Source organism: Bacteroides sp. OF04-15BH, from assembly GCF_003477995.1.
Lineage (GTDB): Bacteria > Bacteroidota > Bacteroidia > Bacteroidales > Bacteroidaceae > Paraprevotella.
Window position 1 is genome coordinate 1 of the sequence record NZ_QUEM01000017.1, and the last position, 57,671, is coordinate 57,671.

General features: G+C 44.6%; 48 protein-coding genes (1 of these 48 running past the window's edge). 31 read left to right on the plus strand and 17 right to left on the minus strand.

Annotated elements, in window-relative coordinates; translation table 11 throughout:
- Nucleotides 1-30: 30 nt before the first annotated feature.
- Nucleotides 31-3,183 carry a choice-of-anchor J domain-containing protein gene (locus tag DXA74_RS08900; RefSeq protein ID WP_118526780.1) on the minus strand — a complete coding sequence of 1,051 codons (3,153 nt, stop codon included), beginning with the start codon at nucleotides 3,181-3,183 and terminating at the stop codon, nucleotides 31-33.
- A 289-nt stretch (nucleotides 3,184-3,472) separates the two neighbouring features.
- Between DXA74_RS08900 and DXA74_RS08905 the strand changes: the two genes are divergently transcribed.
- From DXA74_RS08905 to DXA74_RS08930, 6 genes are all read left to right on the plus strand, one after another.
- A complete protein-coding gene (locus DXA74_RS08905) occupies nucleotides 3,473-3,958 on the plus strand; it encodes a TlpA disulfide reductase family protein (protein WP_118526904.1) in 486 nt (161 codons plus the stop codon).
- Between the two features lie 19 nt (nucleotides 3,959-3,977).
- Nucleotides 3,978-5,630, plus strand: a complete 1,653-nt coding sequence (locus DXA74_RS08910; RefSeq protein ID WP_199666141.1) for a DUF6029 family protein — start codon at nucleotides 3,978-3,980, stop codon at nucleotides 5,628-5,630.
- A 3-nt stretch (nucleotides 5,631-5,633) separates the two neighbouring features.
- A complete protein-coding gene (locus tag DXA74_RS08915) occupies nucleotides 5,634-6,425 on the plus strand; it encodes an Omp28 family outer membrane lipoprotein (protein WP_118526782.1) in 792 nt (263 codons plus the stop codon).
- Nucleotides 6,426-6,451: 26 nt separating this feature from the next.
- A complete protein-coding gene (locus DXA74_RS08920; protein WP_158576050.1) occupies nucleotides 6,452-7,177 on the plus strand; it encodes a T9SS type A sorting domain-containing protein in 726 nt (241 codons plus the stop codon).
- Between the two features lie 30 nt (nucleotides 7,178-7,207).
- Nucleotides 7,208-9,007: a T9SS type A sorting domain-containing protein gene (locus tag DXA74_RS08925; protein ID WP_118526786.1), complete on the plus strand. Its 1,800-nt coding sequence runs from the start codon at nucleotides 7,208-7,210 to the stop codon at nucleotides 9,005-9,007.
- 259 nt (nucleotides 9,008-9,266) lie between these two features.
- Entirely contained in the window at nucleotides 9,267-10,166 is a 900-nt protein-coding gene (locus DXA74_RS08930; RefSeq protein WP_118526788.1) for a hypothetical protein, read from the plus strand.
- Between the two features lie 80 nt (nucleotides 10,167-10,246).
- Here the strand turns inward: DXA74_RS08930 and DXA74_RS08935 are convergent, their stop codons facing one another.
- A complete protein-coding gene (locus tag DXA74_RS08935) occupies nucleotides 10,247-13,543 on the minus strand; it encodes a UvrD-helicase domain-containing protein (protein ID WP_118526790.1) in 3,297 nt (1,098 codons plus the stop codon).
- 632 nt (nucleotides 13,544-14,175) lie between these two features.
- Here DXA74_RS08935 and DXA74_RS08940 point away from each other — a divergent pair.
- Nucleotides 14,176-15,003, plus strand: a complete 828-nt coding sequence (locus DXA74_RS08940; protein WP_118526792.1) for a hypothetical protein — start codon at nucleotides 14,176-14,178, stop codon at nucleotides 15,001-15,003.
- 64 nt (nucleotides 15,004-15,067) lie between these two features.
- On the opposite strand, the gene DXA74_RS08945 is transcribed toward DXA74_RS08940, so the two are convergent.
- Nucleotides 15,068-15,913 carry a YqiA/YcfP family alpha/beta fold hydrolase gene (locus DXA74_RS08945; RefSeq protein WP_118526794.1) on the minus strand — a complete coding sequence of 282 codons (846 nt, stop codon included), beginning with the start codon at nucleotides 15,911-15,913 and terminating at the stop codon, nucleotides 15,068-15,070.
- A gap of 202 nt (nucleotides 15,914-16,115) precedes the next feature.
- Here DXA74_RS08945 and DXA74_RS08950 point away from each other — a divergent pair, with 202 nt between their 5' ends.
- Nucleotides 16,116-17,915: an Ig-like domain-containing protein gene (locus tag DXA74_RS08950; protein ID WP_158576051.1), complete on the plus strand. Its 1,800-nt coding sequence runs from the start codon at nucleotides 16,116-16,118 to the stop codon at nucleotides 17,913-17,915.
- A gap of 78 nt (nucleotides 17,916-17,993) precedes the next feature.
- Here DXA74_RS08950 and DXA74_RS08955 read toward each other — a convergent pair whose 3' ends face one another.
- From DXA74_RS08955 to DXA74_RS08985, 7 genes are all read right to left on the minus strand, one after another.
- On the minus strand, nucleotides 17,994-18,410 hold the full coding sequence (locus DXA74_RS08955; RefSeq protein WP_118526798.1) for an ACT domain-containing protein: 417 nt from the start codon (nucleotides 18,408-18,410) through the stop codon (nucleotides 17,994-17,996).
- A 13-nt stretch (nucleotides 18,411-18,423) separates the two neighbouring features.
- Nucleotides 18,424-19,725, minus strand: a complete 1,302-nt coding sequence (locus tag DXA74_RS08960) for a phenylacetate--CoA ligase family protein (RefSeq protein WP_118526800.1) — start codon at nucleotides 19,723-19,725, stop codon at nucleotides 18,424-18,426.
- Between the two features lie 40 nt (nucleotides 19,726-19,765).
- Nucleotides 19,766-21,082: a pyridoxal phosphate-dependent aminotransferase gene (locus DXA74_RS08965; RefSeq protein WP_118526802.1), complete on the minus strand. Its 1,317-nt coding sequence runs from the start codon at nucleotides 21,080-21,082 to the stop codon at nucleotides 19,766-19,768.
- 13 nt (nucleotides 21,083-21,095) lie between these two features.
- On the minus strand, nucleotides 21,096-21,677 hold the full coding sequence (locus DXA74_RS08970) for an indolepyruvate oxidoreductase subunit beta (RefSeq protein ID WP_118526804.1): 582 nt from the start codon (nucleotides 21,675-21,677) through the stop codon (nucleotides 21,096-21,098).
- The gene (locus DXA74_RS08975) at nucleotides 21,674-23,290 is read right to left on the minus strand and encodes a thiamine pyrophosphate-dependent enzyme (RefSeq protein ID WP_118526806.1); all 1,617 of its coding nucleotides are present in this window, start codon (nucleotides 23,288-23,290) and stop codon (nucleotides 21,674-21,676) included. The genes DXA74_RS08970 and DXA74_RS08975 overlap by 4 nt, the downstream gene beginning before the upstream one ends.
- Before the next feature lie 25 nt (nucleotides 23,291-23,315).
- A complete protein-coding gene (locus DXA74_RS08980) occupies nucleotides 23,316-24,083 on the minus strand; it encodes an amidohydrolase (RefSeq protein WP_118526908.1) in 768 nt (255 codons plus the stop codon).
- A gap of 107 nt (nucleotides 24,084-24,190) precedes the next feature.
- Nucleotides 24,191-24,658 carry a lipocalin family protein gene (locus tag DXA74_RS08985; protein WP_233550497.1) on the minus strand — a complete coding sequence of 156 codons (468 nt, stop codon included), beginning with the start codon at nucleotides 24,656-24,658 and terminating at the stop codon, nucleotides 24,191-24,193.
- A 147-nt stretch (nucleotides 24,659-24,805) separates the two neighbouring features.
- Between DXA74_RS08985 and DXA74_RS08990 the strand changes: the two genes are divergently transcribed.
- A complete protein-coding gene (locus tag DXA74_RS08990; RefSeq protein ID WP_118526810.1) occupies nucleotides 24,806-25,603 on the plus strand; it encodes a NifB/NifX family molybdenum-iron cluster-binding protein in 798 nt (265 codons plus the stop codon).
- Between the two features lie 138 nt (nucleotides 25,604-25,741).
- On the plus strand, nucleotides 25,742-25,963 hold the full coding sequence (locus tag DXA74_RS08995; protein WP_118526812.1) for an XRE family transcriptional regulator: 222 nt from the start codon (nucleotides 25,742-25,744) through the stop codon (nucleotides 25,961-25,963).
- Nucleotides 25,964-26,040: 77 nt separating this feature from the next.
- On the opposite strand, the gene rpmA is transcribed toward DXA74_RS08995, so the two are convergent.
- From rpmA to DXA74_RS09020, 5 genes are all read right to left on the minus strand, one after another.
- The gene (gene rpmA, locus DXA74_RS09000) at nucleotides 26,041-26,316 is read right to left on the minus strand and encodes a 50S ribosomal protein L27 (RefSeq protein ID WP_118526814.1); all 276 of its coding nucleotides are present in this window, start codon (nucleotides 26,314-26,316) and stop codon (nucleotides 26,041-26,043) included.
- Nucleotides 26,317-26,337: 21 nt separating this feature from the next.
- A complete protein-coding gene (rplU, locus tag DXA74_RS09005; protein ID WP_118526816.1) occupies nucleotides 26,338-26,655 on the minus strand; it encodes a 50S ribosomal protein L21 in 318 nt (105 codons plus the stop codon).
- Between the two features lie 153 nt (nucleotides 26,656-26,808).
- On the minus strand, nucleotides 26,809-27,747 hold the full coding sequence (gene trxB / locus DXA74_RS09010) for a thioredoxin-disulfide reductase (RefSeq protein WP_118526818.1): 939 nt from the start codon (nucleotides 27,745-27,747) through the stop codon (nucleotides 26,809-26,811).
- A gap of 32 nt (nucleotides 27,748-27,779) precedes the next feature.
- Nucleotides 27,780-28,418, minus strand: coding sequence for a LolA-like putative outer membrane lipoprotein chaperone (locus tag DXA74_RS09015; protein WP_118526820.1), 639 nt, complete (start codon nucleotides 28,416-28,418; stop codon nucleotides 27,780-27,782).
- A 9-nt stretch (nucleotides 28,419-28,427) separates the two neighbouring features.
- A complete protein-coding gene (locus DXA74_RS09020; RefSeq protein WP_118526822.1) occupies nucleotides 28,428-30,941 on the minus strand; it encodes a DNA translocase FtsK in 2,514 nt (837 codons plus the stop codon).
- Nucleotides 30,942-31,061: 120 nt separating this feature from the next.
- Between DXA74_RS09020 and DXA74_RS09025 the strand changes: the two genes are divergently transcribed.
- From DXA74_RS09025 to DXA74_RS09100, 16 genes are all read left to right on the plus strand, one after another.
- On the plus strand, nucleotides 31,062-31,625 hold the full coding sequence (locus tag DXA74_RS09025) for a DUF5063 domain-containing protein (RefSeq protein ID WP_118526824.1): 564 nt from the start codon (nucleotides 31,062-31,064) through the stop codon (nucleotides 31,623-31,625).
- Nucleotides 31,626-31,644: 19 nt separating this feature from the next.
- Nucleotides 31,645-32,298, plus strand: coding sequence for a 3'-5' exonuclease (locus tag DXA74_RS09030; protein ID WP_118526826.1), 654 nt, complete (start codon nucleotides 31,645-31,647; stop codon nucleotides 32,296-32,298).
- Nucleotides 32,291-33,472 carry a class I SAM-dependent rRNA methyltransferase gene (locus DXA74_RS09035; RefSeq protein WP_118526828.1) on the plus strand — a complete coding sequence of 394 codons (1,182 nt, stop codon included), beginning with the start codon at nucleotides 32,291-32,293 and terminating at the stop codon, nucleotides 33,470-33,472. The genes DXA74_RS09030 and DXA74_RS09035 overlap by 8 nt, the downstream gene beginning before the upstream one ends.
- A 301-nt stretch (nucleotides 33,473-33,773) precedes the next feature.
- Nucleotides 33,774-35,045 carry a nucleoside permease gene (locus tag DXA74_RS09040; RefSeq protein WP_118526830.1) on the plus strand — a complete coding sequence of 424 codons (1,272 nt, stop codon included), beginning with the start codon at nucleotides 33,774-33,776 and terminating at the stop codon, nucleotides 35,043-35,045.
- A 4-nt stretch (nucleotides 35,046-35,049) separates the two neighbouring features.
- Nucleotides 35,050-35,619, plus strand: coding sequence for a bifunctional nuclease domain-containing protein (locus DXA74_RS09045; protein ID WP_118526832.1), 570 nt, complete (start codon nucleotides 35,050-35,052; stop codon nucleotides 35,617-35,619).
- Nucleotides 35,620-35,624: 5 nt separating this feature from the next.
- A complete protein-coding gene (locus tag DXA74_RS09050; protein ID WP_370448495.1) occupies nucleotides 35,625-36,383 on the plus strand; it encodes a 16S rRNA (uracil(1498)-N(3))-methyltransferase in 759 nt (252 codons plus the stop codon).
- 19 nt (nucleotides 36,384-36,402) lie between these two features.
- A complete protein-coding gene (locus DXA74_RS09055; protein ID WP_118526836.1) occupies nucleotides 36,403-37,857 on the plus strand; it encodes a DUF4836 family protein in 1,455 nt (484 codons plus the stop codon).
- Nucleotides 37,857-38,501, plus strand: coding sequence for an ATP-binding cassette domain-containing protein (locus DXA74_RS09060; protein ID WP_118526838.1), 645 nt, complete (start codon nucleotides 37,857-37,859; stop codon nucleotides 38,499-38,501). The genes DXA74_RS09055 and DXA74_RS09060 overlap by 1 nt, the downstream gene beginning before the upstream one ends.
- Nucleotides 38,498-39,706: an ABC transporter permease gene (locus tag DXA74_RS09065; RefSeq protein ID WP_118526840.1), complete on the plus strand. Its 1,209-nt coding sequence runs from the start codon at nucleotides 38,498-38,500 to the stop codon at nucleotides 39,704-39,706. The genes DXA74_RS09060 and DXA74_RS09065 overlap by 4 nt, the downstream gene beginning before the upstream one ends.
- Nucleotides 39,703-41,193 (plus strand): RNase adapter RapZ, encoded by a 1,491-nt coding sequence (locus DXA74_RS09070; RefSeq protein WP_118526842.1) that lies wholly within the window; start codon nucleotides 39,703-39,705, stop codon nucleotides 41,191-41,193. Before DXA74_RS09065 ends, DXA74_RS09070 begins: the two co-directional genes overlap by 4 nt.
- Before the next feature lie 10 nt (nucleotides 41,194-41,203).
- Nucleotides 41,204-41,938 (plus strand): nucleotidyltransferase family protein, encoded by a 735-nt coding sequence (locus DXA74_RS09075; RefSeq protein ID WP_118526844.1) that lies wholly within the window; start codon nucleotides 41,204-41,206, stop codon nucleotides 41,936-41,938.
- A gap of 52 nt (nucleotides 41,939-41,990) precedes the next feature.
- A complete protein-coding gene (gene guaA, locus DXA74_RS09080; protein ID WP_118526846.1) occupies nucleotides 41,991-43,514 on the plus strand; it encodes a glutamine-hydrolyzing GMP synthase in 1,524 nt (507 codons plus the stop codon).
- A gap of 363 nt (nucleotides 43,515-43,877) precedes the next feature.
- Entirely contained in the window at nucleotides 43,878-44,888 is a 1,011-nt protein-coding gene (gene gap / locus DXA74_RS09085; RefSeq protein ID WP_118526848.1) for a type I glyceraldehyde-3-phosphate dehydrogenase, read from the plus strand.
- A gap of 81 nt (nucleotides 44,889-44,969) precedes the next feature.
- Nucleotides 44,970-46,148, plus strand: coding sequence for a nucleoside recognition domain-containing protein (locus DXA74_RS09090; protein ID WP_118526850.1), 1,179 nt, complete (start codon nucleotides 44,970-44,972; stop codon nucleotides 46,146-46,148).
- A gap of 7 nt (nucleotides 46,149-46,155) precedes the next feature.
- A complete protein-coding gene (gene miaA, locus DXA74_RS09095) occupies nucleotides 46,156-47,073 on the plus strand; it encodes a tRNA (adenosine(37)-N6)-dimethylallyltransferase MiaA (protein ID WP_118526852.1) in 918 nt (305 codons plus the stop codon).
- A 66-nt stretch (nucleotides 47,074-47,139) separates the two neighbouring features.
- Nucleotides 47,140-48,063, plus strand: a complete 924-nt coding sequence (locus DXA74_RS09100) for a diacylglycerol kinase family protein (protein ID WP_118526854.1) — start codon at nucleotides 47,140-47,142, stop codon at nucleotides 48,061-48,063.
- A 26-nt stretch (nucleotides 48,064-48,089) separates the two neighbouring features.
- Here DXA74_RS09100 and DXA74_RS09105 read toward each other — a convergent pair whose 3' ends face one another.
- The gene (locus tag DXA74_RS09105) at nucleotides 48,090-48,791 is read right to left on the minus strand and encodes a Crp/Fnr family transcriptional regulator (RefSeq protein WP_118526856.1); all 702 of its coding nucleotides are present in this window, start codon (nucleotides 48,789-48,791) and stop codon (nucleotides 48,090-48,092) included.
- Nucleotides 48,792-49,015: 224 nt separating this feature from the next.
- On the opposite strand from DXA74_RS09105, the gene DXA74_RS09110 reads away from it, so the two are divergent.
- The 3 genes from DXA74_RS09110 to DXA74_RS09120 are packed head-to-tail and all read left to right on the plus strand — an operon-like array spanning nucleotide 49,016 to nucleotide 53,644.
- Nucleotides 49,016-50,959 carry a glycogen debranching enzyme N-terminal domain-containing protein gene (locus tag DXA74_RS09110; RefSeq protein ID WP_118526858.1) on the plus strand — a complete coding sequence of 648 codons (1,944 nt, stop codon included), beginning with the start codon at nucleotides 49,016-49,018 and terminating at the stop codon, nucleotides 50,957-50,959.
- A gap of 20 nt (nucleotides 50,960-50,979) precedes the next feature.
- Complete coding sequence (locus tag DXA74_RS09115) at nucleotides 50,980-52,260, plus strand: glycosyltransferase family 4 protein (RefSeq protein WP_118526860.1); 1,281 nt, start codon at nucleotides 50,980-50,982, stop codon at nucleotides 52,258-52,260.
- Between the two features lie 16 nt (nucleotides 52,261-52,276).
- Nucleotides 52,277-53,644, plus strand: a complete 1,368-nt coding sequence (locus DXA74_RS09120) for a glycoside hydrolase family 57 protein (protein WP_118526862.1) — start codon at nucleotides 52,277-52,279, stop codon at nucleotides 53,642-53,644.
- A 122-nt stretch (nucleotides 53,645-53,766) separates the two neighbouring features.
- Here DXA74_RS09120 and DXA74_RS09125 read toward each other — a convergent pair whose 3' ends face one another.
- Complete coding sequence (locus tag DXA74_RS09125) at nucleotides 53,767-56,367, minus strand: DUF5686 family protein (RefSeq protein WP_118526864.1); 2,601 nt, start codon at nucleotides 56,365-56,367, stop codon at nucleotides 53,767-53,769.
- A gap of 153 nt (nucleotides 56,368-56,520) precedes the next feature.
- Here DXA74_RS09125 and DXA74_RS09130 point away from each other — a divergent pair, with 153 nt between their 5' ends.
- Together DXA74_RS09130 and DXA74_RS09135 are read left to right on the plus strand one after the other, a co-directional pair.
- Nucleotides 56,521-57,213, plus strand: a complete 693-nt coding sequence (locus DXA74_RS09130) for a response regulator transcription factor (RefSeq protein ID WP_118526866.1) — start codon at nucleotides 56,521-56,523, stop codon at nucleotides 57,211-57,213.
- A protein-coding gene (locus tag DXA74_RS09135) for a HAMP domain-containing sensor histidine kinase (protein WP_118526868.1) crosses the window boundary here: on the plus strand, nucleotides 57,203-57,671 show its beginning. The gene runs 896 nt beyond the window's last position; the window shows 469 of its 1,365 coding nt (coding positions 1-469); it begins with the start codon at nucleotides 57,203-57,205; its stop codon lies beyond the right edge, outside the window. The genes DXA74_RS09130 and DXA74_RS09135 overlap by 11 nt, the downstream gene beginning before the upstream one ends.

The following is a 57,671-nucleotide window of genomic DNA, read 5'->3' on the forward strand; positions in this document are numbered from 1 at the left end:
TTCCATAAAGGGAAGAAAGGCGCATTGTGCTTAGCCATTGGCCTGGTATCCAATCAGGTTGTCTTCCATGACTACGGCAAAGAGATAAACGTTGGTTTCCTTTTCGTTCAAGGCGAACTTCACCTGACAAGGGATATCCAAACGCTGGGTCTTGGCATCATATTTTGCAGAAATAGTGATGTCTGCGTTGGTTTCGATATTGAATTCCTGAGCAACTACGTCAGACCACAGAGGATCTGAACCTTCCGGAGCGTTGTACACATAGTCGGTTCCAGAAGTAGTCGTTACTGAAGCCATCGGGTAGTAAACACCTTTTCGGTTGATGTTGGCGCTAGGAGCACCGGCACTACTTCCAAACAGGAATGTTTCATAGGCACCCAGTCCGTTTGCATACGGGTCGCCGGAATAAGTATGGATGGCAATCGGCAATACCAGATTTCCGTATTGTTTTTCCAGACGCTCCAGAGTCAGGTGGCCCAGCGGACAGTTACCGCAACCCATTCCGGTGAATTCTTCGATCACCACTCGTTTCTCCGGTTTGAAGGCCAGATTGCTGATTTCTGATTTGAATTCAGTCTTTTCTTCGCCGGCTGTTACGCTGATCAGATAGCTGTTCTTGTAACCTACCTTCAGAGGCAGCGGATTGGCAAATTCAAAGTTGTAGACATCACCTACCTCCAGGTTCAGATCTGTTTTCTCAATCGTTTCGACAACCTGGTTGTCTGCATCCTTCAAAGTGAGGGTGAGGTTTTGTACGGTCTCACCGGCTTTTACCAGAATGCGTCCTTTAATCTTGATGTTTTCTGCGTTGACAACCTGTTCTTCGTTGTCAATTGCAACCAGAAGATTCATGTTGTGAACCACTTTCATGTCATCAACCATCACGACGCTCTGTGCCTGGTTGTTGTTCCAGAAGGCGATATAAACATTCTTTCCGGCAAACTCATCCAGTTTTACGGTGCGGAGAGTCCAGTCGTTTTTCAGTTTGTCTTCGCTGGCTCCCGGAGTTTCGCGTTCGCAATATACCACCTTACCCTTAGTCTTGAATTCTTCAACGATTTCCGGAGTTAAGGCGTTGATCAGTTCATCTTTTTCCAGAACAACGACTCTCAGTGTATCTTTCTTGGCTGCTCTGTAGCTCTGTGCGTTGAAAGTGAGCACACAGTTGTCATCCGGAATAAACAACTGAGAAGTAGACATCCAGTCGTCAGCTCTTCCGTTTACATCACTGTAGCTGGAGTTTGAACCGGCGCAGAGGTTGTTTGAGTCATCGTCATCCCAGATCGGCATCCACGGAGTGTTCTCCTGTTCAAATCCCAGATCTTTCATTTCAGAAGAAGGAGTCAGTTTGTCATTATCCAACAAAAGCATGTCGCCGACACCATTGTCAAAGTTGTTTTGATAAATCAATGTGTCGTTCACTTCGATGGTACGCTCGTAAGAACCGATGTAAGCCACTGTATCGGCAAGATTTCCGTTGCCTCCGGTGATGTCGGTTACTGAACCTGCATTCAGAACTACCTTATAGTTACTTCCTTTATATAAGTATTGGCCCTGAGTTGGATATACGGCAACCTTATTCTCGGAAACTCCGATGGCCATGCTGCAAATAGGCTCTTCTCTTCCGTCAATATACAGAGCGGCAGAAGCCGTGTCGGTTGTTGCAACCGGGCAGTCAAAGGTGAAGACAACCGGGTTAGAACTGTAGTTGATTTGTGACACCTTGGAATTTCTGTTCGGAGAAACGGCGGTAACGCTTACCGGAGTGTTCTCTCTTCCCAGGTAGGAAACTTCAATTGCATCATTTGTCTTGCTCTGATCGTCTTTCAAAGAGATGCATCCGGCCGGAATCAGGAGTTTGTAGATTTCTCCGGCGTTCAGAAGGCTGGAGCGGAAAGTAATTTCTACATCTTTGGTAGAACCGGTAGCCATGGCAAATTTCAGAATCTTCGGAGTGCTGCCCTTGTCGCTCTTGAATGAGATGTCCGACAGACTGCCGATGATCTGCACATCCTTGTCAAAGCTGATGCGGATGCTTTTGATCAGAGAGAAGGTAGAACCGTTGGTCGGAGTTACTGTATAGTTTTTCAGCAGATTGATTTTTTCGGTGCTGTTTTCCAAAGCCTCCGGAACATCAACCACATAATTCTTATATAATAACGGGTCGGCCTGTACGGCAATGGTCAGTCCGTCGTCAGAAATGGCAATCGGAGTTCCGGTGGTATTATATCCGGTATTTTTGGTGTAGTCCATGCCATAGTGCTGTGACAGAATCTGTGAAAAGTCATACCAGTATCCGTTTTGGCGGATGCTCCACTCACGGATGGCGTTTCCTGCCGGAGAGGCAGCCAGTACGGTACCGTTATTACTGATGGTATATCCGGCATAGTCGCGGGTATAGGTCTCGTTGTAGAGTTCGAATTTCTTGGTTGCTATTTCGTATTTGAACGGAAGGCGGAATTCCGAACCGTCCTGAACCATGTAAGCGATACCGGTGACGTAATTTCCTTTATTGTCCATAAAGGCATCGTCAATAAAGAGCAGTCCCTCTTCTTCCGGAGTCCATTTCCAGTTGGCTTTATCCACGGTGAATCCGATCGGGTTCCAGTCCTGGGTTTCGCGGTCATATATATAATAGAAGATGTCTACCGGTTGCAGATAGCTGAAAGAGTTACAACCCAGAATGTATCTTCCGTCGGCAGAAATCTTTTTCAGACGGCTCTGATTGTTGTTGGTGCCGGTCATACCTTTTTCCGGCAGGTTGGGCAAGTCCACCAATACTCCGCCGCCGGCAATATCCCACATGGCCGGATGTTCGGCGTAAGAATCGTTCAGTGCCGTATTACCGGTGGCAGTACCTACCGCATACTTTCCGTCAGGAGTGATCGAATTGACACATCCGTTGCTCCAGTTGGCAGGGGTAGGGAGTCCGGCCCATGCTTTCTTGCTGGCCATGTAGATGGCAGGGCGTCCTCCCTGACTTCCGACAACAATGCTTCCGTCGTCAGTAACATCCATGGTCTGGAACCAGTTGATGACACTTGCATCTTCTTTGTTGAAAAGGTCCGTTGTTGTGTTTGTGCTTAAGTCGATCAATTTCGGATAGGCTCTTTTGGAGTCGTCTTCAGGGCTTTTCGCATCTGCTACAGCCCATTTACCATTGTCCGACATGTTTTGGATCATTGCTCCATCTTCATAAGAAAACAGATGGAACGTGGGTTTCTCAGTGTTTTGTGCTCCTCCATTTATTGTCCCTGTGAAAAGACAAAATAATAGAAGCGGTCTTAAAAATACCTTTTTCATAATCGCATTATTTTTAATGGTCGTTTCGTTTTTCGGCTACAAAAATACAACAAAATTTCATGTTTGATTAAACAAAATAAGAAAAAACTATTATTTTTGTGCGTGTTTTCAATAAAATAATGCTACTTTTGCGTCGTAAAAGAATAAAAATGTCAAATACAAAATGAAAATGCGTAGAATTTTAAGTTTTGCTTTCGCAGCAATTTTAGGCTTGTCTGCGTATGCGCAGTTGCCTTCTGTTAAGTTAAAAGATTTGAAAGGTAAGGTGGTCGACACATCTTTGTTAAAGAACGATGGAAAACCTTTTATCATTAGCTTTTTTGCCACCTGGTGCAAGCCTTGCAATCGTGAGTTGAGTGCTATCAATGAGCAGTATGTTGACTGGCAGGAGGAGACGGGAGTAAAATTGGTGGCCGTATCGATCGATCAGGCTCAGAATATTAATAAGGTGAAGCCTTTAGTCGATGGCGAGGGATGGCCTTATGAAGTGCTGTTGGACCCGAACAGTGAATTCCGCCGTGCCATGGGCGTGCAGATGATCCCGCATGTGTTTGTTATTGACGGAAACGGTAAGATTGCTTTTTCACACAGCGGTTACACGGATGGTGCTGAGGCTGAATTGATCGAGAAAGTTCGTGAACTTGTAAAGAAATAATTTCTAAAATTTTGGGAGAATGAGATTGTTGAATGCTACTGTGCTGCTCTTGCTTTTGGGAGGTGTACAAACGCTTTCTGCTCAGGAAGATTCCAAGGTCGTGCTTCATGGAAGTGTGCAGAGTGATGTGCTCTTTCCGGAGAATGATACCGAAATCGGTACACAAGCCCACAATGAGTGGGGACTTACCAATACGTATGCCGATTTGAACCTGATGAGCAAATACGTGGATGCCGGTGCCCGACTGGAGTTTATGCAATGGCCTTTGGATGGTTTTGAGCCGGACTTTAAGGGATGGGGCGTTCCATACTTCTATGTGAAAGGCAAGTTTAAAGGAGGCGATGTAACCTTAGGCGATTTCTATGATCAGTTTGGAAGTGGTTTTATCTTCCGTACTTATGAAGAACGGAGTCTGGGTATTGACAATTCTTTGCGAGGTATCCGTCTGAACTACGGGGGGATCAAGGGCTTGCAGTTCAAACTTCTGGGCGGATTGCAGCGTGGATACTGGTCCTGGAGCAAGGATTCCTACGTGGGAGGTACTGACTTGGAAATCAATATGGACCAATACTGCAAGGCTTTGCAGGAAAAGAATATCACCTGGATGCTCGGCGGATCGTATGTCTTGAAGTATGAACGTGATGAGGATATTGTTTTGCCGGGTACGGTTTACCGTCTGGCCCTTCCGCTCACGGTGCATGCGCTCGATGTCCGTTCACGTTTTCAGTTGGGCGATTACAGCCTGTTGGCGGAGTATGCCTGGAAGACACAGGATCCGAGTCAGGACAACGGATACATCTATCACCGCGGTAATGCCGTGATGCTTTCCGGTTCGTATTCCAAGAGAGGACTGAGCATTCTGGCTCAGGCCAAGCGCAGCGATAACATGGCATTCCGCAGTCAGCGAACCAAGCAGGGAACTTCTCTGTTCATCAACAATATGCCGGCTTTTGCCTATCAGCACACCTATGCGCTGCCGGCCCTTTATCCGTATGCCACCCAGGCAGCCGGAGGCGAATGGGCTTTTCAGGGCGAAGTCAGCTATTTGTTTAAGCGCAATACGGCTTTGGGAGGCAAATACGGAACCAAAGTCAAGGTGAACTTCAGCCATGTGCGCGGTCTGGACAAGCAACCCGTGGACCAGTACGAAGGTTCTTATTACGGAACAGACGGATATACGTCCAAGTTCTTCAAGATGGGTGACAAGTACTATCAGGACATCAATGTCCAGTTGGAGAAGAAATTTACGAAATCCTTCAAACTGAACCTGATGTATATGAACCAGTATTACAATCAGGCTGTTATCGAAAAACACGGTTCGTCCATCAAGTCCAACATTGCGGTAGTCGAAGGAAAGTATCAGTTTAATAATAAACTGACTCTCCGTGGTGAATACCAGTATCTGGCCACGAAAGATGACGAAGGCGACTGGATGTATGGATTGCTGGAGCTGTCCGTGCAGCCTCATTGGATGTTCACCGTCAGTGACATGTGGAATAATGGAGAAACCAACTTACATTATTATATGGGTTCGGTAACCTTTAATTACAATGCGCATCGTTTGATGTTGGGTTACGGACGTACGCGTGCCGGCTTTAACTGTTCCGGAGGAGTATGCCGTTATGTTCCGGCCAGCAGAGGAGTGCAGTTATCCTATAATTTCAACTTTTAAGATATGAGAACTCGGATATATTCTATAGCGGCCATTCTGTTGGCTGCATCTTCTTTCTTGTCATCCTGTGATGAAAAAGAGCAGGACCAGCGTTATGAGGAGATGACCGAGATTACTCCCCAGCGGAATGTGTTGCTCGAAGAATTTACCGGTCAGATGTGCCCGAACTGTCCGAAGGCGCATCAGGCAGTTGCCGGATTCAAGCAGCAGTATGGTGAACACTTGATTGCGGTCAGCATCCACGCCGGACGATTTGCTGTGGAAAATGAAGACTATCCACAATTGGCATTGTTGCGTCCTGAGGGAAATACCTATGCGGACAAGTGGGGCATATCAGCTTATCCTTCCGGAGTGATTAACCGTCGTCAGGGACCTCTGTCGGTAGATGACTGGGTGAATCCGTTGCGCGCCGAGCTTCTGCGCACCACTCCTTTGCAGATAACTGCCCAGGCCCAATATGATGAGGCTAGCGGAAAAGTGCAGATAACGGTAGACATGGAATCTTCTGTAGCCCTTTCCGGTAAATTGCAGATATGGGTTACCGAGAGCAATATCGTAGCTTCTCAGCAGGACGGCACGGTGCTGCTTCCTGAATATACGCACAACCATGTATTTCAGGCTTGCGTAAACGGAACATGGGGAGAAGATGTGGAAATGACTTCTTCCGTACCGCTTCAAAAAAAGTACGAGATAGCCAAGAAAGATTATTGGAAGCGTGAGAACCTGTCAGTTGTAGCCTTTGTGTATCATGAAACAGAGGGTGTGATTCATGTAACGGAATGCCCGGTTATTTGATTATAAAACGAATAAATACTTTTGTTATGAAAAAAATCTTTACTTCAATTTTATTTGCTTGTTGCAGCCTGATTTCTATGGCACAGCAGCTGAGTTTTGTGGCGGATGGAAAAACTTTGGAGAGCGGCTCCAAATACATTTCCGATAAAGTAGAAATAAGTCCTCTTCCTCCATTGGGCACCAAATACCTTTTTGATTCAGGAGTATCCTTGAAGGCCGAGAAAGAGGGTAATGTGATTGTTTCTTTGGAGTCAAAGGCTGGTGACATTGAGTTTTGCTCTTTGGATGGAAGCTGTATCAATGTAGCTCCAGGTGAAACCAAAGAAAAGAAAGGCGCAGTAAAGGCTGCATCAGAGCAGGATTTGCTCATTCATTACAATACAGGTTTTATTCCGGAAGAGAATCCGGTAAGAACAGCCGAGGTTGTCATTACCGCCTGGTATGAGGATGCTCCCGAAGAAAAGATTTCCTTGAATATCGTGATGAGCAACGATCCGCAGGTAACAGCCATTGAGGCCGTTGAGACTGCTTCTGCACATATTACCTTTGCCGACGGAAGTCTGGTCTATCAGTTTGCCAAAGCTGGCCAGCACACTCTTTCCGTGTACTCCCTGTCTGGTGAAAAGGTCATGCAGCAAGTCCTCGAAGGAGAGAGCGGAAAGATTTTCTTGCCTTTGCATCAGGGAGTTTATGTTTACACTGTAAACGACGGTACTGCCTGCCCGGCCAAGGGAAAGATTTTGGTAAAATAATACTCAGATAAACTTTAAAACAGAATCAATATGAAGAACATATTCAGAAAAGGAATGCTGTTTTCAGCCATGCTGCTTTCTTCTACATTAGCTTTTTCTCAGGTAAAGACAGCAGGACTGCAGTTGAAGGATGTAAAGGATGCCAGTCTGCGCAAGAATACTTCAATGCCTCTGAAGCAGATTCCTGTCGCCGCTTATAAGAATGCAGCTTCAGTTCAGGCACGTGTTTCTTCAGTAGCCAAGGCTTCTGCGAAACCCGGAACATATTACACCGTGAATAATGGTGTCTATCATCTGGTTCCTGATTTTTTGTTGGGACAGGACAATAACGGAGCCAATCTGTATGCCAATTGTGGCGTTTTGGGGTATATCGACCGCAATATGGTCTTTAAGAACAAGACTCCTTTGTGTGACGAATTTACCTGGACACTGTTCGGTCAGGAGGTGAAGGAAGACTCTATTGTTATTCATCCGTTCTTTGCATCCGATGGTCTGTCTATAGAAACACCGGTGCTTCAGTCTACTCTGTCCGGTGTGGATTCCGTATATCAGATGGGTACTTGCAAGGATGCCAACGGAGCTTTGCGTAAAGGTATGGTTGCTCTGAACGGTGGAGCATTCGTATATAATGTCGATGTAGACGCACAGCCGTTTATGAATACCTTCTATGGTACTACCAGCGCAGATGATCCCTGGAACAATATTCTTTTTGGAAATGACACCGAGTACAAGCCTCTGTACATGGAGTTCTTCGAAGAGCCAGCCGGTGGTCCGGTCTTTTTGAATGCCACTCATTTCTATGTAGCTTCTCCTCTGACAGAGGACCTGAAAGGAAAGACCTTCACGGTAGCCTGGTGGGAGATGAATCTGGAAAAGGGCGAATGGGAAGTGCGTAAGGAACTTTCTGTAAAGGCTGACAGCTATGTGGAGTATCAGAGCCTGAACATTCGTCTGTGGGACCTGATGGCTTTGGATGAGGATTTGGACGTCATGGTAAAAAACAGCTTTGCTGTAGTGGTCAATGGTCCTCAGGACGGTTCAAAATGGGCGATGATCCATCAGCTCGACCGTATGGATTTCCCCGATAAGGAGCGCAATACAGCCTTCTTTATCCCTACTGAAGGAACCAATAAGGGACAGCTTTGCCAGTATCAGATTGGTTATGTAGATAACGGACAGGTAGTTACCGAGTTTTACAATACTTCATTGGATATCCACCAGTATATCCTGACTCCGTTCATCCTTTTGTGTAAGGATGATGCCAACATGACCATTTACGATGTGAATGAACTGGATTTGGACATCAACGGTGAGGAGCGTAAGTTTGTTCTGTCAGACTGGTATGGTGGTCCGAGCGCCAATGTGAAGATCACAGCCACTGTAGAGCAGGGCGACGAGAACTGGCTGACCGTAACACAGCCTGAGGCTTCCTTGGATGGTTATACCTTTAACTTCACGGTTAAGGCCGAAAGCAAGGATTTCCTGGTTGAAGGACGCAAGGCAGTGGTTACATTGACAGACAGCAAAGGTTTCTCACGCGACATCATCTTCTATCAGGGCGATCGCAATGCTGCCGACAATCCAATGTCTGTAGAGGGTATCGAGTCTGACCAGACTTTGAGCGTGGTTTCAGAAGGCAATTCTTATCAGGTTACCTGTCCGGCTGGAAGCAAATCTCTGAAAGTCTTCACCGTAAGCGGATTGCAGGTTGCCGAATATCCGGTTTCTGCCGAGGGAACGGTTGAGGTTTCCAAAGCATCTTTGGCAAAGGGAATCTATCTGTTCCAGGTTTCCGGAAAATCTACACAGACCATCAAGGTGCTTCACTAATCATTGCATCAAGAGTTTATTCATAGAAAGAGAGACGGATGAATGTTCGTCTCTCTTTTTTTTGTTCCGTACGAGGTGTTCTCTGAAAATTATCTTGCCGATGGTAATAAATTACTGTCTCGTTGATAATTGATTATCATCGGCAAGATAATATCAGAAAGTGATATCGTTTTTATCGATGAATCATATCGAAAAAACGCTTTTTCCCGATAAGGAAACTTCGAGCAAGAGCTTTTACCTTTGCAAAAAACAAAGAAAGATGAAAAGAATAATTGCTTCAATGTTGGTAGCCCTGTCTTTGGGCTTGTCTGCACAGGCGCAGACTGTAGTGAGTGAGAATATTCGTTATTGCGAAAGTACATATCCTTATCAGGACGGCTTGCTGATAGCCAATTTCGGAACCGAAGAGCTGAATCCTCTGAATTCGGAAGGTAAAGGTTATGTGCTGTTCTGGAAAGAGGGAAAGTCGGAGGTGCTGATTCCGGCCGATGGCCATCTGTCGGCTCCCAAGGGAATGTTCCTTCGTGAAGACTATCTGTATATTTGCGATGTCAATAAAATCGTAATTTATCACCTGACAGACCGGAGCGAGCAGCCTCAGGAAATTACTCTGCCCGAAGGAAATCTGTTTGTCAACGATCTGGCAGCCGATGGCAATAACCTGTATGCTTCAGTGACCAATACCGGCAAGATCTTTCGCATGGACATTACGGACCCGGCCCGCCCCGGTACTCCTCAGGAATGGCTGAGCATTGCGGGACCAAACGGTCTGCTTGTCCGGGATGGAGTGATGTATGTGGCCTCTTATCCGGCCGATGGAGTGACCAAACCGGAGCATGTGATTTATGAAGTAAAGAATCTGGAGCAGCCCGTTGTGCGCAAGCTTACCGAGACAGCCGGACAATACGACGGCATTGCTTTCAGTAAGGACGGAAAGTCTCTGATTGTAACGAATTGGGCTCCGGCGCAAGTCAGTCGCCTGAATCTGTCCGACGGCAGTCTGTCTCCTCTCGCAATTGATTTGCCTCAGGGACTTGTCGGACCGGCCGACATAACCGTTCGTGACGGAGTGATTTATATTCCCGATTTGCCGAACAGCAGAGTCGTGATCGTAGAAGAGTCTGCCGGATGTGGCTCATGCTGCAGTTCCGGAAAATAAGAAATATCTGTGTTATAAGCAAATAGCCGCAGCTGCCTCTTCCTGATGAAGAAGACAGTCTGCGGCTATTTGTCTGTTTTTTATTCTTCCATGTATTTCCGGATTTCTGCGATGAAATCATTGCCATACAGCTGATATCTCTTTTCGCCCACACCCTTTACTTCCATAAATTCTTCCCGTGTGGTAGGCCTGTCGGTTGCCAGTTGGACCAGTACGTTATTCTGAAAGATCCAATATGCAGGAATGTTCTTTTCTTCTGCTATTCTCTGACGAAGGGCACGCAAACGGGCGAGCAGTTCCATGTCCGTGAGCGGAGTTCCTTCCTGATTGGTGGCAATCGGGTATTTTTCCGTATTGATTTCCTGCACGGAATAAGTCACCAGATTCATCCGGTTCTCCCGCTCCTGGGCCGGTTTCTCTTTTTTCTTGGCGGGGAGCATTTCCGGTGCTGCCGGCATTTCTTCTTTTTCTGCCGTTTCCGGTTTGAAGTACGACGGCTTGTCCACAGAATGGTCTTCCAGCCCGAATTCGTCTTTTCTCCACATCAGATAGTGGTCCCGGTTCAGCATGCGTCCGCAGCCGCTCCGGTCGCTTCTGTAATTGGTGCATCCCAAAAAATATTCCTGTTTGCCGGGTTTCACGATCAGATAACCGTCTTCGCACCAGTCACATTTCTGAATGGACAGATCCCCGCCTTTCCGGTCATTGGTCATATATCCGCAGATTTCCTGATCGTTGGTGCAGATCCACAGTTTCAGCCCATAGTTCTTGTTCCATTTGATCTGTAACGGATAGCCGCAAATAGGGCATCGGTTTTCCGCTGTGAGCGGGGCGGCAGGGTCTGCTTTCAGTATGCCTTTCAGCGTGACGTTCGGGTAGCTCTCCGTGTCGTTCAGCAGTTCCCGGATAAAGGCAGAGGGGCGCTTCTCCGGTGTGACGAGGAATACCCGGTTCTTGGTGCGTGTCAGGGCCACATAGAACAGGCGCCGTTCTTCGGCATAGTTGTACGACTGGTCATTTGAAACCACCAGATTCAATACCGGGTCATCATCCACCTTCGACGGGAAGCCGTAGACATCGTCTTTGGCATTGATGATAATCACATTGTCGGCGCTGAGTCCCTTGGAACTGTGCGCCGTGAGAAACTGGAGTTTGATTTTTGAACCGAACTGTGCCGAATAGATTCTTCCGGTTCTCTCGTCATAGATAAATTCTTTGGAGAGACACAGGTGTTTGGCATCGAACCCGTACCGTCCGATGAGCAGAATCGAGGCCGTATGGCTTTTCTTTTCAAGGGCATTGTATTTCAGAATCTCTTCGATGGTCTGGTTCACAGCCAGTCCCAGTTGCAGATAACGGTTACCCTTTTCTGCCGGACAGAAACTGTCGTCATAAGTGCGGATGATGACCGGGTTGGTGATTTTTTTCGGCGAAATCAGTTTCTTGCGGATTTGAGCGGTGTTCTTTTGGATGAACGTGCCCGCAATGTCGATCACCTCCTGCGCATTGCGATAAGTCTTGGTGATTTTCAGTTCCTGGCCATAGCCCAGCTCCTCGCAGAAACGTGTGAACAGAGGCAGTACCGAACCGCTGAAGGCATAAATGGATTGCCAGTCGTCTCCCACACCAATGATTTTTGCATCACACAGGTGGGAGAGTTCCCGGATGAGATTATACCGTTGGCGGGAAATGTCCTGGTATTCATCGACAATGATATACTTGAAGTCCAACTTCTCTTTCTGGATCTGTTTTTTATGAATCAGCTCGGCCGATTCATTGATCATATCCTGAAAGTCGATGTAATGTCTTTCGCGCAGAGCTTTCTGATATTCCAGATAACATACATGGCATATATCCAGAAACAGCTTGGTGCGCACATTGTGCACCGTCGTCTTGAACTCATCAAACTTCTCGGCCTTATAGCCCTGTGTCTTGAAGTTTCCGATAAAGTTGCAGAGCAGCACACACAGTTTGGTGATGTATTTGCTTTCCTCCGAATCCACCAGTTTGCGGTAAACCGCCTCTACCGGGCGCGGGCGTAATTCAAAGCCGTGTTGCAACAGCTGTTCCTCCAGATGCTCCAGAAAGTCACGCCGGTCGTTATAAGCGGAGAAGGTGTAGATCAAATCAGTACGGTGCTTGCGGTGCAGACGGATTTTGTCGTTGACGCGAGCCTTGTAACGCTCCAGTTCCTCTGGAGTGTAGCGGTTGTTCTGACCGTTTTCCGTAATGCCGAAATGCTCGATATAAGCCGTTTTATCTCCCTGTTTGATCCGGAAGTCAGGGGTATAAGGTTTGTTGGCATCCAATATACGGTATTGGTACATGGGTTCATACTCATATTCAATGCCGTTCAGATACAGATAATTGGCAATTCGTACTTCTTCGACCGAACGCAAAGTCTCGTTGTTCAGAGTTTGCACCTTCAGGCTTCTCCGGTCGATGATTTGCTGGGCATATTCATGCAGATTACTTCGCAAAGTCGAGAAGTCGGCTTTGGAAACGAACTGGAAATATTCATTGATGTTGTCTCCTTCGTAGGGAGCGGAAAAATAGGAACCGAAGAAAAGAATCAGTTTCTGAACCAGTGAGGTGTTTTGCAACACATGGCTTTTCAGGTACTCATTGATGATGTAATACATGAAAGAGCCTTCCACAACCTTCTGTCCTTCGTTGTCTCCTTTTCTCAGGATGGCATAGCCCACAGAATGAAAGGTGCTGATCGGGCAGTCTATTTTCAGGTTACCATTGATGCGCTCTTTCAGTTCGCCGACTGCTTTGTTGGTAAAGGAAATGACCAGAATCTGTTTGGGGGAAATTCCCCGTTTCTCTACCAGATACCTCACTTTGGCGGCCACAGTCGTTGTCTTTCCGGCCCCGGCTCCGGCGATGACTAAGGTATGGTCTTCTTCCGATAAGACAACCTCTCGCTGTTCGTCATCCAGCAGAATGTTCGGATCGCACTCTTTGAGAATCCCGTCCAGATAATCTTTTTCCGATTCCAGATGGCGTTTTACGTAGCTGTCATTATGTTTTCTGATGATGACGGCATCCCGTTTCAAATCCCTGATGTCCTCATAGGTATCCTGAAAGAAACGAATCTCCTGTTCCTGAAGCCGGTGTTGCTTGATAAAATCTTTCAGCATTCCGGAATCGGTCAGGACTCGGTAGAAATCAGCAAGTTCCTGATATTCCGTAATGAAAGCCCGGTAGTCACTTCGGGCTATAAAGCGGTCTTCCGACAGGATTTGTCGGAATTCCTGATTAAATTTTAGGGTCGATAAGTATTTCTCAGGCTGCTCTTGGGACGCTTGTCGGTTCGGTGCCCCATTTTTGCCTGTATGGATAATTCTTTTAAGGAAACTCAGTAAACCCATGTGTTTCGGGAATAGATATTAACAGTTGTCGCAAACCAGATGCCGGGCAGTCTGGGAATGCTCTTACAAAGCTAATATAAAAATGCTTTAAATAAGTGGATTCCTGAAAAAATATATCAAAATGTTTTGTGGTTTGAGTTTCCTCTTATTGTTGTTGTGCTGTAAGTAGCTATAAGCTCCAATTTACCTTCTGTTGTTCAGCTGAATCCTGTTTTCATTTGCACAAAATTTTGGATAGTATTCTAAAATTATTTTATTTCGTAATTTTTATCGTTATTTTTTTTGTATTTAACTATTTCTTTCTACCTTTATAACGTGAAACCTTTAAAATTAAAAACATGAAAAGACCTTACCTTAAACTTAAAAACATCGATAAGCCACATTTCGATGCTGTCACTAACTCTAGTTGTTCTACTATCTGGATGTTCCAGCGATGTGGACGACTTCAGCCTTGATATGAATGATCGAACTCAAATCCTAGACAAATATATTCATTTGTGACTAGGATGGGGTAGCAGCTGTAATTTTTTCACAATAAAAAGAGAATGGCAATGAAAATAAAAAGTTTTATTCTACTTATACTAGCTTTTATTCCACTTTCAATGAATAGTTAAAATCTGTTTACAGATGGAATGAAATGGCGTACTCAGATATATGGAACTCATGAACATGAAGTGGTTAAATCAATAGAAGTTGTAACCATTGAAAAGACTCTGGATGAGAATTGCTTTAATATGTATCGTTTTTATGAAGATAACACATCTGATAAGGAACTTATAGCCGTTATCAAAACAGAGGAATCCAAAGTTTATTTTAACCCTAACGGATTCAAATCTTCCGAATGGTATCTTTTATATGATTTCAGCCTTAAGCCTGGCGAAGGATGCTTCATATATAATCCATTAACATTTACCGAAGATTCAGAACCATATAAAACCTATGTCAAGTGCATCGGTATAGATGAAAAATTTACTGAGGACTGGAGTCTGTTGCGACTCGAAGAATACACAGACAATTCCTGTTTAAATCTTATAGGCTATGGATCTTGGATAAGGGGTTTATCATCTCTAAACGGAATCTTATATAACAACCGATTTGAAGTTGATGGATTCAGTTCATCTCTATTAGAAGTTTCTGACAATGAGAGGATTCTTTATTCTGATATACCATCAGGAGTTTTAGAAATAACCGACACCTCTATTCCTAATATCAAGGTTGATGGTTTAGATATATATATTTCAGTCAATGATGATATTTGTGGTTCTATATATTCTCAAGCTGGAGTGCATATAGGAGATTACAAATTCAGCAAAACACCAACGCATATAAAATTATCTAACAGGGGTGTCTATATTTTAAAACTTGAAAATACTTCAAAAAAAAATATTAGTTCCTTAACGGCCTTTTATGAAACAATATCCGGGAAGCCATCTGTAGAAGACTTCCCGGTATTATTTTAATTCCATATTCCATTCCTTTGCATTGTTTGTATTATTTTGTTGGACCATTATGCTAAAGTCTGTATTAGTTACCAGTAGAGAACCACTTTTTATTCATTTCTTCCAGAAAGTTTAGGGTGAGATCATAAGGAGAATTTTCCGGGAGTAGGGCATCGGTGCCACAAAATGGACATACGGCTGTTTCTCCTTTGCTATCCTTAATGAAGTCTTCTATTTCATAAGAAGGAAAAATCCTATTGCAGGAAAAGCATCCGCAATATTCTGATTTTTCTATAAGTTCTTTGTTGCAGATTGAATATTTATGAGCATCTTGAAGCACCGCTTCTGCCATTTTTTGTTTGGCTTTCTTGTCTTTGATGCGGTTTATCTGTTTTTGTGCAATCAGACAGCATAATGTTTGGGCTGCCGATTCAGATAAATGATGACTGGAACTGAGTGTTCGGGGCAGATGTCCTAAATCATCTTGAATGTCGTAATAATATTTTTCTCCGAACAGTTCATCTGCATCGCCGATAAAGCAATGAATCCGTTCTTTATCATCCTTCGGAAAATATCTCCACTTATATTCAAATGGTTCATAGGTATCAATCATTTCTTTTGAAGCTGCCGGCAGTCCGTTTTGTGCTTTGAGTTTAGGTAGTTCAATGCTGGGCAGATAGCAGGGATTGACGACAAAACGCTCCACCCCTTCGGTGAGGAGAGTCAGGAAGCCCCCTAAAGAACAACCGATCACCAGATCAATATTTTCTTTCAGGATGGTTTCGTGTATTTGTTTGAGGGCCACGCAACAGTCATTCTGTTCGTAATCCATGCCGATAATTTCGCAACCTTCCGGTAAGTGCTTCTTTAATAGATGATAACTGTGCCCTTCCGGCGATCCGTTGAAACCGTGTATATATAAGATTTTCATGTTTTGTGTATTTAAAGTTTATGAATTCTGTTAGAAACAGAGGTAATATAGACTCTTTAAATAAGAAATTCAAAAAAAACATGGATTTCTTTTCACGGATAGAAGATGTTGCGTGGATAAAGTTCTGTGAGATTTGTTTGTCTGTGTATTGATTTTTTACTAAAATTGTATTGTTTAAAATATTTACCAAATGATTATGAGAATGTCAAAAGTAAGATTTCAGACCATAATTATGGCTGTTCTTTGTTTATTTGTAAAAATTCAGGTGGCTCATGCATCGGCTAAAGTTGGGGAGGCTACCGTTTATGAAGATCGTACGGTTACGGTTAATTTGCCGGATCCATACAAGAGAACTCTGATGCAGTCAACGGGAGTAACCTATCAATGGTATTCAGAGAGTAACTCCTATGCTACGGTGACCAGTTCTACACGTTACAGTGCAACCATCAAGGGAGTCAGAGCAACGTCTTCATGTAAAGTATATTTTAAATGCAGCTATTTTATTGATGGTTTTTACCGTACGATGGATTTTTATTATGACATTACGGTGAAGGCAACCACCATAAGTGTCACCAATGTGTCGCTTTCCCGCTCGTCTGCTACCATGAAGGAGGGAAATACCTTGCAGTTGACGGCTACGGTATATCCTTCGAATGCTACCAATAAACAGGTCTACTGGTCTAGCAGCAATACTTCTGTAGCAACAGTCAGCTCTTCCGGTCTGGTTTCAGCCAAATCTGAAGGATCAGCTACCGTAACCTGTCGTGCAGCTGATGGCAGTGGAAAATATGCGACTTGCCGCATTACGGTTGAGTCTTCTATGGTTTACATATCAAGTATAGCATTGAATGAAACCGAAAAGACTTTATATGCAGGAGAAACTTTGCAGCTTCGCGCTGATATTACTCCTTCTACCGCTACCCACAAATCATTGGACTGGTTTTCTGACAATGCGGCAGTAGCTACAGTTTCCAGCAACGGTCTGGTTACTGCAAAGTCTTCGGGAAACGCAACGATAATCTGTAAGGCGAAAGATGGCAGTGGAAAATCAGCAGCATGTTCCATTGTCGTTAAGGAAATCGTAAAACCGGTATCTGTTTCGTTGAATCGAACAAAAGCTGTTTTAAAGGAAGGAGAGACCTTGCAGCTGATAGCAACGGTGACTCCGGAAGATGCTACAGATAAATCATTGACTTGGATCAGTGATAATAGGGAAGTCGCTACAGTTGATAATCATGGATTTGTCACGGCACAAAGAAAGGGTACTGCCAATATCATTGTGATGACTGCAAACGATTTGGCTGCGGTCTGTGCCATAACCGTGGAGTCTGAAGCAACCGGAGAAACATTGGAGTGGCAGGGCAGCTATCATGTTTCAGCAAGTCACGTAGAGAACAACCCGACACAGACTTATCCGGATGAATTTGATTTGGTTATCCAGAAGAATGAGGGCGCTTTTTATATCACTTCTATGTTTGGTTGTGATTTGACCCAATATAATAATGGGGGATTAAGGTTGAAAGATCAGGGAGATGGCACTGCTACAGTTGATATTTCTGAGTATAACATTCTGAATTATACCGATAACAGTAATCCGTTGTATACGCTTTATGTTTTCGATGAGGCTACAGATGACTGGAGTGATACATGGACTTTGAAAATGAATGATGATGGGTCTTTGCTGTTGGGAGATTTCTATGTTGCAGCCTTTTTATGGTCTGAGGAGAACCAAAAATGGCAGGATGGAGAACTGGAAGCCTTATATTATAAGGTGACAGGAGAGAAAAAGAATCTTACCGGAATGGCTGGCCAGCCGGCAGAGATGCCTGCTTTATATTCGACTCCTGGAGCCCTTATTCTAGATCGGATTACCGATATTGCTGTGTATCGGGATAATGGTGTTCTGGTTTATAAGGGAAAGACAAATCAGGTGAATAATCTTTCCAAAGGGTTATATATTGTCTGTATCGGTAGTCAGAGCCGAAAAGTTCTGGTAAAATAGGTGAAGAAAAAACAAGTCGTCCCGGCTCAGAGATATTTTGAGTCGGGACAACTTGTTTTTTTTCAGGAAAATAGCTTCTTACAGATTGCCGGCACTGAGCACACTGCAATCCATCTGTTTCAGCACTTCCAGACTGCGGTTCAAGTCACTTGGTCGGATCACCACATTGGCTTTGTCGCCTTGAGCAAAGGCATACATGTACTCAATGAAGATGTTCTGCTCGGCCAGACGTTCCAGAATGACAGACAGAGAACCGGCGGTGTTGGCGCAGCTGATACAGATCACTTCGGTTTGAATGACCGAGAAGTTGGCAGCCCGCAATACTTCGATAGCACGGTCTACATCTGATACGATGAGGCGCAGAATACCGAAGTCGGTGGTTTCAGACATGCTGAAAGCGTGCATGTTGATGCCGGCCTTACCTAAAGCTTTGGTCACATCATTGATGCGGCCGCTTTTGTTTTCCAGAAAAACGGATATTTGTCGTATAGTCATAAGGCGTAGTTTTTTATTTGATGATTCGTTTATCAATGACACGTTTGCTCTTGCCCTCGCTGCGTGGGATAGAATTCGGCTCCATCAGTTTCACCTGAGCGCTGATAGAGAGCACACTCTTCAATCGGTCGGCCAGTTTCTTCTTCAGGTTAAGCAGCGAACCCATCTCGTCGGTATAGAGTTCTTTGCGCAGCTCCACCTGTACTTCCAAGGTGTCCAGATTGCCCTGACGGTCCACGACCAGCATATACTGTGGCTCGAATTCCTTCATTTCCAGAATGACACTTTCCACCTGTGAAGGGAATACATTGATGCCTCGGATGATGAGCATATCGTCTGAACGGCCGATGATGCGGGTGATGCGTACGTTGGTACGTCCGCATTCGCAAGGTTCGGTAATCAGTGAGGTCAGGTCCTTGGTACGGTAACGCAGCAATGGCATACCGGTTTTGGTCAGTGTGGTCAGCACCAGCTCGCCAGTCTCTCCGGCAGGCAGTACCTGTCCGGTTTCCGGATCAATGATTTCCGGATAGAAATGATCTTCGCTGATGTGAGAACCGTTTTTGCAAGAACATTCATAGGCTACTCCCGGACCGATAATCTCGCTCAGACCGTAGATGTTATAACCTTGCAGCCCCAGTTTCTGTTCGATTTCCTGACGCATGTTTTCGGTCCAGGGCTCGGCGCCGAAGACTCCGACACGCAGATGCAGGTCTTCTTTGGTCATGCCTTTCTTCTGCATGGTTTCGGCCAGATACAGGGCATAGGACGGAGTACAGGCCAGACCGGTCACTTGCAGGTCCTTCAGCAGGTGCAGATGCTTTTCGGTATTTCCGGTAGAGGTCGGGATTACAGTAGCTCCTAAATGTTCCACACCGTAATGCAGTCCCAAGCCTCCGGTAAACAGACCGTAGCCGTAGCCTACGGAGAATACATCCTCACGGGAGATGCCGAAGGCACCCAAAGCCCGGGCGGTGACTTCTTTCCATACTTCCAGATCATGACGGGTGTAGCCTACGACTGTAGGATTGCCGGTGGTTCCGGATGAGGCATGCACGCGCACGATTTCCTGCATGGAGGCGGCTTGCAGTCCGTAAGGGTAGTTGTCGCGCAAATCCTGTTTGGTTGTAAACGGCAGTTTGACAATATCGTCTATTGTCTGGATATCCTCAGGGGTGAGGTCCATCTCCTGCATCTTCTTGCGATAGAAGGGAGTATTGTGATAAACCAGATCGACCAGTTTGTGTAATCTCTTGCCTTGGAGCATACGCATGTCTTCGCGGCTCATGCACTCCTTGCTTTCATTCCAAATCATTGTTGTGTTTTTTCGGTAATATTAAAAATAATAATGTGTGTTATAGGGGATGGTCGGCATGGAATGCTTTCATGCGTTCTTCCAGTACCGGATAAAGTTCTTCACGCATGCGCGAGGTACAGGCGCGCACTCCGTTCTGTTCGCAACCGGTAGTGCTCAAGGAAATACTGCTCACACCGTAGTAAAGCAGTTCCTTTAACAGTTGACCGCTGGGCATGTTGCCATAGCCTAAGGTAAAGAAGAAACCGTCGCCAACGGGTTGGGTCACATCATGGTCGTACACGATATGGAAACCGTTGTCGGTGAAAATCTTTTTCATGCGTTCGGCACGTCGTCCGTATTCCCGGGTGTCTTCCACAAAATCAATGCGTCCTTCTACAGATGCATCCAGCATGGCTGCATAGGCATATTGAGTGGAGGCCGTGCATCCCGAAGTGATCATGTAAAGAATGGATGCGATTAGGGTTTGTCCGAATATACCGGAGTCACCGTAGCGCTCAGCCAGTGCCGGATAGTGGGTGTGAAACAGTTTTTCGGGCACACAGAGCACAGCCATACGCTGACCGGCATAGCTGAATATCTTGGAAGAAGAAAGCATCAGCACATAGTTGTCGGTGTAACGGGCCACAGTAGGAGGGTAGGGCGGCTGCCAGGGTTTGCCCAGATCACTGCGGAAGTCCATGCAGAAATAGGCCATGTCTTCCATGACGATGGCATCGTAGCGGGTAGCCAGTTCGCCGATAATCTTCAGCTCGGAGTCTTCCAGACAGATCCATGCCGGATTGTTGGGGTTGGAATAGACGATGGCGGCAATATCCCCTTTGCTCAGATAAGATTCCAGCTTCTCGCGCAAAGCCTCTCCGCGATAATGATAGATGTCGAACCATTCCCACTGCGCTCCGATGATGCGTAACTGGGATTTCTGGATGGGGAAGCCCGGATCGATGAACAAAACCTTGTTCTTTCCCGGGATACGCTGGGTACATGCGATGAAAGAGCCGTATGAGGCGGCTACGGAACCGGTGGTAGGGATACATCCTTCGGCCGGAATATCTATGTCAATAAAAGCCTTTACAAAACGGGATGCAGCAGCTTTCAGTTCGGCCACACCAGCTGCAGCCGGATATTGTGAACCGACACCACGGTCCAGAGCCGCTTTTTCGGCTTCGATGCCGATCTGATTGGCCGGCAGACCGGGAGAGCCCTGATCCATACGGATAAAGGGAATGCCGGTCTTTTCTTCCAGACGTGAGGCTACCAGAAGCACTTCGCCGATGGTGGCCTGTTCCAGGTTGGCTATCTGCAGTTCGCTGACTACCGAGGCCACCAATTCTTCGCTGAATACTTGATGTTTCATGGCTGTTCTGTTTTTAGGGGTTCTCGGCGGCTGCATAGCCCAAATCGAAAGCTTTCTGATTCATTTCTACCACGGCTGCTCCTTTGGAACCGAACACACGGGCAATGCTGTCGCGCAGTTCTTCAACGGAAACGATGCCCAGATAGCGGGAAGCGGCTCCGAGAAGGATGACATTGGCGCATTTCGGCATGTTATGTTCGTGGGCAATCTGCTCTACATCTACCAGAATGATGTGAGGCAACTGGGTCAGTTCCTCTTTTAAGGCTTGCTCGTCAGGATAGTTCGGGATATTCTTGAAGGGAGCGGAGGAAGTGATGATCCAGCCTTCACGGTCCAGATAGGGCAGATAGCGCAGGGCTTCCATAGGCTCGAGTGAGAGAATCATGTCGGCGGTACCCTGAGCGATCAGGTCTGAGGCAATAGGACTGTCGGAAAGACGCAGATTGGACTGCACGTCACCGCCGCGCTGACTCATTCCGTGTACTTCGGCCTGTTTCAGATACAGACCGCTGTGTGTGGCTGCTTCGCCGATGATAGTGGCGATGGACAGGATGCCCTGTCCGCCCACACCGGATAATATGATATCTGTTTTCATGCTTTTTGTTCCTTTCTTTTTTGTTTCAGTTTGCGGTTTAAGGTCTGGATACATTCACGGCGCGGAATGATGACAGATACTCCGTTGTATTCGATTTCTTCGCGGATGACGCGGGTAATTTCTTCCATGTTCTTAGGCAGAGGGACAACCACACGCACGTGTTCCGGCTCTACACCGAGTCCCAGACAGATGGCCTCAAATTTATTGGTTCCCGCAGAATCCTGTCCTCCGGTCATGGCCGTGGTCAGGTTGTCCGAGATCACTATGGTAATATTGGCTTTGTCGTTGACGGCATCCAGCAATCCGGTCATTCCGGAATGAGTGAAAGTGGAATCGCCGATGACAGCAATAGCCGGGAACAAGCCTGCATCGGCGGCACCTTTGGCCATCGTAATGGAAGCACCCATATCGACACAACTGTCAATGGCACGGAAAGGAGGAAGGGCACCTAAGGTATAGCAGCCGATATCGGCAAAGACGCGGGCATCGGGATATTCGCGAACCACTTCATTCAAGGCATTATAGACATCGCGGTGACCACAACCCTGACACAGGGCTGGCGGGCGCGGAACCAGATTTTTCGGTGCTTCGAAGAAGCGCTTGCTGGCGATTCCCATGGCAGCTGCTACATTGTCAGGTGTCAGTTCTCCGGTGCGAGGCAGATCGCCAGTCAGGCGGCCTTTAACCGGATAGTCGGCACCCAGCATTGCGTGTACCTGTTCTTCAACGAAAGGTTGTCCGTCTTCCACAACCAGAATTCCCTGGCATTGGGCTGCCAGCTCATGAACAAGGGCTGCGGGCAACGGATATTGTGCAATCTTTAATACCGGGAAATCATCGTGTCCTCCTTCAGCTTCCTTGACATAGTTGTAACCGATGCCGCAGGCAATGATACCGATTCCTTTACTGTTGCTGCCTGCTTCCAGACGGGTGTGATGTCCTTGAGCTGCCAGAGATTCCAGTTCGGCCTGTTTTTCAATAAGGGAGGCATACTGACGGCGTGCATTGGCCGGCAGTAGCACCCAGGATGCCGGGTCCTTGGCATAGGGCAGTTTTTGAAGCGGCTGTGCTTCTGTCTTTACGGTGACGGCCGCGCGTGAATGGGCCATACGGGTAGTGATGCGCATCAACACCGGCAGTTTCTGCTTCTCGGACAATTCAAAGCCGTAAGGCATCAAATCGTATGCTTCCTGCTGTGACGACGGTTCCAGGATGGGCATCAAGGAGAATTTACCGTAGAAACGGGAATCCTGCTCGTTTTGAGAAGAGTGCATCGAAGGATCATCGGCCACAATCACGATGAGTCCGCCGTTTACTCCGGTCATGGCTGAATTGACAAAGGCATCGGCAGCCACATTCAGTCCGACATGCTTCATGCAGACAATGGCACGGCATCCGGCGTATGACATACCCAAGGCTGCTTCCATAGCAGTCTTTTCATTGGTACACCAGGTATTATGTATGCCTCGTTCTTGAGTCAGCGGGTGTTTTTGAATATATTCCGTGATTTCGGTGCTGGGGGTTCCGGGATAGGCATATACGCCTTTGATGCCGGCATGCAAAGCACCCAGTGCGATGGCTTCATCGCCTAAAAGGAGTTTCTTGTCAGTCATATCTTATTTTTTTAGGTATTCGGTTTTAAGGAGCAATCTGGAACGGGTCTGCATCATTCAGTACCGGGAATTTTTCCCGGAAGCGGTTCAGCTCTTCCAGATCAATAAGGGCCGAGACAACATCTTCCTGATTGTTCCGGCATGCTGCCAGGTCTTTTCCATAAGGATCAATGAGGACACTGCCTCCGCAGTATTGGCAGGACGGATCGGTTCCTACGCGATTGACTCCGGCCACATAGCATTGGTTTTCGATGGCACGGGCATGCAGAAGGGTGGTCCAGGCTTCGATACGCGATTCCGGCCAGCTGGCTACGTATAGAATCAGGTCATAGTCTTTGCGATTGCGTGCCCACACCGGAAAACGAAGATCGTAGCAGACCTGTAAGAGAATACGTACTCCTTGGTATTCCACAATAACCCGCTCTGTTCCGGGAGTGAAGGTGTGGTGTTCACCGCCATAAGTGAACAGGTGCTTCTTGTCGTAGAAACAATAATGACCGTCGGGATATACAAAATAGAAACGGTTGTAATATTTTCCGTCGGCATGTGTGGCTACACTGCCGGCCAGTGCACATTGCCTTTTCCGGGCTGTTTCCTGCATCCATTCCAGGCTTCCTGCTTCTGTCGCTTCTTCTGCTATTTTGTGTGGTTCGGTACAAAAACCGGTAGAGAACATCTCCGGGAAAACATAAAGATCCGCCAACGGTGAGGAAGAGAGTTTTTCTTCCAGATGTTGGCGATTTTCTTCTGGGCTGGCCCAAATAATATCACTTTGAATAATACTTATTTTCATGGTCTTTTCAGCTTTTAGCATATAAAAGTATCTATTTATTTATATTCTGCCAAATATTTCTATAGATTATTACTTTTATTGCCGTAAATAGTATTCGTTTCTTGTTCTTATTCCTGTTTAACGAATATCAGTTTTCCGGTATCATAGCCACGTTTTTCCAGCCGTTGCAGGATTTCAGCATTCAGAGAATCCGGCAGGGTTTTGGTCCGGCTCAGAATCCACAGGTATTTTTCAGAGCTGCTTCCGATAACGGCGTAGCGGTAATCGGGGTCTAATTCCAGAATATAATAATCGGAGTAGAACCAGAGAAAAAAGGACACTTTGAGTTTTCCGGGATCATTTGCCTGAGGTAAATAGGCTTTACCAATCACCTGTTTGTGTTTTCCGTTTTTATAGCCTTCATTCAGAACCATGATTTTTCCATTGGGCTTGAAAGCATAAGTGGCCGTAACCAGAGTCATTCCTCTTTCAAAGTAGTGATCGTATCGGGCAATTTCATACCAGGTGCCCATGTATCGGGCCAGATCGACCTGAGTGACGGTATGATTGTCTATATTCTGATTGTTCGTTTTCATAGGCATGATTTTATAGATTATTCAAAATTACCAAACTTTGCTGGGGAAAACAAGATAATGATGCGGATATTGTCAAATAAAGTCATAAAATTCTTTCATTTTGAACATTTGTTCATTATCTTTGCAATGTTATCATAAAATAATCCTATGTCACCCCGTCCGAAGAATTTTAGAAAAGTAAGTGGAGTTCCGGTTTCCTGTGGCTTTGTGCCTTTGTCTGAGGGAAATCGCGAAACAGTCGTTTTGCATCTGGAAGAATACGAAACGGTTCTTTTGTGCGATTATGAAGGACTGACCCATGCACAGGCTGCACAACAGATGGGTGTTTCCCGTCCGACGATTACCCGAATTTACGCTTCGGCACGACAGAAGATAGCGAGGGCCCTGGTAGATTCCTGTGCATTGGTTGTCGAGGGAGGAAACGTGTATGTTGATGGAGGGTGGTTCCGATGCCGGCATTGTGGCTTTGTTTTTAATCAGGCTGAGCCGTTGCCGGGTGGTGAATGTAAAGACTGTTTACTTTGTGGAGGACGGTGTGATGAGATTGATTTTTTAAAATACAGGAAAATGAAAAAAATTGCTTTACCGACAAGAAATGGTCAGATTGATGATCATTTCGGACATTGTGAGTTTTACACGATTGTATCAGTGAATGAAGAAAACCAGATTGTATTGGCAGAGACGATGCCATCTCCTCAGGGATGTGGCTGTAAATCAAATATCGCCTTTAAGTTACAGGAAGACGGGGTGACGGTAATGCTGGCCGGTAATATGGGAGCCGGAGCACTGAATAAATTGTCGGCCTGTGGTATTCAGGTCTTTAGAGGTTGCAGTGGTCCTGTCCTGGATGTGGTGCAGGCTTACTTGCGTGGTGAAATTCAGGACTCCGGCATGGGATGCCAGCATCATTCTGAAGACGGTCATCAATGCGCCCATCACGAATAAGAGTTCCAGAATATTAAAATCTTGTTTTGTCGAAATTTTTCCTTGTCTCTACTGTTGCGATATATTCAACAGCTGTTTGAAACGGTTGTTGGCAAATATAACTATATTTGTACTTTAGTTGTAGAATAGTAGGGAAATATGATTCATATTGGTAAAGTTATAGAGAAAGTGCTCCGTGACCAGGGAAAAACTGTTACCTGGTTCGCCAGAAGTTTGTACTGTGGCCGCACCAATGTGTATAAGATTTTTCAGCGGGAAAGCGTAGATTCGGAAATGCTTTACCGCATATCCAAGATATTGTCTCATGACTTCTTTAAATACTATTCTAAAGAGCTGGAGGAAGATACGGAAGAGATTTAGTCGGAAGATTTAAGATAATAAGGATACAAAAAAAGCAGTCTGAAAAGACTGCTTTTTTTGTGTTATAGTTATAACGCTTATGCTTCTGCCTTAGGTTCAACAGAAACAACGCTTCTGTCCTGACGTCCTTTGTAGCTACCTTTCTTGAAAGTTACTACACCGTCTACCAATGCGTAAAGAGTGTGATCGCTACCCATACCTACGTTCTTACCTGGGTAGTGAACTGTACCACGCTGACGAACGATAACGTTACCAGCGATGCAAGCCTGACCACCAAAAATCTTAACGCCTAATCTTTGTGATGCTGATTCACGGCCGTTCTTAGAACTACCTACACCTTTCTTATGTGCCATTTTCTTTTACGTTTTTAATGATTAAGCAATAACTTGTTTGATAGTTAACTCAGTGAACTGCTGGCGATGACCATTCAGTTTACGATAACCTTTTCTTCTCTTCTTGTGGAATACCAATACCTTGTCGCCCTTTACCAGCGGAGATACAACTTCGCATACAACCTTAGCGCCTTCTACAGTAGGAGCACCTACAGTGATGTTACCGGCATTGTCAACCAATAATACTTTCTCAAACTCTACAGTCTGATTTGCTTCAGCATTCTGAATGTGGTAAACGAACAATTTCTTACCTTCTTCAGCTTTGAACTGCTGACCGTTAATTTCTACAATTGCGTACATTTATTTTATTATAATTAAACGGGTTTCTCCGCAAGGCGAATACCATAGGTATTACTTTACCGAGCCTCCACGGACTAAAATCGGCTGCAAAGATACAACATAATCCGAAATCGGACAAATATTTATACTTACAGTTTTGGGATTTAATATTTTTTATAAATTGTTTTCTGTGAGATAGCGTTCAGCTTCAATGGCTGCCTTACAGCCGCTTCCTGCAGCAGTAATGGCCTGACGATAATGAGGATCGGCTACATCGCCTGCTGCGAATACGCCCGGAACTCCTGTGCGTGGAGTTGCTCCTTCTGTCTGGATATATCCCACTTCGTCTGTTTGAATCCAAGGTTTGAAGATGTCTGAGTTTGGCTTGTGACCAATGGCCAGGAAGAATCCGTCTATAGCAATGTCATAACGGGTTTCGTCAGCTTCGCCCAAACGTTTTACCAGATGTGCTCCTTCTACACCGTTTTCTCCGAAAAGACCCACGGTGTTGTGCTCAAAAAGAACTTCAATCTTAGGATTGTTCAGGACACGCTCCTGCATAATCTTTGAAGCACGAAGATAAGGCTTGCGCACAATCAGATAGACCTTGCTGGCCAGTCCTGCAAGATATGTGGCTTCTTCGCAGGCTGTATCACCGCCTCCGACAACGGCTACCACCTTCTTGCGATAGAAGAAACCGTCGCAAGTGGCGCAGGCGCTGACTCCCATACCGGCGTATTTCTTTTCATCTTCCAGACCCAGATATTTGGCAGTGGCTCCGGTTGCGATAATCAGAGTGTCGGCCGTAACCTCGTCTCCGTTGTCGAATGTTACCGTGTAAGGGCGTTTGCTCAAATCGGTCTTGATGGCGATGGCGCTACGGATGTCTGCACCGAAGCGTTCAGCCTGCTTGCGCAGATCGTCCATCAGCTCCGGACCGGTGATTCCTTCCGGATAACCCGGGAAATTCTCTACTTCTGTGGTTGTGGTCAACTGTCCTCCAGGCTGTATTCCTTCATAGACAACCGGATTCAGATTGGCGCGACCGGCATAGATTGCCGCAGTGTATCCGGCCGGGCCGGAACCTATAATCAGGCAACGAATATGTTCCATAATAATTCTTGTTTTTATTTGATGTAAATGAATTATCTCAAATCAATCACTTCTGCGTTAGGATACGCTTCTTTGGGGAAGGTGAAGTCCTGATCGTTGAATTTTTGCTGGTTTTTGAAATCACGGACAACGATTTTGGTCCAGCTTCCGTTTTTCTGACGGAAACGGATGCAGAAAGGAGTATAGTTGCTTTGGCTCACGTCCAGAAGAATTTCCTGGATGTCATTTGATTTGCTTTCAGCTGTGAGTCTTACGGTATATACTCCCTGACCCCGAAGAGTTCCTTTCTGGACAGAGTAGTTGAATCCTTTTTTATAAATGTTTAAAATGGCGTAGGGATTCATTCCCTGCAATTCAGAGGCCGAAGGGGTGCTGACATTGACTTCATCGTTCTGTTTGAGGTAGCTCCATTGGGTCTTTCCGTCAAACCAGGTGATCAGATCGTTGGTGGTCAGCTGGAATTTTTGTCCTTTGATTTTCATTGTGCCCGCGCTGCTGCCCTGAGACTGTCCGTTGACAAAATTCTCGGCAGTGAATCTGGCGCTGATTCCTTTGCCTTTTTCAAAAGCTTTTTCTGTAGCTTCCAGTACTTTTCTTGCTTGCGGATCTTTTTGTGCAGCAACATTTTGAAGGGTGCATACGAACAAAAGTAATAAAAAGATTTTCTTCATAGGTCTTTGTTATCTTAAATTATTTAAACGCATTTCCAGATCAGTTTCATCCACGCAGAGTACTTCGCGCGGCTTGCTTCCCTGAGCAGAACCGACAATGCCGGCTTTCTCCAACTGGTCCATAAGACGACCGGCACGGTTGTAGCCGATGGAGAATTTTCTTTGAATCATGGAGGTTGATCCCTGTTGAGTATTTACAATCATGTGTGCGGCTTCCTCAAATAAAGGATCGAGATTGCCCATGTCCACATTACCGGTGCTTTCCTCGCCTTCAATCTCAACACGCGGCAATTCAAACGGACCGGCATAGCTTTGCTGTTTGGCGATGTAGTTGGCTATATGTTCCACTTCCGGAGTGTCTACAAAAGCACACTGCACACGTACCGGCTCACTGCCACTGAGGAAAAGCATGTCTCCGCGGCCAATCAGCTGGTTGGCACCCGGACGGTCCAGAATGGTGCGCGAGTCAATCATGGAACTTACCTTGAAAGCCATGCGGGCCGGGAAGTTGGCCTTGATGGTACCGGTAATGATATTGGTGGTCGGACGCTGGGTGGCGATAATCATGTGGATACCTACTGCACGTGCCAGCTGGGCAATACGGGCTATCGGTAATTCGATTTCCTTGCCCGCCGTCATAATCAGGTCGCCGAACTCATCAATGACAACGACAATGTAAGGCATAAAGCGGTGTCCGTTTTCCGGATTCAACTGACGGTTCTTGAATTTGGTATTATATTCCTTCAGATTACGGGCACGGGCTTTTTTCAGCAAGTCATAGCGGCTGTCCATTTCCTGACACAGACTCTTCAGGGTCTGTACCACTTTATTGACATCGGTAATGATCGCTTCTCCCGGTTCGTCTGCTACTTTAGCCAGGAAATGATTTTCAATTGGCGAGTAGATACTGAATTCCACTTTCTTGGGATCGACCATAACGAACTTCAGTTCCGCCGGATGCTTCTTATAAAGCAAGGACGTGATGATGGCATTCAAGCCGACTGACTTACCCTGTCCGGTGGCACCGGCAACCAGCAGGTGAGGCATTTTGGCCAGATCGACCATAAATACTTCGTTGGTAATGGTTTTTCCCAATGCGATAGGCAGCTCCATGTCGGCCTCCTGAAATTTTTTGCTGTTCAGAATACTTTCCATGGAAACCATCTGAGGACGGGCGTTCGGTACTTCAATACCGATGGTTCCCTTTCCGGGTATCGGGGCTATAATACGGATACCCAGGGCACTTAGACTCAGGGCAATATCATCTTCCAGATTCTTGATCTTGGAGATGCGTACTCCTTTGGCCGGAGTGATTTCATAAAGCGTGATGGTTGGGCCGACAGTGGCTTTGATCGAAGAAATGCCGACACCGAAGTTTTGCAGAACTTCGATGATCTGGTCCTTATTCTTGTTCTGTTCCTCCATGTCAATGCCCGAGCCGGTTTCTTCGTAGCGGTTGAGCAGTTCCAGAACCGGATATTTATAGTTTTCCAGATCCAGTTTGGGATCGAAAGGTTCCAATGCTCCTTTACCGTTGCTGTTGGCTGTTTCTTCTTGGGTGGTTTCTGCAATATCCAAAGGAATATCAGTGTCTTTCAGCACGGGAACAGCTGAAGGAGGGGCCTTGGGAACAACAGGCTCGGTCTGCACCGGTTTGGACGATGTAGTAGGAGTCAGGTCAAAATCAATGGTAGCCTGTGTGGATGTTTCATTTTCCGGAACCGTGTCTTCTGTTTCTTCCTCTTTTTCTGGGGACGGAGAAACCGGTTCCGGCGTTTCCGTTGTCGGATTTACGGCGCTGTCTTCGGAGTTGCTGTTTCCTCTCTTAAAGGGTGTTTGCGGAATCTTTGATTTGATATAATCCACCGGATTCAGCAATTTACGTACGAAAATAATCGTTGTTTTGCTCAGATAGATGAAATACACCAGAGCGCTGAGCAGAATAATGAGGAATACTCCGAATGAGCCCGCTGATTGAGTCAGGCGCTCCACGATGTATTGGCCGTGATGACCTCCTGGATTTAAAAAACTCCAGGAAGGGATTCTGGAGATCAGATTATCCAGAAAATAGGAAGAAGATATGGAAACCCAAAATGTCAGGAAGGCACAGTGGAGAAACCATTTCCATAAGCGTATGTGATAAGCTTTGGTCAGTTTCATGGATGCGGCCAACAGGAAAATCGGGATGAAAAATGCGGCAAAGCCGAAGCATTGGTTCATCCAGAAATCGGCACAATATGCGCCGATGCTGCCTGCGTAATTGGCAAAACCTTCATGGGCATGAGCTTCGATAAGTCCTTGATCTTCAGCTCCGGTGAAAATATGTGATGAAAAAGACAACAGCATCAGCAAACTGATGACGAGCAGAATACTTCCTGCCAGAAAATGAAAGGTTTCCTGACGGTTGGGCTGTTCGTTTGCTGAAGTCTGATTCTTGTTTTTTTTCTTTCCTGATGCCGAGTTGTTTTTTGAGGTTTTGTTTCCTAATTTGGTTATTTGTATTGTAGTGTTGTTTTTAGACATGTAAAATGGCTTTTAAGAGAATCTTTCGCAAAATTAATCTAAAATCGCATATCTCTGTATATTTTCATGTGAAATTTGTTACCTTTGTAACGTGAATTTATTTAAAAGAACCACAGTTTTATGGAAAAGATAAAGGCAGTGATTTATGCTAAAGATGTTTTGGAGTTTGTGACTGTAGGCGTGCAGTTTTGTGCTTTTCTGGAGCAGGATTCGCCGACAAAAACCAACGACTTCATGGCAACCTTATTGAAACTTCTTCCTTTGCTGTATTTAAAGGCTGAAATGTTGCCTCGCGTAGACGACATGCAAGACTGCTTCCCTGAAGAATTTGTTACAGAACAGGACTATGATGCTGTTCGTGCCCGGGTGGCCGCCCTTTTGGGAGATAAGGACGCTTATCTGGATCTGGATATTGCCAATCTGTATTATGTGCAGGAACCTCAGGTAAAGAGTATTTCGGAAGATCTGGCTGATGTTTATCAGGCTGTCCGGAATTTTGTGACTACGTATAAACTGGAAATAGAGCAGAGCATGTATGATGCTTTGGGACAGGTAAAGGAACAGTTTGATTTATATTGGGGACAGACCTTGCTGAATGCGCTTCGTGCCTTGCATGGCGTGCGTTCTGCAGAACGAAACGATCCGGACGAGGAGCACGATGCCGAGGACGATTTTTTAGATTAAGGGAGCGTAGAAGGAGATTATGAAAACACTATATAACAAATTTGACAAGCGGGAACTGGCCTCACTGCCCAGAGTGCTTTTCGAAGGAAGAATTTTTACCATACAAACGGAGGCGGAAGCCAATAAGGCTGTTGATTATCTGTTGTCCTTCGGGCTATTGGGCGTAGATACGGAAACCCGTCCTTCTTTTAAAAAGGGAAAGGTAAATTCGGTTGCCTTGTTGCAGGTCTCCACGGAAGATACCTGTTTCCTGTTTCGTTTGAACCGCATCGGTTTGTCTCAGGCTTTGATTCGTCTGCTGGAAGATAAAAAAGTCCTGAAAGTAGGTCTTTCCCTGAAGGATGATTTGGCCATGTTGCGGAAAAGGGCTGACTTTGCTCCCGGAAAATTTCTGGAACTGCAGGACTTTGTCAAGAATATTGGTATTGAAGACATGAGCCTGCAGAAAATATATGCCAATCTGTTTCGGGAAAAGATTTCCAAGGGGCAGAGACTGACCAACTGGGAAGCGGATATCCTGACCGACGGTCAGAAATTATATGCTGCAACAGATGCCTGGGCTTGTGTCCGCATATACAACGAACTGAATGTTCTGGCACAGAATCGTGACTATGAATTGATTGTGAGAACAGAAGAGACTATAAATAATAATCCTAATAATAATTATGTATAAGAATGTTTTTCTGAAAAAAGGGAAAGAGGAAAGCCTCAAGCGTTTTCATCCCTGGATATTTTCTGGAGCAATCCATCATATAGATGGGGAACCCGAAGAGGGGGATGTGGTTCGTGTCGTATCGGCTGAAGGCAAATTCTTGGCGGTGGGACACTGGCAAATCGGATCTATTGCTGTTCGTGTACTGTCTTTCTCTGATATAGAAATCAATGCGGCATTCTGGGAAGAAAGAGTACGGGTGGCCTATAATATGCGTTGTGCCATTGGAGTGGCCGGTACTGAGCAAAACAATACCTACCGTCTGATTCATGGAGAAGGTGACTGTCTGCCCGGACTTGTGGTTGATGTTTACGGAAAAACAGCCGTGATGCAGGCACATAGTGTCGGCATGCATGTGGACCGTATGGCTATTGCCGATGCTTTGCTGAGTCAGACACAAGGTGCGGTGGAACATGTCTATTATAAGAGTGAGACCACCCTTCCGTTTAAGGCTAATCTGGGACAGGAAAACGGATTCATCCGGGGTGGTAGTGCCGATAATATTGCTGTTGAGAACGGACTGAAATTCCATATTGACTGGCTGAAGGGACAAAAGACCGGTTTCTTTGTAGACCAAAGAGACAACCGCTCTTTGCTGGAACATTATGCTCAGGGACGTGCTTTGCTGAACATGTTCTGTTATACGGGAGGATTCAGTGTGTATGCCATGCGGGGAGGAGCCCGTCTGGTGCATTCTGTAGACAGTTCTGCCAAGGCGGTTGACCTGGTCAATAAAAATATTGAATTGAATTTCCCGGGAGACCCGCGTCATCAGGCATTTGCCGAAGATGCATTCAAGTATTTGGATGCAATGGGAGACCAGTATGATTTGATCATTCTCGATCCTCCTGCATTTGCAAAACATAAGGATTCCTTGAAACAGGCTTTAAAAGGATATACCCGTTTGAATGCAAAAGCTTTTGAGAAAATCCAACCGGGCGGTATCTTGTTTACCTTCAGTTGCTCTCAGGTTGTCAGCAAGGATAATTTCCGTACAGCTGTGTTTAGTGCTGCTGCTCAGAGCGGAAGACGTGTACGAATATTGCATCAGTTGCATCAGCCGGCAGATCACCCGATAAATATCTATCATCCTGAAGGTGAGTATCTTAAGGGATTGGTGCTCTATGTTGAATAAAATGACTAATGTTAAAGTATATAAAATTGGAGAAAAATAATGCCGTCAGCTATTGCTGATTCATGGAAAAACACTACTTTTGCACTGTGTTTTTCATGGTATTAGATTTAAGGTTAACGAAAAGATTGGTTGTCGAGATGACAACCTTCTTTTTTTTATATAGGTTTCTGTCCTGATTTTGAACCGAAAAAATGAAAAACCGGATGCCTTTTATGATTTTTGGAGTCAAAAGTCGTATAATCAAAAATCTTTTTTAAATTTGCACTTTATAACTATTGTTTTATTGCAAAATTAAAAAGGTATGAGTTTAAAGGTTAGACTAACGATCATGAACTTTTTGGAGTTCGCAGTATGGGGAGCATACTTGACTTCTATGGGAAGTTACTTGGCTCAGGTCGGTCAGGCTGAAAATATAGGCTGGTTCTATTCCATTCAAGGTGTTGTTTCGTTGTTTATGCCCGCTTTGGTCGGAATTATTGCGGACCGCTGGGTACAGGGACAAAAGATGTTGGGTATCTGTCATTTTCTGGCAGGTGCATTCATGCTGGCTGCTTCTTATTATGGAGTGAGTGCCGGAGAGCAGGTTTCTTTCTCAACCCTATTCAGTCTTTATACGGTCAGTGTAGCCTTTTTCATGCCTACAATTGCTTTGTCCAATTCTGTGGCATACTCCGTTTTGGATCGTGCCGGTATGGATACCGTGAAGCATTTCCCTCCAATCCGTGTGTTCGGAACCGTTGGTTTTATCTGTTCCATGTGGGTGGTTGACCTGGGCGGTATGCAGCAGAATGCCTTGCAGTTTGCCTTTTCCGGAATCCTGAGTTTTATTCTGGCCCTTTATGTCTTTACCTTACCTGCATGTCCGGTAAATCGGGAGGGCAATGCAAAGAGTCTTTCGGAAGCCTTGGGACTCCAGGCATTCCGTTTGTTTAAAATCAAAAAGATGGCCGTGTTCTTCATCTTTTCTATGTTGTTAGGTATCTGCTTGCAGATTACCAATGGTTTTGCCGGACCATTTATCTTCTCTTTTGCCGGAATTCCGGAGTATGCAGACACTTTTGGAGTGCAGCATGCCAATATTCTTATCTCTTTGTCGCAGATGAGCGAAACCCTGTGTATTTTGTTAATTCCTTTCTTCTTGCATCGTTTTGGAATTAAAATCGTGATGTTGATGGCGATGGTGGCCTGGGTACTTCGTTTCGCATTCTTTGCAATGGGAGATCCCGGTGACGGCGTCTGGTTGTTTATTTTGTCCATGATTGTTTATGGAGTAGCCTTTGACTTCTTTAATGTTTCCGGTTCTCTGTTTGTGGATAAGGAAACGGATATTCATATCCGCAGTAGTGCACAGGGTCTGTTTATGGTAATGACCAACGGCCTGGGAGCTACAATCGGTACGTTGTGTGCTCAGGAAGTCATCAATAAATATGTCTATAGTTTGCAAGATGCTACCGGGCATCAGATTGTAGAAGGATGGAGCACTTGCTGGTATCTGTTTGCGGCTTATGCTCTGGTTGTGGCTGTGCTTTTTGCTATTGTTTTCCGCTATAAGCATGAGCCCGATAAAATATAAAAATATGGAAGAAAATACAGAACAATCTTATAAGTATTTGCAGGTTTCCAATGTGTCACAATGTTCCAAGGAAGGAAATGCCTATTTGGCCATACTGAAGGAAACGGATGGAGAGCGCATGCTTCCGGTGCTGATGGAGCGGCAAGATGCATTGCTTTTATTGTTGAAAATGAAGAAAGTCTTCATCGCGGCCACTCCGATTGATTTTTCGGATATCATGCTGGGCGTCTTCAATAATTTCTCTATCCGTTTGCGCGAGGTGAGAATCTGTGCGGTGAGAGGAGGAGTAACCTATTGTCATTTGTATTGTGAACAGTATGGAGAACGGAAAGTCATTTCTTATTGCAGGGCATCCAATGGTCTGGTGTTGGCGGCAACCTTTAAGTGTCCGATAACGATACATGAGGAACTCTTGAATTTGCAGTATATGCGTGAAGTGTCCGACGGAACCTATTCCATGCCGATAAATGCCGTCAGTAAGGAAGCTCTGGAGGAAGCCCTTAAGCGGGCGATAGAAACCGAAAACTATGAATTGGCGTCTTTGTTAAGAGACGAAATACAACGAAGAAAATGAAAGAGATACGTTTTTTTTATGTGCCCGATGCCGCAGAAGCAAATCAGTTGCCCGAAGAGGAAGCGCAGCATTGCATTCGTGTGTTGCGGTTGCAGATAGGGGATGAAATCATGTTGATGGATGGAGCCGGGACTTTTTATAAGGCTGAGATTGTGAATGTACAGTCTAAAAAGTGCTTTTATCAGATTGTGGAAACAGAGCCCCAGGCCAAAGAGTGGGGAGGATGGCTTCATCTGGCTTTGGCACCGACCAAAAACATGGATCGGGTGGAATGGTTGGCTGAGAAAGCCACAGAAATCGGATTTGATGAATTGACTTTCCTGAACTGTAAAAATTCAGAACGGAAAGTGGTGAAAAACGAGCGGGTGGATAAAATTCTGATATCAGCCGTGAAGCAAAGCCGAAAAAGCTGTAAGCCGATATTGAACGAGATGCTGGATTTTAAGGCTTTTATTCAGCAGGTAGAAGACTATGAACAGAAATTCATCGCTCATTGCTATGATGAACGCGATGTTTTGGGAGAGAGCGTATCTGTCGGGGAAATGAAGGATATGGGTAGAGGGAAACCCTTTCTGTACGACATTCTTCAGTCCGGAAAGAAAACGGTGGTACTGATCGGTCCGGAAGGAGATTTCTCCTTGGAAGAGGTCCGTTATGCCTTGCAGCACGGTTTTGAGCCGGTTTCTTTGGGCAAAAGCCGTTTGAGAACGGAAACTGCGGCTTTGGTTGCCGTGCAGATGATGCAGATGAAAAACTTTTATTAATTCGTTAAAATAATGCCGTATGAAAAAACAATGGATTATTGGAGGAGTTGTATTACTGGTTGTAATATTAGCTGCGTGGTTCTTTTGGCCTAAAGACCAGTCTTCACATGCACGTGTCATACCAGCAGATGCTACGGCTCTGATGGCATTTGACACAGAAGAGTTTATTAAGGAGAGTGATTTGACGGAAGAGAAACTGAAAAAGTTTTTCCCGGGACATGAGGATCTGTACCAGTTGGGACTGGATTTTGAAAAGAATGCTTATGGCTTTGTCGGAGCTGACGGAATGAATGGTTTTTTGTTCCCGGTAAATGATGTGGAGCTTCTGAAAGAATATTTGAATAAGAACGGAGAATCCATGGGTGCAACTCCCGTTGAGGAGCAGCAGGGATTCTTCTGGAGTTCTTTGGGTGGTTCTTTCGTGATAGGATTTGATGATGAAGTCCTCTTGATTATGGGACCGACAATCGCTTCTGCACAAGCGGAACTGCGCCAGCAGATGATTGCTTATCTGAAGCAGGACAAGAAAGAAAGTGTGCTGGAAGCCCCGATTTACAAGAAGTTGCAGGAACAGAAAGGTATTTTAAAGGCGGTTGCCTCTTTGGAGATGTTCCCTGAATATTATAAAATGTTTGAGAATCTGGGATTGCCCGAGCATGTAGATTTCAGTAAAATGCTGATGACCGTTTCCATGGACTCGGAAAATGGAAAGATTCTTTTCCGTGCAGGAGTCATTGCTGAGGACAAGGCATTGGCACAGAAAATGAAGGCTCTTGATGATTTGAGCCGACAGATTGACGGGGAGTTCCTTTCTTCTGTGTCTCCGAATACCATGGTCTGGATGGGAGCCAATGTGAAAGGTGAAAAATTGATGAAGCTGATGAGCGAAATTCCTTCATTACGTCTTTATCTTATGGCGATGAATAATGTGATGGATGTGGAAAAAATGATTCAGAACATTGATGGAGACATAGCTTTGTCTGCTACAATGGACAAGGAACCGCAGATTCAGATGCAGGCACAGATGGCTAATCTTTCTTTTATGGATGATGTGGATTATTGGATTTCGTCTGCGCGGAACTCAGGAGGATATCTTTTTGAGAAGGTGGACGAAGACTTGTACCGCATCGGTAATGTGGCAAGATCAGATATTTATTTGGGACTGAAGGATAAGAATGTGTTGCTGACAAACTCCAAGGGTCTGATGGTGGATTTGCAGAAAGGTATGAAGCATGATTTGTTGGAGCCTTACAAGGATGATATCAAAGACAGCAAGTTCTATGTGTGGACCAATATGGGGGCTATGAACTCTCTCTTGGGTTCCATGAGCGGCAATAATGATGATTTGGCTAAGGTGGAGGCATTCCTGGGTAAGATAGAGGCGGTAGCCTTGAGATCTTCAAATGCAACATCCATGGAGCTGATTTTGTATCTGAAAGATAAAAAAAGTGGATTGAAACAATTTTTTGAATAATGGAAAAAATAGCGCTGAAGAATGTCTTGCCCGAGGTCTTTGCGACTCGGGATGACATTCAGAGTGAGATTTGGCACAAGGAAGTTTTATTGGAGAAGGGGAAAGTTTATTTGATTGAGGCAAACTCCGGAACCGGTAAATCTTCCCTGTGCAGTTATATCACAGGGTATAGAAGAGATTATCAGGGTATTATTGATTTTGACGGGAGCAACATCCGTAACCTTAAGATTAAGGACTGGGCCCGTCTGCGCCGTGAGTCGTTGAGTATTCTTTTTCAGGAACTTCGTTTGTTTCCGGAGTTGACGGCTTATGAGAATGTCAGCATTAAAAACGGGTTGACCAGATTCAAGCCTCAGAAAGAAATTCATGCCTGGTTCGAAGCTTTGGGTATTGAAGATAAAATAAATACCAAGGTGGGGCTGATGAGTTTCGGACAGCAGCAAAGAGTGGCGATGATCCGTTCTCTGGTTCAGCCTTTTGATTTCCTTTTGGCGGATGAGCCCATCAGTCATTTGGATGAGAATAACAGTCGGATTATGGCCGAATTGATGATGACAGAGGCCCGCAGACAAGGTGCGAGTGTCATTGTGACCAGCATCGGCAAACACATGGATTTAAATTACGATAAAGTATTCAAATTATGAATTTGGTTTGGAAATTGTTGCGCCAGCATATCAGTAAGCCTCAATTGGCAGGATTCTTTTTTGCCAACTTGCTGGGAATGTTGATTGTTTTGTTGAGTTTGCAGTTCTATAATGACGTAGTTCCTGTGTTTACTCAAGGAGACAGTTTTATCAAAAAAGAATTTTTGATCGTCTCAAAACGTATTTCTGTGGCTCACTCGTTTTCTTCTTCAGCCAGCGCCTTTAAAGATGCGGAAGTGAAGGAGATGGAAGCACAGCGTTTTACGAAATCGGTAGGAACATTCAATTCCAGTCAGTATCATGTAGATGCCAGCATGGGATTGGCCGGAATGCCGGCATTGCGGACAGAATTGTTCTTCGAGTCTGTTCCGGATGCTTTTGTAGATACGGACCTTTCGCAGTGGAAGTTCGACCAGCAGCACGGGGTAATTCCCATTATTCTGCCCAAGAACTATCTTACTATCTATAATTTCGGTTTTGCACAAAGTCGTTCGTTGCCGAAAATGTCTGAAGGACTGATTGGTGCCATTGACCTGATGATTCATATCCGTGGTAACGGTAAGGAGGCATATTACAAAGGAAAAGTGATTGGGTTCAGTACACGCTTAAACACAATCCTGGTTCCGGAATCATTTTTGAAATGGAGCAATCAGGAATATGCGCCAGAAGCGGATACGGCTCCATCCCGTCTGATTGTGGAAGTGAAAAATCCGACAGATGATGCCATAGCCACTTATTTCAAGAAGAAGAATTATGAAACGGATGATGACAAGCTGGATGCCGGAAAAACAACCTTTTTCCTGAAGATGGTTTCCGGAATCATCATGGGTGTCGGTTTGTTGATCAGCGCCCTGTCTTTTTATATCCTGATGCTGAGCATTTATCTTCTGGTGGAAAAGAATACACAGAAACTGGAAAATCTTCTGTTGATAGGTTATACTCCTCAAAGAGTATCTTTCCCTTATCAGGCTTTAACTGTAGGTATGAATGCTCTGGTGCTGTGCTTGTCACTGGTCTTTCTGTTTTGGATAAGATCTTATTACATGGATATGCTCTATCAGATTTTTCCACAGATGAAAGAAGGAAGCATGTTGCCGGCCTATCTGTTGGGTGGGGGACTGTTTTTGATTGTCAGCATCATTAATGTTTGGGCAGTTCATCGTAAGGTGATTGCAATCTGGTATAGAAAGGGTGTAAGATTATGATGAATTTACTGAATTTATACAAGACCTGGAAACAGGAGGAGCCGGCGCGTGTCGAAGCATTGGCAGGGGCTGGCAGCAACCGGAAATATTATCGTTTGTTTGACGCGGGCGGCAACACGGTGATTGGAGTTATCGGGACTTCACCCGAAGAAAACCGGGCATTTGTCTATCTGAGCGGTTTCTTTGCTTCGCAAGGAGTTTCCGTTCCCGAGATTCTGGCCGTAGATGATTCGTGCGACTGTTATCTGCAGACGGACTTAGGTAGTTTAAGTCTGTATGATGCTCTGGCGAACGGACGTAAAAACGGCGGAAAGTATGACGACCGTGAACGAGAATTATTGAAACGCACAATAAAGGAACTTCCGAAACTGCAATATTGCGCCCGTAACGGATTGGATTTTTCACTCTGTTATCCTTTGCCTGAGATGAATCGGGAGGCTGTCATGTTTGATTTGAATTATTTCAAATATTGTTTTTTGAAGCCTAGTGGAGTGGAGTTTCATGAGATGAGGCTGGAAGAGGATTTTTACCGTTTGTCCGATGATTTGCTGGACGAATCCTCCCAAACTTTTCTCTATCGTGATTTTCAGGCCCGCAATGTGATGCTTCATCCAGACGGCTCTCCTTGTTTTATCGATTATCAGGGAGGTAGAAAAGGCCCGCGGGAATACGATGTGGCCAGTTTTCTATGGCAGGCTTCCGCGCATTATACGCCCGAATTGCGCGAAGAATTAATCCAGACCTATTTGGAGGCCTTGCAGCCGTATGAGACGGTTGATTCGGAACATTTTCACAAACGTCTGAATCTTTTTGTCCTGTTCCGGACTTTACAGGTATTGGGAGCTTATGGCCTGCGTGGCTATTGTGAACATAAACAGTATTTCATAGACAGTATTCCTTATGCGTTGGACAATCTGCGCGGGTTATTGGAGCAGGAAATCTGTACCTATCCTTATTTGAGACAGATACTCTGGAATCTGGTAAATGCACCCCGTTTTTGTGAAAAGAAATCTGATAGCGGCAAGTCTCTTTCGGAAGAAAAGAAGACAGTCTTTCCAAAGGAGAATCTTTCCGCATTGAAAATTGATGTGCTGAGCTTTTCATATCGCAAGGGAATACCCGAAGATCCTACCGGAAATGGGGGAGGCTATGTCTTTGACTGTCGTGCGGTGCATAATCCCGGAAAATATGAACCTTACAAGAAGTTGACCGGACTGGATGAGCCGGTAATTCGTTTTTTGGAGGATGACGGAGAAATCTTGAAATTCCTGGATTCAGTTTATACATTGGCTGATGCGCATGTAGAACGCTATTTACAGCGCAGATTTACCCATCTGATGTTCTGTTTCGGATGTACCGGCGGGCAGCATCGCAGTGTTTACTCGGCGCAGCATCTGGCAGTGCATCTTCATGAGAAATATGGCATAGAGGTCCATGTCTGTCATCGTGAGCAGGGAGTCAATACGGTATTTATGGCAAACAAATAAAGGAGAAAATATGAAAGCGATGATTTTTGCAGCGGGGCTGGGTACCCGTCTGCGTCCTTTGACCGATCGGATTCCCAAGGCTTTGATACCTGTGGGAGGAACCCCTTTATTGGATCTCTTGGTGCGCAAAATGACATCTGCCGGAGTGACGGATATCGTGGTTAATGTGCACCATCATGCCGATATGATGAAACAGCATATTAAGACCTTGCAAGGGGAAGGACCGCATTTGTGGGTCAGTGATGAAACACAGGAGTTGCTGGATACCGGAGGAGGGATAAAGAAGGCGTCCGCCTATTTCGCTCAGGATGATGCTCCTTTTCTGGTACATAATGTCGATATCCTGTCGAATGTGGATTTAAAGGCATTTTATGAAGAAGGAAAGGCCTTTGATGCTGCACTGCTGGTTAGTGAGCGTTCCACCTTCCGTTATCTGCTGTTTGATGAAACCGGCCGTTTGAAAGGATGGATTAATGAGAAAACCGGTCAGATCAAGTCACCTTATCCGGATTTGGACCCGAAGGCATGTAAAAAATATGCTTTTTCCGGAATTCATCTTTTTTCTCCCGGATTGTTTCCTCTTCTGGCAGAGTGGCCTGATAAATTTTCCATCATAGACTTCTATCTGTCTGTCTGTGACCGGGTACATATTCAGGGCATTTTCCATTCGGATTTGAAACTGATGGATATCGGAAAGCCGGAAACTCTTCCTTTGGCAGGAGATTTCTTGAAGGGCATCATGTGAGAACAATCTTTTTTTTGTATATTTGCAGACAAATCAGATAAATATCCTTTTTATGCAACAAAAAATCATTATTTTGGATTTTGGTTCACAGACGACTCAGCTGATTGGCCGTCGTGTACGTGAATTGGATACATTCTGTGAGATTCTTCCTTATAACAAGTTTCCTAAGAATGATCCTTCTGTAATCGGTGTAATCCTGAGCGGTTCGCCTTTTAGCGTATATGACGAGAAGGCGTTTAAGATTGAACTGGATGAAATCCGCGGTAAATATCCGATTCTTGGTATTTGTTATGGTGCTCAGTTTATGAGTTACGCCTTGGGCGGCAAGGTGGAGCCGGCTGAAAGTCGTGAATACGGTCGTGCCAACCTGCAGAGCTTTGATCATGAGAATCCTTTGTTCAAAGGATTTGATGAGCATTCTCAGGTTTGGATGAGTCATGGTGATACCATTACTGCACTGCCGGAGGGCTTTAAGGTTATTGCTTCGACAGACAAAGTGGTTAATGCAGCATATCAGGCTGAGGGAGAACCGTTGTGGGGCGTACAGTTCCATCCGGAAGTATTCCACTCTGTTCAGGGTTCTTTGTTGCTGAAAAACTTTGTGGTAGATATCTGTGGCGGTAAGCAGGACTGGAGTGCTGCATCATTTGTGGAGACTACTGTTGCCGAGTTGAAGGAACAGTTGGGAAATGACCGTGTTATTCTGGGATTAAGCGGTGGCGTTGATTCTTCTGTTGCTGCTGTATTGCTGAATAAGGCCATTGGAAAGAATCTGACTTGTATCTTTGTGGATCATGGTATGCTCCGCAAAAACGAGTTCAAGAATGTGATGCACGATTATGAGTGCCTGGGACTGAACGTAATTGGTGTGGATGCCAGCGAAAAGTTCTTCAAGGATTTGGAAGGAGTTACCGATCCGGAGCAGAAGCGAAAGATTATCGGTCGCGATTTCATCGAAGTATTTGATGCTGAGGCACACAAGATTACCGATGCAAAATGGTTGGCTCAGGGTACTATCTATCCAGACCGTATCGAGAGTCTGAATATTACCGGAAAGACGATCAAGAGTCATCACAATGTAGGTGGTCTGCCAGAAGAGATGAACCTGAAACTTTGCGAGCCTTTGCAGTGGCTGTTTAAGGATGAAGTGCGCAAGGTAGGTCGCGAATTGGGTATGCCGGAGCATCTGATTACCCGTCATCCATTCCCGGGACCGGGTCTGGCAGTGCGTATCCTGGGTGATATCACTCCGGAAAAGGTACGTATCCTGCAGGATGCGGATGATATCTTTATTCAGGGACTGCGCGATTGGAACCTGTATGATCAGGTATGGCAGGCAGGAGTGATTCTGCTTCCGATCAAGAGCGTGGGCGTAATGGGTGACGAGCGTACTTACGAGCGTGCAGTTGCCTTGCGTGCGGTAACCAGTACCGATGCCATGACCGCAGACTGGGCTCATTTGCCTTATGAATTTATGGCTAAGGTAAGCAATGATATTATTAATAAGGTGAAGGGTGTTAATAGAGTATGCTATGACATTTCTTCAAAACCACCTGCCACAATTGAGTGGGAGTAAAGAAATAGGATACAGACCGGGACAGATTTTCGGTCTGTATCCTATTCTTATAGAATCATAAAGGTTCCATTTGTCGTTCGTTTGACAAAATATTAGTCTGGTTGAATTTTGAGATTGATTTTTTTAATGATATTTTTCCCAGATTTTGGAACGTATATGAAAAGATTTTATTAAATTTGCAGTGAATAAAATTAGGGTAAATGGGACGTGCATATTACATCTGTATTATAGTTCTGTCGGCTGTTTTACTTATGTCATGTGGAGCGGCTCACTACTGTAATTGCGGCTGATATTTCGGCCTTTCAAAGTAATTCGAGATTAATAATTTATATTCTAACCTTTAATTTTTAAAGACAAAGAAAGATGATTAAAGTAGGTATTAACGGTTTCGGTCGTATCGGCCGTTTCGTATTCCGTGCAGCTCAGACTCGTGACGACATCCAGATCGTAGGTATTAACGACTTGTGTCCAGTTGATTACTTGGCATACATGTTGAAGTATGATACTATGCACGGTGCATTCCAGGGTACTATCGAAGCTGACGTTGAGAACAGCAAATTGATCGTTAACGGTAAGGAAATCCGTGTAACTGCAGAGCGTAATCCTGCTGACCTGAAGTGGAACGAGGTTGAGGCTGAATACGTAGTTGAGTCTACAGGTTTGTTCCTGACTCAGGAGAAGGCTCAGGCTCACATCGAGGCTGGTGCTAAGTACGTAGTTATGTCAGCTCCTTCTAAGGACGCTACTCCTATGTTCGTTTGCGGTGTTAACGAAAATACTTATGTTAAGGGTACTCAGTTCGTTTCTAACGCTTCTTGTACTACTAACTGCTTGGCTCCTATCGCTAAGGTATTGAACGACAACTGGGGAATCACTGACGGTTTGATGACTACAGTTCACTCAACTACTGCTACTCAGAAGACTGTTGACGGTCCTTCTATGAAGGATTGGAGAGGTGGTCGTGCTGCTTCTGGCAACATCATCCCTTCATCAACTGGTGCTGCTAAGGCTGTAGGTAAGGTTATCCCTGCATTGAACGGTAAGTTGACTGGTATGTCTATGCGTGTTCCGACTTTGGACGTTTCAGTTGTTGACTTGACAGTTAACTTGGCTAAGCCAGCTAAGTATGAGGAAATCTGCGCTGCTATGAAGGCTGCTTCAGAAGGCGAATTGAAGGGTGTACTGGGTTACACTGAGGATGCAGTTGTTTCTTCTGACTTCTTGGGTGACACTCGTACTTCTATCTTCGATGCTAAGGCTGGTATCGCTTTGACTGATACTTTCGTTAAGGTTGTATCTTGGTATGACAACGAGATCGGTTACTCTAACAAGGTATTGGATCTGATCGCTCACATGAAGAAGGTTAACGGTTAATAAATCGTATCCAATAAATGAAGCCACTCAGTTTGCCTGAGTGGCTTTTTTTTGTATTTTTGCAGCGCAAAATTTGAAGAAATGAATAGAAAAAGACTGAAAGAGGCATTGTTACAGCGTAAAACAGCAGAAGGCTTTGTTTTTATAATAGTTTTCCTGGCTGTATTTACATACATCGGGAATATTATGGGGCTTTCCAATATGCTCAATACCATCATGAATACGGCGCATGACCTTCTGTTGCAAACTGTATTCTATTTGATGGGAGTTGTTGTTCTTTCTGGTGCTTTAAGCCGACTGTTTATCGAGTTTGGAGTTGTACGTATTATGGAATTCCTGTTTGGACGCCTGATGAAGCCCCTGTTCGGACTTCCGGGTGTTGCTGTTCTGGGAGCCATAATGCCTTTCCTTTCGGATAATCCGGCAGTGCTTACCCTGGCTAAGGATCAAAATTTCAGTCGCTATTTCAAGAAATATCAGTTCGTTTCTTTTATCAATTTCGGAACTGCCTTTGGTATGGGATTGATTGTATTGGTCTTCATGCTGGGAAAAGGTTATGCTGTAGAGCCCTTGATTGGTATTCTGGGAGCAATCGGAGGATGTATTCTTTCTACCCGTTTCTTTCAGAAAATGCTGATAGCCAAGGATCCTTCTTATCTGGAAGCAATGCCGGTAGTCAGTGAAGAAAAAAAAGAAACGCGTACTCACGAAGAACAGCGTGCGGAAGTGTTGCAGGCTAAGGAAAGTACCTTTATCCGTTTTTTGAATGCTTTGCTGGACGGAGGAAAAAATGGTGTGGAGCTGGGACTGGCAATTATTCCCGGAGTCATTATTATCTCTACTGCTGTTTTTATCCTGACTTTCGGTCCTGGTCCTTCCGGTGTCTATGATGGTTCTCCTTATCAGGGTATTGCCTTGTTGCCGGATCTGGCCGGAAGAATTAATTTTATTTTCGACTGGCTTTTTGGTTTCAAGCATCCGGAGCTGGTGGCTTTTCCGATAACTTCACTGGGAACGGTAGGAGCAGCTTTGGGACAGGTGCCCTTATTTATTTCTCAAGGATTTCTTGACGGAAATGCGGTTGCTGTTTTTACTGCCATGGGAATCAGTTGGAGTGGCTTCTTGTCAACCTATTCGGCCATATTTGATGCCATCGGTTATCGGAATCTGACTTCAAAAGCTATGGGAATCCATTTGGCCAGTGGCTTGATAGCCGGTGTTTTTGCTCATTTACTCTATTTGTTGTACGCACTTTTTTAAAACATCTATGAAATACGATATGATAACCATTCTGGGACCTACAGCTTCGGGAAAAACTCCTTTGGCTGCTCATCTGGCTGTCCGTCTGGATGCTGAGATTATCAGTGCAGACAGTCGTCAGGTGTACCGTAGAATGGATTTGGGAACAGGAAAGGATTTGGACGACTATTGTGTTTCCGGAAAGCAGATTCCCTATCATTTAATAGATATCTGCGAACCCGGTACGCAATATAATGTCTATGAATATCAGAATGATTTCAAGAATGTTTATCAGGATTTAAAGGACAGAAACGAGTTGCCGGTTCTTTGCGGAGGAACAGGACTTTACCTGGAATCCGTCTTACGAGGTTACCGAATGGATTCTGTTCCAGAGAATCCACAGTTGCGTCAGGCCTTATCCGATAAAACTCTGGAGGAGCTGACATGTATATTGAGTACTTATAAGAGTCTTCATAATAAAACAGATGTTGATTCTGTAAAGCGCGCCATCCGTGCTATAGAGATTGCGGATTATTATCAGAAAAATCCGGTCGTTCAGACAGAGATTCCTTCAATTAACTCTTTGGTTATAGGTATAGATATTCCCAGAGAATTGCGTCGCCAAAGAATTTCCGATCGTCTGAAACAGCGTTTGGATGAAGGAATGGTAGATGAAGTACGTTCTCTTTTGTCAGAAGGAATTCCTGCCGAGAATCTGATTTATTATGGTCTGGAATATAAATTCCTGACAAATTATGTTTTGGGAAACCTTACCTATGAAGAGATGTATCACCAGTTGGAGATTGCCATTCATCAGTTTGCCAAGCGACAGATGACCTGGTTCCGGGGAATGGAGCGAAGAGGAATTGAAATTCATTGGGTTGATGGTACTCTTCCTATGGATCAGAAGTTGCAAAAAATAGAGGAACTTTATCTTCGGGAATAAAAAAGAGGTTTTTCTTGCACATTTTTCTTTCTTTTGTGTAACTTTGTGGCACTAAAACAGCTTTATATGTCTATAGAAAACAGCAGATGGGGAATTATTTGTTGCCCCAAGGAAGGCAAAACCGGATCTCAGAAACATTGGGACGCTATACGTAAGTATCTGAAGGAAAAAGAAGTGCACTATGATTTCGTTCAGAGTGAAGATAAAGAGTCTGTAGAGCGCCTGGCTGCCATGTTGGCAACCAATGGATATACTACCATTGTGGTGGTAGGAGGAGATGCGGCCCTTTACCGTGCGTTGAACGGTCTGCTTACGGTTGATTTGTTGCAGCTGTCACAAATTTCATTAGGAGTCATTCCTTATGGATGGGCCAATGATTTTGCCCGTTTCTGGGGATTGACTGAAGACGATTATAAAAAGGCTATCGATGCCATTTTGCTGCATCGTATCCGGAAGGTGGATATCGGATATTGTCAGACAGATAAGGCCGTGCGCCGATATTTTCTCAATTGTGTCAATATCGGGTTGGTTGCCAATATTATGAAGATAAAACATAAAACCCAGAGATTCTGGGGTATGCGTAGTCTGTCATTTTTTTCTTCCATGTTTTTATTGTTGTTTCACCGTATGGAGCATTTTATGCACGTGAAGGTGAATCAGGACGACATTCAGAAAAAAGTGATGACCATGTGTGTGGGCAATTCATGGGGCTACGGACAGACTCCGAGCAGTGTGCCTTATAACGGATGGCTGGATGTATCCATCGTATCTCATCCGGAACTGACCAAAATGCTGGAAGGACTTTGGATGTTGATTTGGGGGCGTTTCCTGAACCATAAAAATGTGAAGGCCTACCGCACCAAAAAAATCCATGTGCTGGAACGCAACAAATCCTGTGTCAGTCTCGACGGTGCCGTGTGGGAATGTGACAGTGACGCTTTGGAAATCGGAATTCTGCCAGAATATCTGAATTTTATTATTCCTTCCTGAAAACCTGTAATCGGATCAGATACAGGTTAACCGAACTTGGAGATTCTTTCCAAAGTAGCTTCGTCGATAATCTTTATTTTTCGGCCATCTATTGCGATAATCTTTTCTGAAGAGAAATTTGATAAGGTACGGATGGCATTGGCTGTAGTCATATTGGACAGGTTGGCCATGTCTTCCCGGGATAAATAGATGCTTAGTGTGCAGCCATCCTCTTCAACTCCATAGTTGTCCTTTAAGAAAAGGATTGCTTCAGCCAGTCGGCCACGGATGTGTTTTTGGGTTAAGTTGACCGTACGTTCATCGGCAATTCCCAAATCAATGGACAGCTGCCGGATGAAAAACCATGCCAGTTGATGATTTTCACAAACTAACTTGGTAATGATGCTCATGGGAATCATTCCAACGATAGAATATTCAAATGCCGCGGCGGCTGTGAGGAAACTCTGACCGGCGAATGCTGCCCGATAGCCAAAATATTCCACTGGTTTGATCACTCGGATTATCTGGTTTCTGCCTCCGGCTCCATTTTTAAATATCTTAACCTTTCCTTGCAGCAAGCATAGTAATTGATTCGGAAGTTCTCCTTCCGAATAGATGGATTCGTTTTTTTTGAAGCTTTGAATAGTCAGGTGTTCCTTTAAAAAGTTTTGTTGTTCCTCATTTAAAGGAGCCCATATATCTGATAGTTTTGCGATTGCTTCATCCAAACTGATGCTTTGTTTTACCATGACATTGCGTTAAAAATATGTTCTACGGCACAAAAATAATGATTTTGCAATTCGGTAACAAAAAAGTTATAGTAAAATATCTATCATTTTTTATAAAAATAAGTTTTTTGCAATAATTTTCTCGATTTATTTTTAAATAACGGATATTTGTTTTATATTTGAAGACACGAAAGTGCAGTGAACAATAAACAATAATATAAATCTAACACCTTAAGGAATCGACTATGAGTTATTTACAGTTTGATAAAACTCTGATGACGAATCTGCAAGAGTCCTTACCCAAAGAAATCTTGCGTTCCAATCGGTCGGGCGCATATTCTTGTTCTACAATCGTTGATTGCAATACAAGAAAATACCATGGATTATTGGTTGTCCCGATTCCGGATATGGATGATGAAAATCATGTCTTGCTTTCATCTCTGGATGAAACCGTAATTCAGCATGGTGCTGAATTTAACTTGGGATTGCATAAATATCAAGGAGACAACTTCAGTCCCAGAGGGCATAAGTATATCCGAGAATTTAATTGCCAACAAGTGCCGACAACCATTTATCGTGTTGGTGGCGTTCTGCTGAAGAAGGAGAAGGTTTTTCAGCATTATGAAAATCGCATTCTTGTGCGCTATACCTTATTAGATGCACATTCTGCAACGAAACTTCGTCTGCGTCCTTTCTTGGCCTTTAGAAGTGTACGTGAATACACCCATGAAAACCAGTATGCATCCCGTGAATACACAGAAATCAATCATGGAATTAAAACGACCATGTATCCAGGTTATCCGGAACTTTATATGCAATTAGACAAGAAAAACGAGTTTGTTTTTTGTCCAGACTGGTATCGGGGCGTTGAGTATCCTAAGGAACAGGAGCGTGGATACTCTTTTAACGAGGATCTTTATGTACCCGGATATTTTGAATGTGATATTAAAAAGGGCGAGAGCGTAACTTTCTCGGCCGGTTTGTCGGAAATCAAGGTCAGTCAGCTGCGTAATATCGTTGACTTTGAGGTCAAGTCACGTACCCCGCGTGATAACTTCTATCATTGTATGGTGAATTCAGCCCATCAGTTCTATAACCATCGTGATGGAGAAAACTATATCTTGGCGGGTTATCCTTGGTTTAAATGCCGTGCCCGTGACATGTTCATTTCCTTGCCGGGCTTGACTCTGGTTAACGACGAGATTGAGAAATTTGAATTGTTTATGGAGACAGCACGTAAGGGTATTGAGGATTTTATTCACAATCGTCCGTTGTCTGTCCGTATTTATGAGATGGAGCATCCAGACGTATTGCTTTGGGCTGTCTGGTGCATTCAGCAGTACGCCAATATTGTTTCCGAAGTAAAATGTATGGAAAAATATGGCGACTTGTTGCGTGCCATTATGGATTTTATGCTCGAAGGAAAACATCCGGGCATGGAAATCCGTGAAAACGGTCTGGTTTGGGTTGAAGGAAAGGAGACTCCTGTAACATGGATGAATTCCACTTCAAACGGCAAACCGATTGTTCCGAGATCCGGTTATGTGGTCGAAATCAATGCCTTGTGGTATAATGCCTTGAAGTATTGTGCCCAGATGTGTACGGCCATGAACAACAACGAAAGAGGACAAATGTACGAAGAGCGCGCACAGATCGCCAAGGAATCTTTTGTCAAGGTCTTTTGGAATGAGTACGACTATTTGATGGATTATGTGGATGATGGTCAGCCGGATTGGAGTGTCCGTCCGAATATGATTTTTGCAGTAGCCTTAGACTTTTCTCCATTAGAAAAGAAGCAGCAGAAAGCTATTTTGGACATCTGTACCAAAGAGTTGCTTACTCCAAAGGGACTGCGTTCTTTAAGTCCGAAGAGTTCCGGTTATAATCCTATGTATGTCGGTCCTCAGATTCAACGCGATTATGCTTATCATCAGGGTACTGCATGGCCTTGGTTGGCCGGCTTCTATATGGAGGCTTGTCTGAAGGTATATAAATACAGTCGTTTGAGTTTCATTGAGCGTCAGTTGGTAGGCTATGAAGAGGAAATGTTTTATCACTGTTTGGGAACTCTTCCTGAGCTGTTTGATGGTAATCCACCTTTCCATGGTCGAGGTGCAATATCTTTTGCCATGAATGTGGGCGGAATATTACGTGTGTTGAAATTAATGGAGAAATACAACTTAGAATAAAAAAATAAGGAGGAACAAAGATGAAAGTTTTAATGTTCGGATGGGAATTTCCTCCTCATATTCTAGGAGGATTAGGTACAGCAAGTTATGGTCTGACCAAGGGATTGTCTATGCAGCCGGATATGCAAATTACGTTTTGTATACCTAAGCCCTGGGGAGATGAGGACCGGAGTTTTATGAATATCATCGGTATGAACTGTGTGCCTATTGCATGGCGTGACCCTTCTTGGGAATATGTACAGGAGCGTGTCGGAAAATATATGGACCCTCAGCTGTATTACGATTTGCGCAGTCATATCTATGCCGATTTTAATTATATGCATGTCAATGATTTGGGATGTATGGAATTCTCGGGCAGATATCCGGATAATTTGCATGAAGAGATCAATAACTATTCCATTGTAGCAGGAGTTGTCGCTCGTCAGCAGGACTATGATATTATTCATGCTCATGACTGGTTGACCTACCCGGCCGGTATCCATGCCAAGCAGGTTAGCGGCAAGCCTTTGGTGATTCATGTGCATGCCACAGACTTTGACCGAAGCAGAGGTAATGTGAATCCAACCGTATATGGTATTGAGAAAGACGGAATGGACCATGCAGACTGCATTATGTGTGTGAGTGAACTGACGCGCCAGACCGTTATTAATCACTATCATCAGGATCCAAACAAATGCTTTGCTATGCATAATGCGGTTTATCCGTTGGCAGAGAATCTGCAGGCTATCGTAGATCAGCGCAAGCCATCGTCAGAGCGTAAGGAAAAGGTGGTGACTTTCCTGGGACGTATTACCATGCAGAAAGGACCTGAGTATTTTATCGAAGCTGCCCGTAAGGTATTGGAGCGTACCCATAATGTACGTTTCTGTTTTGCCGGAAGTGGAGATATGATGAATGCTATGATTGAGTTGGCTGCTTCTTATGGTATTGCCGACCGTTGTCATTTCCCCGGTTTCATGAAGGGACCGCAGGTTTTTGAATGTTTCCGCGATAGTGATGTATATGTGATGCCTTCTGTTTCGGAGCCTTTTGGAATTTCTCCGTTGGAGGCAATGCAGAGTGGAGTTCCTACGATTATCAGTAAGCAATCCGGTTGTGCAGAGATTCTGGACAAATGCATTAAGATTGATTATTGGGATATTGATGCCATGGCAGATGCTATGTATTCTTTGTGTACCAATAATTCTTTGCATCAGTATCTGCAAGAAGAAGGAAAGAAAGAAGTGGATGGCATTACTTGGGAGAAAGTAGGAGTCAAGATTCGTGCTTTATATGAGAAAACCATAGAAAAATGTAAATAATTAAAAAGGTCTATATATGAAAACCATTTGTTTGTACTTTGAGATACATCAGAATATTCATCTGAAACGTTATCGTTTCTTTGACATAGGTACCGATCATTATTATTATGATGATTACGAGAATGAGCATGCTATTACGGAAACTGCTCAGAACTCTTATATTCCGGCATTGCAGGCATTGTTGGAGATGGCTCGCATGCATCCGGGCTATTTCAAATGTGCCATTTCCCTGTCCGGTGTGGCTGTGGAACAGCAGGAAAACCATGCTCCGGACGTGATTGAACTGTTGCAGGAACTGAATGAAACCGGATGTGTAGAATTCCTGGCAGAGCCTTATTCTCACGGATTGTCTTCATTGACCAATGAAGAGGCCTTTAAAGAGGATGTGCAGAAACAGGCCCGATTGATGAAGGAGATGTTCGGCAAGGAGCCTAAGGTGATTCGAAATTCTTCTTTGATTTATTCCGATGATATCGGTGAGGTTGTTGCCTCTATGGGCTTTAAGGGAATGATTACAGAAGGAGCCCGTCATATTTTGGGTTGGAAGAGTCCACACTACCTTTACCACTGTGCTTTGAATCCGGATTTGAAGCTTTTGTTGCGTGATTATAAACTTTCTGACGATATCGCTTTGCGCTTTGCCAATCCGCAATGGTCTGAATATCCATTGTTTGCAGACACTTATGTAGATTGGATTGCTTCTCTGCCAGAAAATGAGCAGGTGATCAATATCTTCATGGAGTTGTGTGCTTTGGGTATGTTCCAGCCACTGTCTTCTCATATTCTGGATTTCCTGAAGGCGATCCCTGGTTATGCCAAAGAAAGAGGAATTGCTTTTGCAACTCCGTCTGAAATCATAGCTTCAAACAAATCTGTTGATGCTTTGGAAGTACCTTATCCAATGTCTTGGACAGATGAAGAGCGCGATACTTCCTTCTGTTTGGGAAATGTTATGCAGCGTGAGGCTTTTGAGAAACTGTATAGTATGGCCGACCGTGTACGTATGTGCCGAGATCGTCGTATCAAACAGGATTGGGATTATCTGCAGGCAAGCAACAACTTCCGTTTCATGTCTACCAAGTCTGCAAGCTATGGTATGTATCGTGGAATTTATGATTCTCCATACGATGCATTTACCAATTATATGAACATTCTGGCCGACTTTATGAACCGTGTAAGCAATCTGTTCCCACGAGAAATCGAAAACGAGGAATTGAATGCGTTGTTGACCACGATCAAGAATCAGGGCGAAGAGTTGCAGGTTAAGGATAAGGAAATCGCCCGTTTGAATGCTCGTTTGAAGAAACAGGAGGATGCCTTGTTGAATGCAGACATTCCAACGGAAACAAAGGGAAGAAAGCGTACAGCAAAGAAAACAAATTAAGTCTATAATAAAGTCATTTTGTTATTATTGTTTGTAATTATTTGTTCACTAAGTTTTTGGGGGACTTTATGAAAGACTAGTTTGGAAGGATGTGCCTTTGGGGCACATCCTTTATTTTTTGTTTAGAATGACATGCGGAACAGGAAACGCACCCCCCATTTCTGGGTGTCAGCTTCCAGATAATTTAAACGTCGTACATATTCCACATGGAGGATTTTGAAGATATTATGTACGCCGACAACCAGTTCCACATACGGTACTTTGGGGGACATTACCCGGGAATTGTACTCGAAATTTCCGTTTTGATCAAAATGTCCCGGAAAATAGAACAAATCAGAATCATAACTGTTTTGTTCCAGGAACGGGTTGTTCTTCTGGCTCAAAGTTCCCCACAGAACATTGCATCCGATGAACTCCCTCCATTTTAATTTGTTGATCAGTGGAATTCGGTTCAGAATCTTTCCGTTTAAGTCCCAGGAGAACATTAGGGAAGCATACCGGTCATTTAAGAATTCCATGTTGTCAATCAGGTGGAAAGTATTGTCCTCTATGATATAAGACAAGTTGGCCGCTGGCATAATCAGCAATGGGAACGGCACCTTGTTCCACTGGGCCCCACCTTTGACATAAAAGTCCATGCGTCCCCATGAGCGGAGCCAGAAGCGTTTGTATAACGTTGCTTCAGTGAAATTGTAGGTATATTCTCCTCCCAGCACTCCTTTAAGACCGACAGTGTGTTCCAGTCCAAAGATAGGAGCGTCCTGATTGGTTTGCAGTCGTCGCTGTTTGGAATTGATCCAGGTGGCTCCCGGCTGATAAGTGATGCCGATAGTGGCGTCACTTGTTGTCAGTTGCTTCTGGTTATCCTGGGGATTGATGCTGGGCATGCTGCTTCCGTTCATTCTCTGAAAGAAGAGTGCACCCGTCGGTTCATAAGTCTCCCGTTTCATGCGAACATTAAAACGCAGTCCGTTTTCCCACTCCTTATCGTAGTTCAGGGCATAGCGTTCATAATACTGCATGTGGTCTACAGTGGTCCATTTGAAAGAGATAAACACGTTATCCTTATCTGTAGGCAGGAATTTGTCACTGGGAGACATTACGTCTCTGGCATACGAGAAACTGAGATTGTGTACCGGAAACTCCCGGGGGAGATAGTCCTTTTTATTGAAAGAGTAGGTGAGTTCGCCCATACCTTTCCACCGGTGATCACCGAATCCGTAGGCCACGTATCCTTTTCCGAATATGTTGGGATGCAGATTCGCTGTGGTCTGTGCACTGGCTCTCAGACGCAATCCTTCCACAAAGTTATGAGTGATTATCGTATTGATCGGACCGATATCCACAGGGCTCGGTTTCTCGGGATCCTTGCTGACTTCCACATGATTTTCGATGAAGGCTTTCGCTACAAACAAGACGAAATTAAATCCTTTGATGCTTTCCAGTCTTTTAATGAAATCATTCATCTTACCTTCAGAGGCGGTGAGTTCTTCTGGTCGGTTTTCCTTCCAGAAATCTTCATTCCTCATCATGGCGCTGGGGTCAGTCCTCTGCTTTCCTTTAAATTTGAAGGTTTTCTCCGGAATCTCTTCAAACGAGTAGTCGTTATAGGTTGTGGTGCGTTCTACCTGGAATTTTTGCAGCGACTTCAGGACATAGAGCTGTACGATCATCTTGTCATTGGTCAGAACATACTCTCCGGAGGATAATTTGTTATACTCCTGAATAATGTTCATCTGTTCCACAAAGTTGACGTCTGATCTTTGCGGTATGCCCATTTCAACCTTTTTTACCTGCCAGGTAGAGTCGGCCAGAATATACAGACTTCCGGCAAATCCAAAATCCTGCGGATTATTGGGAGTAAAGTCCACTTTGATGCATTTCTGTTGGTTTACCTCTACCGTGTCGGCTATGAAATACCGGTAGAAACGGATGGCGGAAGTACTGGAAATGGGACTGATAAAGATATATTGCAACAGTCTGATTTCATTTTCATAGATATCTACATCCGTAAAGCAGTCCTTGATCAGAGTATTGACCACTTCTCCCGTGTTGAACAGTTCGTTGATACCATTGGACCGGATACCGGTAATGATGTCCTTTTCCTTTTGGGGATTTTTACTGTAGATGTGCTGTGATACCGTTTCGTTGACCGTCAAAGGCAGGATTAGTTTGCCGGTTTCCGGACACACCTCCACATGGTCTTTCAGGAAAGGCATTCTTTTGAATTCCCCTTCTTCAAAGACCTTGTCGGTAACCTCATTCAATCCGAAGGTCAGTTTCTGATATTTATTATAGCTGAAATAATCCTTTTCGTGCAGATCGGTCTTTTGTTTGGCTGCAATGACCTTTTTCATTAACTCCACAGCCGGATTATCTTTTCGGCTATACCGTTTTCTTTTCTGCGTAATCTTAACCTCCTGGATGTCCTGTGTCTTGCTGCTTAAACTTACGTTGATCGGACGCAGTTTGTCTATATGGAACGTTTTGGTTTCATATCCCATCATGGAAAAACACAATATCTTCCCTTTCCGATAGGGAATGCTGTATTTTCCGTCCATTTGGGTAGGAGTACCGGAACTTCTCTGATCCTGATAGTATACCTGTACCCATCCCAATGGCTCTCCTGTTTCCTTGTCCGTAACCGTTCCGGTAATCTTTTGTGCCTGAATAGACAGGGACAGAAGCATCAGAAGAAATAGAAGTAAATATGTTTTTTGCATTTTTGTACTATTTTTATACATACACAAAAATACTATCAAATATTTATATGCAGGGAAGAAAATTGGTTATATTATAGATTAATATCTTTGTTTAGCAGAATATGAAGATATTATTTCGTACCTTTATCCGCAATTTAGGAAAATGGGAGAGTCATGAATACAATATTGGTAGTGGAGGATGATTTGCGTGTTGCTAATCTGTTGAAGGGAGGATTGGAAGAAAAGGGCTATCAGTTATTGGTGGCCTATGACGGCGTCAGTGCCTGGCGTCTGTTTCAGTCACAAGCCGCAGATCTGGTGATTTCCGATGTGATTCTCCCCAAAATGGATGGTTTTGAGTTGTGTCGCCTGATCAAGCAAAGCAGTCCCCAGACACCGGTACTGATGCTCACGGCTTTAGGAACAACTGATGACAAGTTGCAGGGGTTTGATTCCGGAGCAGATGATTATCTGGTGAAACCTTTTGATTTTCGGGAACTGGATGCTCGGATACGGGTTCTTCTGAAACGTCATAAGGGAGCTCCGGTTGAGCAACCCGTACGTATCACTTATGCCGATCTGGAGATAGACCTCTTGCGGAAGGAAGTACGGCGGAACGGCATTTTCATCAAGCTTTCCCCAAAAGAGTATCATCTTTTGCTGTATATGGCCGAGCATGCCGAGCGGGTAGTCTCCCGTGTAGAAATTGCCGAGCATGTCTGGAATACCCATTTTGATACCGGAACCAATTTTATTGACGTATATATCAATTACCTGCGGAAGAAAATCGACCGGGATTTTTCTACGAACTTAATTCACACCAAACCCGGAATCGGTTTTATTTTGATGCAGAATTATGAAAATTAGAACATCTCTGGCTTTAAAGTACACAGTTGTTACAGCCACTGTTTTTTTTCTGTGTATGATGACCGTCTATTATTTGAGTGAACGTATTCGGAGCAATACTTTTTATCATACTCTGAAAAGCGAGGCGGTGACCAAGGCGCATTTGTTTCTGTCGCACAAGGCAGATGCGCAGACCATGCACTCTATCTATAAAAACAACAAATCGTTTATCCATGAGGTTGAGGTAGCTGTTTATACTCCTGATTTTAAAATGGTATATCACGATGCAGCGGAACATGACGTGATTAAGGAGACGCCGGAACTGATACACGATATCGTGTCGAACGGTACCAAGGAATGGTATCAGGGAGCAGAGCAGGCGGTAGGTTTGCTCTATCATTATCAGGGAGTTCCTTATGTCATTACGGCAGTTGCCTATGACGGATATGGTTATCAGAATCTTCGTGAATTGCGCGATA

Coding starts and splice junctions, on each gene's coding strand:
- DXA74_RS09125 (WP_118526864.1), bottom strand. CDS start 56,367: ATGCAAAAAACATATTTACTTCTATTTCTTCTGATGCTTCTGTCCCTG.
- DXA74_RS08990 (WP_118526810.1), top strand. CDS start 24,806: ATGTCACCCCGTCCGAAGAATTTTAGAAAAGTAAGTGGAGTTCCGGTT.
- DXA74_RS09130 (WP_118526866.1), top strand. CDS start 56,521: ATGAATACAATATTGGTAGTGGAGGATGATTTGCGTGTTGCTAATCTG.
- DXA74_RS09120 (WP_118526862.1), top strand. CDS start 52,277: ATGAAAACCATTTGTTTGTACTTTGAGATACATCAGAATATTCATCTG.
- gap (WP_118526848.1), top strand. CDS start 43,878: ATGATTAAAGTAGGTATTAACGGTTTCGGTCGTATCGGCCGTTTCGTA.
- rplU (WP_118526816.1), bottom strand. CDS start 26,655: ATGTACGCAATTGTAGAAATTAACGGTCAGCAGTTCAAAGCTGAAGAA.
- DXA74_RS08905 (WP_118526904.1), top strand. CDS start 3,473: ATGCGTAGAATTTTAAGTTTTGCTTTCGCAGCAATTTTAGGCTTGTCT.
- DXA74_RS08900 (WP_118526780.1), bottom strand. CDS start 3,183: ATGATCCAAAACATGTCGGACAATGGTAAATGGGCTGTAGCAGATGCG.
- DXA74_RS09045 (WP_118526832.1), top strand. CDS start 35,050: ATGGAAGAAAATACAGAACAATCTTATAAGTATTTGCAGGTTTCCAAT.
- DXA74_RS08950 (WP_158576051.1), top strand. CDS start 16,116: ATGTCAAAAGTAAGATTTCAGACCATAATTATGGCTGTTCTTTGTTTA.
- DXA74_RS09105 (WP_118526856.1), bottom strand. CDS start 48,791: ATGGTAAAACAAAGCATCAGTTTGGATGAAGCAATCGCAAAACTATCA.
- DXA74_RS09090 (WP_118526850.1), top strand. CDS start 44,970: ATGAATAGAAAAAGACTGAAAGAGGCATTGTTACAGCGTAAAACAGCA.
- miaA (WP_118526852.1), top strand. CDS start 46,156: ATGAAATACGATATGATAACCATTCTGGGACCTACAGCTTCGGGAAAA.
- DXA74_RS09025 (WP_118526824.1), top strand. CDS start 31,062: ATGGAAAAGATAAAGGCAGTGATTTATGCTAAAGATGTTTTGGAGTTT.
- DXA74_RS08915 (WP_118526782.1), top strand. CDS start 5,634: ATGAGAACTCGGATATATTCTATAGCGGCCATTCTGTTGGCTGCATCT.
- DXA74_RS08970 (WP_118526804.1), bottom strand. CDS start 21,677: ATGAAAACAGATATCATATTATCCGGTGTGGGCGGACAGGGCATCCTG.
- DXA74_RS09070 (WP_118526842.1), top strand. CDS start 39,703: ATGATGAATTTACTGAATTTATACAAGACCTGGAAACAGGAGGAGCCG.
- DXA74_RS08945 (WP_118526794.1), bottom strand. CDS start 15,913: ATGAAAATCTTATATATACACGGTTTCAACGGATCGCCGGAAGGGCAC.
- DXA74_RS09040 (WP_118526830.1), top strand. CDS start 33,774: ATGAGTTTAAAGGTTAGACTAACGATCATGAACTTTTTGGAGTTCGCA.
- DXA74_RS08960 (WP_118526800.1), bottom strand. CDS start 19,725: ATGATTTGGAATGAAAGCAAGGAGTGCATGAGCCGCGAAGACATGCGT.
- DXA74_RS09115 (WP_118526860.1), top strand. CDS start 50,980: ATGAAAGTTTTAATGTTCGGATGGGAATTTCCTCCTCATATTCTAGGA.
- DXA74_RS09060 (WP_118526838.1), top strand. CDS start 37,857: ATGGAAAAAATAGCGCTGAAGAATGTCTTGCCCGAGGTCTTTGCGACT.
- DXA74_RS08965 (WP_118526802.1), bottom strand. CDS start 21,082: ATGAAACATCAAGTATTCAGCGAAGAATTGGTGGCCTCGGTAGTCAGC.
- DXA74_RS08935 (WP_118526790.1), bottom strand. CDS start 13,543: ATGGGTTTACTGAGTTTCCTTAAAAGAATTATCCATACAGGCAAAAAT.
- DXA74_RS08975 (WP_118526806.1), bottom strand. CDS start 23,290: ATGACTGACAAGAAACTCCTTTTAGGCGATGAAGCCATCGCACTGGGT.
- DXA74_RS09015 (WP_118526820.1), bottom strand. CDS start 28,418: ATGAAGAAAATCTTTTTATTACTTTTGTTCGTATGCACCCTTCAAAAT.
- DXA74_RS09035 (WP_118526828.1), top strand. CDS start 32,291: ATGTATAAGAATGTTTTTCTGAAAAAAGGGAAAGAGGAAAGCCTCAAG.
- DXA74_RS09020 (WP_118526822.1), bottom strand. CDS start 30,941: ATGTCTAAAAACAACACTACAATACAAATAACCAAATTAGGAAACAAA.
- DXA74_RS09100 (WP_118526854.1), top strand. CDS start 47,140: ATGTCTATAGAAAACAGCAGATGGGGAATTATTTGTTGCCCCAAGGAA.
- DXA74_RS08980 (WP_118526908.1), bottom strand. CDS start 24,083: ATGAAAATAAGTATTATTCAAAGTGATATTATTTGGGCCAGCCCAGAA.
- DXA74_RS08955 (WP_118526798.1), bottom strand. CDS start 18,410: ATGACTATACGACAAATATCCGTTTTTCTGGAAAACAAAAGCGGCCGC.
- DXA74_RS08985 (WP_233550497.1), bottom strand. CDS start 24,658: ATGAAAACGAACAATCAGAATATAGACAATCATACCGTCACTCAGGTC.
- rpmA (WP_118526814.1), bottom strand. CDS start 26,316: ATGGCACATAAGAAAGGTGTAGGTAGTTCTAAGAACGGCCGTGAATCA.
- DXA74_RS09055 (WP_118526836.1), top strand. CDS start 36,403: ATGAAAAAACAATGGATTATTGGAGGAGTTGTATTACTGGTTGTAATA.
- DXA74_RS08930 (WP_118526788.1), top strand. CDS start 9,267: ATGAAAAGAATAATTGCTTCAATGTTGGTAGCCCTGTCTTTGGGCTTG.
- guaA (WP_118526846.1), top strand. CDS start 41,991: ATGCAACAAAAAATCATTATTTTGGATTTTGGTTCACAGACGACTCAG.
- DXA74_RS09110 (WP_118526858.1), top strand. CDS start 49,016: ATGAGTTATTTACAGTTTGATAAAACTCTGATGACGAATCTGCAAGAG.
- DXA74_RS09075 (WP_118526844.1), top strand. CDS start 41,204: ATGAAAGCGATGATTTTTGCAGCGGGGCTGGGTACCCGTCTGCGTCCT.
- DXA74_RS08925 (WP_118526786.1), top strand. CDS start 7,208: ATGAAGAACATATTCAGAAAAGGAATGCTGTTTTCAGCCATGCTGCTT.
- DXA74_RS08910 (WP_199666141.1), top strand. CDS start 3,978: ATGAGATTGTTGAATGCTACTGTGCTGCTCTTGCTTTTGGGAGGTGTA.
- DXA74_RS08920 (WP_158576050.1), top strand. CDS start 6,452: ATGAAAAAAATCTTTACTTCAATTTTATTTGCTTGTTGCAGCCTGATT.
- DXA74_RS09030 (WP_118526826.1), top strand. CDS start 31,645: ATGAAAACACTATATAACAAATTTGACAAGCGGGAACTGGCCTCACTG.
- trxB (WP_118526818.1), bottom strand. CDS start 27,747: ATGGAACATATTCGTTGCCTGATTATAGGTTCCGGCCCGGCCGGATAC.
- DXA74_RS09065 (WP_118526840.1), top strand. CDS start 38,498: ATGAATTTGGTTTGGAAATTGTTGCGCCAGCATATCAGTAAGCCTCAA.
- DXA74_RS08940 (WP_118526792.1), top strand. CDS start 14,176: ATGAAATGGCGTACTCAGATATATGGAACTCATGAACATGAAGTGGTT.
- DXA74_RS08995 (WP_118526812.1), top strand. CDS start 25,742: ATGATTCATATTGGTAAAGTTATAGAGAAAGTGCTCCGTGACCAGGGA.